Here is a 55286-nt window from a genome sequence, read left to right as displayed (position 1 = left end):
AGGACACCTGCCTGATCCTCAATGTCAGCGACAACATCGCCAACTTCGACACGAAGCTCGCCTTCACCCAGTTCGAGCACCTCTGGAGCCGGAAGTGACCGACGCCTACCGCGACAGTCCCCCGCTCACCGACGAGCAGCGGGCCGTGGTCGAGCAGCCCTGGGACGCCCGGGTGCTGGTCACCGCCGGCGCGGGGGCCGGCAAGACGCACACCCTGGTGCGTCGGCTGGACGCCCTGTGCGGGCACGAGGACCCCGAGGAGGCGCTGGAGGCCGCCGAGATCCTGGTGCTCACCTACTCACGCGCGGCGGCCAGGGAACTGCGCGAACGGATCGTCCGGCACGGAGAGCGGGCCCGTCGGGTCCGGGCCCAGACCTTCGACGCCTGGGCCTACGGCCTCCTGGCCCGGGCATGGCCGGACCACGACTGGCATGCGACCGGTTTCGACGAGCGTATCCGCGCCGCCGAGGAGGCGATCGCGAAGGGCGCGTTGGAGACAGGTGACGCCGTCCCTCCCGCGCACGTGGTGATCGACGAGGTGCAGGACCTGGTGGGCGTCCGGCGTCGCCTGGTGGAGACGCTGCTCGACCGCTATCAGGAGAGCTGCGGATTCACCGTGGTCGGTGACGCCGCCCAGTTCGTCTACGGCTTCCAGATCGAAGACCCCGCCGAGCGGGCCGACGAGACGAACATGTTCTTCGACTGGCTCCGTGCCTCGTTCCTTGACGACCTGGTGGAGCTGCGCCTCACGGAGAACTTCCGTGCCGCCACCCCGGAGGCCCGGGTCGCGCTCGCCCACGGCCCGCGACTGCAACGGGTCACCGACGCCGACGAGGCGTCGTCGCTCTACGAGGAACTGCGCGAACTGCTGCTCGATCCGGTCAACGGCGTGGGCGCGCTGACCGACCCGTTCGTCCTGGACGGGCTGCGTGCCTCCTCCGACACGTGCGCGATCCTCACCCGGGACAACCGCCAAGCACTGGGCGTCTCGCAACTCCTCCACGAGCACGGGGTCGAGCACCGGCTGCGACGCCCTCTGGAGGAACGTCCGGTCCCGTACTGGGTGGCCGAGTTGTTGCGCCGTACCGGGGCCGCCACGCTCGGGGAGGAGCGCTTCCACGCCCTGTTCACCGACCTCGCGCTGCCGCACGCGCCCGACCCCGCCGTCGTGTGGTCCGTGCTGCGCCGGGTCGCGCGTGGAGCGGGCCGGGGCGTCGTCGACCTGGACCGGCTGCGGCGGCTGGTCGCCGAGGGCCGGTTCCCGGACGAGCTGGCCGATCCGGAGACGGCCCGGGTCGTGGTGTCCACCGTGCACCGGGCCAAGGGCCTGGAGTTCGACCGGGTGATCGTCCTCACCCCGCCCACACCGGCCGAGTTGCGCAAACGACACAAGGACGACCTCGACCTGCCGGCCGAGGCCCGCGCCCTGTACGTGGCGATGACGCGGGCCCGTCATGACCTGTACCACGCGGTCTGTCCGGACCTGCCGGTCCTCCGGAAGGCCGGCGGCCGGAAGAACGGCCGCCAGTACGTCAGCACCGTGCAGCGTTCGCACCGACGGTTCGGGATCGTCGCTGCCGCGGGCGACATCTGCTCGGACAACCCGCCCGGCCACGAGTCCGACGCCGTCGCGACGCAGGCGTACCTCCTGGAGCGGGTCCGTCCCGGCGACGAGGTGGCCCTGCGCAGGCGGCACGACCTGCCGCTGGGTGAGCGGCAGAGCCCGCCGTACGCGCTGGTGCACGAGGGGCGAGCGATCGGCGAGGCGTCCGAGCGCTTCCGCACGGACCTGTTCGAGGTGCAGAAGGTGAGCCGGAGCTGGGACCCCTGGTGGCCGGACGAGATACACGGCCTGCGGATCGACACCCTGGAGACCGTGACGGGCAGCACAGCCGCCGGTGCCAACGCCGGACTGGGCGAGCGAGGCGTGTGGGTCGCCCCCCGGATCACCGGCACAGGGCGCTACCGCAGGGCCGTGAACGACGAGGAGCAGGACGCATGACGCAGAGCGCAGACCGACACTCGGAGCACTACCGGGTGCGGGACGAGGAGATCCTCGTGGGGCTCCGGCGCGAACTCTTCGGCCCCGCCGAGGACGCTCCGCCGGACGACCGGGACGAGGTTCTGACGCAGGACGCGCCGATCGACCGCTATCTCACCGGCGTGCTGTATCCGCGCGCCTCGAAAGAACGGAAGGTCGAGAACGCGGCCGAACAGGACGGCCTGGACACCGCGCCCGTCCTCACCCACGACGACGTCGAGGAGTCCGGCGCCTCCCAGGAGGTCGTCAGCTCGGGGGACAGGCGCCCTTCGTCCATGGGCCTGACCTTCGCGGTCGACCCGGCCATAAGCGACACGATCGTGATCTCGGCGCGCGCGGCGGTCTACGAACCCACCGACGCCGAGGGCAATCCGGTGGAGGCCCGCCGCGCCGAGGCCCGCACCATCGCGGACCAACGGGAGCGATGGCGGCGAAAGGAACTGTGTCTTCCGGAACTGCCCGTCTCCGTGACCGAGTCCGCGCCGAAGAAGCCGATCGACCTCCTCGCGGGGAAGGTCGCGCTGCACGTCATCGTGCGCCGACCCGACCCGACCACCGGAACCGTCACGGTCACCGTCACCCTGATCAACACCCAGACGGTGGGCGAGTGGGACCTTCAGGACGCCTTCTCCCTGTTCCAGTGCGGCCTGAAGGTGCGGGCCGCCGACGGCTCCACCGCCTTCGTCGAACGCCCGGCCCCGACCGCTGCCCACGACCCGGAGATCGCCACCAGTCGGCTGCTGCACCGTCATGCCCCCACCTTCGCGGTCGGGCACGGGTGCGCCGCCACGTGGGACTGGAACCCCTCGCCGATAGGCGTGTCCGACGAGGGGGAGGCGGCGGTCACGGAGGTGCGCAGCGAGTTCGTGCCCAGCGTGGAAGTCCTGCTCACCGACTCCAACCCGGAGATCGACAGTTCGGCGCTGTCGATGTTGGGTCTGGCCGAGAAGTCCGACACCGAAGTCCTGGCTGCCCTGGAAGGTCTCGCCACCGGTTACGAACACTGGATCGAACGGAAGGCGGCCGAGGCGGACGCGCTGGCGGGCACCCACCACGAGAAGCCCGCGCAGGATCAGGTGAAGGCCTGTCGCGAGGCACTCGGGCGGATCCGTGAGGGCATCGAACTGCTGGGCACGAAGCCCGACCTGATGAGGGCGTTCCGGCTCGCCAACCGGGCCATGGCCGACCAGCGCGCCCGTAGCGACTGGGTGAAGAAGGGGCGCACCGGCACGCCCGATCCGGCCGCCGGCCGCTGGCGCCCCTTCCAGATCGCGTTCGTGCTGCTCTGTGTGGCCGGCATCGACGATCCCGGACACGACGACCGGAAGATCTCCGACCTGCTCTGGTTTCCCACCGGTGGTGGCAAGACGGAGGCATACCTCGGACTGATCGCGCTCACCTCCTTCCTGCGCCGTATCCGCAAGGGCGTGAACGGGGGCGGTGTCACCGTCCTCATGCGCTACACCCTGCGGCTGCTCACCCTCCAGCAGTTCGAGCGCGCGGCGATCCTCCTCTGCGCCATGGAGCACATGCGACGCCACACACCCGAGCTGGGTGACGAGGAGTTCTCCGTCGGCATGTGGGTGGGCCGCTCGGCCACCCCCAACACGTTGGCCAAGGCGAGCGACAAGCTCGATGAACTGCGCGCCAACCTCGACAAGCGGCTCGCCACCGAGAATCCCGTCCAGTTGCACGCCTGCCCCTGGTGCGGCACCCGTCTCGACGCCCGGGACTACGAGGTCGACGAGGACGCCAAACGGATGCACGTCCGCTGTCCCGGTACGGACTGCGACTTCGCGGACGGTCTTCCCGTCCACCTGATCGACGAGGCCGTGTACGCGGCGCGACCGACGCTGGTGATCGCCACCGTCGACAAGTTCGCCTCGATGCCATGGCGTCCGGCGACTTCCGCGCTCTTCAACCGCGACGACCCGAACGACAGCACTCCTCCTCCCGAGCTGATCGTCCAGGACGAGCTGCACCTGATCTCCGGCCCGTTGGGGACCCTCACCGGCCTCTACGAGACCGCCGTGGACGCGTTGGCCGACCGTCCCAAGGTGATCGCCTCGACAGCGACCATCCGCCGCGCGGCCGACCAGGGCCGTCATCTCTTCGCCCGCGACGTACGACAGTTCCCGCCCGCCGGCCTGGACTCCCGCGACTCGTGGTTCGCCGTGGAGACCCCGCGCGAGGAAAAGGCGAGCCGCCGCTACGTCGGCCTCCTGGCCCCCGGCACCAGCCAGTCCACCCTGCTCATCCGCACGTACGCCACCTTGCTCCACCGGGCCAGGCACGCGGACACCAAGGACGAGGTGCGCGACGCTTACTGGAGCCTCGTCGGCTACTTCAACAGTCTTCGTCTCCTCTCCGCGGCCGAACTGCAGGTCCACGACGACGTGGTGGCCTACCTGGAGCTGCTCGCCGAGCGCGAGGGGGTGGTGGTCCGGTCGGTCGCCAACTACTCCGAGCTGACGAGCCGGATCGACGCCAGCGAGATCCCCACCCGGCTCAAGGGCATCGAGAAACGGTTCCCCGACGAGGACGCCGTGGACGTCCTGCTGGCCACCAACATGATCGCGGTGGGCGTGGACGTGGACCGCCTGGGGCTGATGGCCGTGATGGGCCAGCCGCAGACGACCGCCGAATACATCCAGGCGACGAGCCGTGTCGGCCGCGCGCACCCCGGTCTGGTCACGGTCATGCTCAACTCGGCGCGGGCCCGGGACCGCTCCCACTACGAGAGCTTCCAGCACTTCCACTCGGCCCTGTACCGCGAGGTCGAGTCCACCTCCGTGACACCGTTCTCCGCCCGCTCCCGTGAACGAGGCCTGCACGCCGTGATCGTGGCCCTCGCCCGCATCCTGATCCCTGCCGCACGGAACAACGAGGACGCCGGGAAGGTCGAGTCCTACGAAGACGTCCTCAGGGGCCGCATCAAGCCCTTGCTGTTGGAACGTGTCCGCGCGGTCACCCCGGAGGAGACCGACGCCGTGTCCGACGGGTTCGACGAGTTCGTCGAGTGGTGGCTCGACGAGGCCGACAGGGACGGTGGCCTGCTCTACGAACCGGTACGGGGCAACCGCGCTCCGTCGCTCCTGAAGGCGTACGACGACGAGTCCGAGAACGCCGAGGCGTGGCCCACGCTGTGGAGCCTGCGCGACGTCGACGCCGAGTCCGCCCTGTTCATGGAGGGAACCCGATGACCCCGCCCACCCGCCGCCGCCGGACCGGAGCGGCAGGCGCCGCGCCGGCCCACAACCTTCCACGGCGCGGTGCGGTCCGTCGCGCCCAGGCGATCACCACGTACGGCGTCGGATCGCTCATCGCCGTCGACCACGAGTCGTTCATCGTCTCGGGCCTGGACGAGGCCGACCGTAGCTGGAAGGCCGACGAATCCCCGCGGATCTACGAACGGCGGCTGGCCCGACTGCTCGGTGTCGACTACTTCCGTCTGCCGCCGGCGTCCGACGACACGAGCAAGGACGGCCTCCGAGTCCGGCGTTTCCCCCTGATGCACTCGTGCCCCGAGTGCACGGAACTGCAGCCGCACCGCGACTTCAACCCGCCCTCCGGTCGCAGTGTCTGCGGCGCGTGTGAGGTCGACCTCGTCCCCTCCCGCTTCGTCGTCGCCTGCGAGGCGGGACACCTCGGCGAGTTCCCCTACTGGCAGTGGGTGCACCGCTCGGCCGACCGCGGTTCCAGCACTGCCGGGAGGTGCGGGGGGAAGCTCAGGCTGCGTACGTCCGGACGTACGTCCTCGCTCCGGTCCATCCTCGTCTCCTGCACCTGCGGAAGGGCCCCCGAGGTCTCGATGGAGGGTTCCTTCCGCAGGAACGCCCTCAAGGACCTGGGACTGACGTGTCGAGGCCACCGTCCGTGGCTGGGTACGTCGGCTCCCCAGCAGGAATGCGGCCTGCCCCTGCGCACGCTCCAGCGCGGCTCCTCGTCGGTGTGGCAACCGGTGCTGAAGTCGGCCCTCTCCATCCCGCCGTGGAGCAACGGGCGCGCGGATCCGCTCGCCGGGCACTGGGAGAAACTCCGGAAGTACGACGACCGTGCCCGCGTCGAGGTCTATCTCGACGCGGTCTTCGACGGCGAATGGCCCATGTCCCTGGACGAGGTGATGGACCTACTCGACGCGGAACGCGAGGAAGACCCCGAGGGCGAGGAGACTCCCACCTTCGACCACCGCTACCGCGCCCTGCGCAACAAGGAGTACGAACGCCTCCGCTCCGGCAACGACGAGAGCGAACACTCCCGCGACGAGCAGTTCGTCTGCGAGACCCCGCTGGGCGACCAGAGCCTGCTCGACCCGCTCGGGATCACCGGCCCGATGCTGGTCAAGAAGCTCCGCGAGGTACGCGCCCTCAAGGCGTTCACCCGGCTCGTGGACGCCGAGTCGACGACCGACGCGAAGGAGATGCCACTCCACGAGAAGCCTCTTCGTTGGCTGCCGGCGATGGAGGTCCGTGGGGAAGGGGTCTTCCTCCGGCTGGACGAGGATCGGCTGGGCACGTGGGAGAAGACGGTGACGGTCGCCGCCCGCGCCGAACGGATACTCACCGCCCACCAGCGGGTCCTGGAGGAACGGGCCACCGATCCGAGCCGCGCCGTGGCCTCCCCGGCCACACCTCGCATGCTGTTGCTGCACACCTTGGCCCATGCCCTCATCAACGAGTGGAGCCTGGAGGCGGGGTACCCGTCCGCCTCTCTGCGCGAACGCCTGTACGCCGCTGACGACATGGCCGGAGTACTCATCTACACGGCGACGAGCGACGCGGCGGGCAGCCTCGGCGGTCTCGTCGCGCAGGGTGAGCCGGAGGAGTTGGACCGCACGATCCGTTCCGCCGTCCGCCGCGCCGAGTGGTGCTCCTCCGACCCCCTCTGCATGGAGACCGAGGCGTCGGGCACCGGCGGGACGAACCTCGCCGCCTGCCATGCCTGCGTGATGCTCCCCGAGACGAGCTGCGAGCACAACAACATCCTGTTGGACCGCGCGCTCCTGGTGGGAACACCGGATGACCCCGACCTCGGGTACTTCGGTCCCCTTCTCGATCGCTGAGACACGCATGTGACGTCACCCGCGGACGGCGGACAACCGGCTCTCGAACCGCATCTGGGCCCGGTCCAGCACGTCGTCCGCGTCGCGCCCGTGCAGCCGGAGCCAGTGGAGGAGGTCGGCGATGACCGTGATCGCCGCCTCCTCCGCGTGCGCGGCACCCAGTCTGCCGACGAAGTGCCGGTACGGCGGGGGCGCCGGGCGGTAGAGGTCGATGACCGCCTCGGCCCTCGCCGCGCAGGGCCCCTGGTCCGGAGCGGCCGGAAAGCCGGGCACCGTGGCCAGCTCGCACCAGGTCACCTTGTGGCCGGTGTGGAGCTGGACGCCCCACCGGTCGGTGACGGCCGCGACGAGGGCCATGCCCCGGCCCGCTTCCGACTCGACGTCCGCCGCCATGAGTGTGGGCAGCGCGCGGGGGTCGGGGTCGTGGACCTCGATGCGCACGGACGCGCCGTTCGCCAGCACCGTCAGCGTCGTCGGCGTGCCGGGGCCGACGTGGCCGATGACGTTGGCGACCAGTTCGCTCACGCAGAGCTGGGCGTCGTCCGTCAGGTCCGCCAGGCCCCACTGGCCGAGCTGCGTCCGCACCCCGCGTCGCAGGACCGGCACCTCCTCCTCCGTGGCCAGGAACTCCACGACCCACGGCTTCCGCACCACGCATGTACCTGGAATCACTTGCGACCTCCGTCGCTCGCCGGTCCGTCCTCGCCAGAATGACGTGCGCAAATCCCGGCGTGCAATGTGCACAGAGGGAATCCCACTATCGAGTGACTGGTGATCGGTGAGTGGGCGCAAGAGACTGAAGGCCTTACCGCACAAGGGAGTTCCGATGGCCGGATCACCGACGGCTCGACGTCGTCGCCTCTCCATCGAGCTGAAGAAGCTCCGGGAGAAGAAGGGACTGACCTGCGCGCAGGTCGGAGCCGCCCTGGACTGGAGCGGCTCCAAGGTCAACCGCATGGAGACCGGCAGCGGACGGGTCCAGCCCTCCGACATCGACGCGCTGTGCCGGTTCTACGGCACCGGCGACGAGCTGCGGGAGTTCCTCAAGTCACTGGCCCGGCAGGCGAAGACGCGCGGCTGGTGGCAGGTGCACGGGTCGGGGGTGCCGGAGTGGTTCTCCATCTACATCGGCCTGGAGCAGGACGCCTCGACCATCCGCCAGTACCAGTGCGAAGTACTGCCCGGCCTCATGCAGACCGAGGAGTACGCGCGCGAACTGCACACCTGCGGTTCGTACTTGTCCCCTGAGGACATCGACCGCGCCGTACGCGTCCGTCTGGAGCGCCAGGGCATACTGGCCGGCCGGGACGCGCCGGACTGCTGGTTCGTCGTGAGCGAGGGGGCGGTGCGTCGGGTCGTGGGCGACCGGCAGGTGATGCGCGCCCAGTTGGAGCGCGTGCTGGACGTCGTGGAACAGCCGAGCGTGACGCTGCAGGTGCTCTCCTTCGACGCCGGGACCAGTCCGACCACGGGCCCGTTCACCATGCTCGGCTTCCCCGATCCCGAGGACCCCGACGTCGTGTACCGCGACGGCATCACCGATGCGATGTACTTGGAGGGGGAGCCGCACGTACGCGAGTACACGCGGGCCTTCGACGAGTTGAGGGCGGCGGCCCTGAGCCCCCGGCGGACGGTCGAGTTCGTCAAGAACGTCGTGAAGGAGTACGCGCGGTGAGCAGCAGGTCTCTCGGCGGCGCCGTGGCGCCCGGCTCGTGGACCAGGTCGTCGTACAGCAACGGCGCGGGAGGCGAGTGCGTGGAGTGTGCCCGCGTCGGTGACCGCGTGCTGCTGCGCGACACGAAGGTCGGGGACGCGCTCGTCACGGGCGTGCGGGCGCCGGTCTGGCTCTCTTTCGTGGACGCGGTGCGCCGGCAATGGCCCGAGGGTCACTGAGCCGCGTCACAGCACGCCGTCGACGGCTTCAGGGCCACCGTGTGGACCGGCACGATTTGCGGCCGACGGAGGTCATGCCTGGCCGTCGGGTCGGTCCTCGCCCCCGCAGGTCGGGCGTTCCGTCGGGGATGTTCTGCACGGAGCCTCCGCCAACTTGAATCCGCAGTTCAAAGGACTGGGGTGACCGGTTCTCGTGGTGCTCACGCCGGTCATCAGCGGCTGTCTGCGGAGCAGATCGTCTGTCAGCGGTTGACTTCGAGGTTCGGCAGAACGAGCAGGGTGCGCAGGAGACGGGTCGCGTGGGCGGGGTCGGTGCGCAGTTTGGTGAGGGTCCGCCAGTTCTTGAGGTGGGCGAAGCCGTGCTCAACCGCTGCCCGTCCAACGACGAGGACGCGGTTGGCTTCCTGACCGGGTGTGAGCTTGTGGGTGCGGCCGGCGTGAAAACCGGTGACGATCATGGGGTCACGTACGTCGTTGCCGAGGCCGCGGAAGCCGAGGTCCGCAAGGGCGCCGAGACCGGCGGCGCGCAGGCGGGCCAGGATGTGGTCGTGGCGGGCGGCGGTAATGTCGTGTGTGCGGCCGGGCCGGGCGGCGGAGATCCGGATCAGGCGGCCCTTCTCGTCGGTCGGGGCGAGGAAGTGCAGGCCGTGATGGTGGTGCTCGCCGGAGTAGTTCCGCCGGTCGGCCTTCCCCGTACGGCGCTGGGTCGGGATGGGGGTGCCGTCGATAAGGACCACCTCCCCGCCCCGTTCGGCAACTTTCTTCAGGGCGCGGTCCAGGCGCGGGGCCTGCGCGGCGAGCAGGGTGATCAGCTCGTCACGCCAGCGGCGGACGGTGGACTCGCAGACGTTGTTGCCGCCGGCCATGTCGGCCAGGCGCTGGTCGTGACGCAGCACGGCCAGGACGATCACCGCGATCCGTCCGGGCGGCAGGATCCGCCACCGGGACCGTATCGCCTTCAGATGGCGACGTAGCAGTCCGGCGAGGTGGTCGACGGTTTGCGTGGACAGCGGCAGACGGCACTGGTGGACAAGCCGACAGGTGTCCTCGGCGCGCTCTTCGGTATTCGTCACACGATCTAAAGGCCGTTGGGGGCAGCGTGGTTATGCCCGTGCCGCACTGCTCCGGGCGATGGCGTCCTGGGTCACAGGCGGGTGGTGAAGCGGCCGTCGGACAGTTTGCGCGGCCAGCCGCGATCAACGAGGCTGACCGGCCTCCCACCCAGCGGTTCCATCCTGGCCCGTGCGGTGACGCCGCCTCCCGGTATCTCGCCGACCTGCCGGGCCGTGACCGGTCCGGCGGCCTGCCGCACGGCGGCGAGGATGCGCTGGTAGTCCGGCGGAAGCACGGTTTCCTCCACGTCCGGCGTGCGGTGCGGAATCAGCATCACCGCACGGCCGCCCGCCTGCCCGGGTGCTGGCGCGGCCGAGGCGCGATCATCGGCGAGCTGCTGCTCACCCGGTCAAGGACGCGTTCGGCGACGGCAAGTTCGTCCCGCTCGGCTCGCACCTCCGCCAGCTGCTTGGCCCGTTGTTCTCCGAGTTCGTCCAGTTCCGCCCGGCGCGCGGTGATCCGTTCCAGGAGTTCGGGATCCAGCATGCATCGGATCGTAGAAGGCCGTCCGACCGCCGTGGGAAGGAACCAGCGAACCACCGCGCCCCGCCGACGAACCTGGGCCGGTCGATCCGGGCCCGAGTGCTCAGCTGGCCGGGCCGCCGACGAGGACCGACCAGCCGCCGTCTACCCGCAGAGTCGTGCCCGTGGCCGGGCGGAGCGCAGGGTCGGCGGCCAGTGCCACTGCGGCGGCGACATCTTCGGGCTCAAGCACCCGGCCCAGCACGGACTCGCGGGCGAGGACAGCGCCGCGCTCGCTGGTCAGGACTTCCGCGGTGGCCGGTGTCCGGACTACGCCGGGCGCGACGACGAGGACGCTGACACCGTCGCGCGCGCTCTCCGCGGCGACGTGGCGGGCGAAGGTGGCCAGCGCGGATTTCGCTGTGCCATGCGCAAGCCGGCCTCCCCCGACGTAATCTGCGGCGGTGCTGCCGATGTAGATGATCCGGCCCGCGCCCTGCGCCCGCATCGGCGCGAGGACGCGCTTGGTGATGTGGAAGGCTCCAGCAAGCTCGCCGGTGACCTTGGCCGCAAAGGCCTCCCACGACAGGTCGGCCAGCGCAGCGAACGGCGGCGGAGCGGTGTTGGCATTGACGACGACGGTGTCGATCCGCCCGTGGGTGGCGAGAATCCCGGTCACCAGCTCATCGACAGCGGTCGGGTCGGTGACGTCGGCCCTGGCGCTCGACGCGCTGCCGCCGGTGGCCTCGATATCACGCACGACTTCTGCCGCGTCGGCGGCACCGTTGCGGTAGTTGACGATCAGGTGGTGCCCGCGCGTTCCGAGGTGCCGCGCGATGGCCGCCCCCAGGCCACGGGCGGCGCCGGTGATGAGTGTGGTCGGTGACACGCTTCCTCCTCGGTTGTGAGCAGGGCACTAACCTAGGGAGAGCGCTGGCGCGGCGGAAGGCGCTCACCATGCGGTGCGGTGCTCTCCCGGCGGTGAGTACGCAGTCCAGGAGACCAGGAGAGGTGTGATGGGTGACGTGTTCCACAAGGACTGTCCGGCGCGCGAGGTGCTGGGGCACCTCGCCGGCAGGTGGACGATCCTGATCCTCACGGCACTACTGGTCGAACCATTGCGCTACCACGAGCTACGCACGATGGTCGCGGGAATCAGCGACAAGAGCCTCACGGCCACGCTGCGCTCACTCCAGCAGGACGGCCTGGTGCACCGCCAGGTCGGCACTGGGCAGCCGCCGTCGGTGACGTATTCGGTCACCAAGCTGGGCCGCGGCGCGGCAGCGGCGCTGGACCCGCTTCTGCAATGGATCCGTGCCAACGCAGCGGAGATCACGGCACGCCGCGAGAAGTGACCGAGCCGTCGAACGCCGTCGAGGAGGAAAGGAGTACGCGGTCTCACGCAAACCCGGACGCTCGAGATCAAACACGAGGTAACGCTCAGCGACCACTCCCCAAGATCTTCATCGATCACCGGCGGACCGTACCTCCGCAGCAACCAGGAAAGCCTCCGGTTTTGAACCGCCTCCGTTCTCGAGGCGAGCGCTCGATCACTTCGTCCCGCTGGTCCTGTCCGCCTCACCACACTCATTGGTACCGCCGAGACCCCTCCCTGCGGGGACAATGGAGTCGGCTCGGGGGGCACTGAAAGCTCTCCTGGCCACCCGAGACAACTCCGCCAGACGATCTACTGCGCAGACTGCTGACCACGACCAGCGTGAGCGCCCCGGCAGACGAGCACACCAGCCCTTTGACCTGCGACTTCAAGTCGGCGGAGGTTCACGGCATGGCCCTGACCCGTGCCATTGCCGCTGCGACAATGCCCCTGTTCCTGGGAGGGAGGCATGTGTTCGTCTTCGTGTGTGCGGGGTGTGGCGCCCCGCTGACCGTCCCGCTGTCCCGGGTCGCGCTGCCGGTGCACGCTCATCAGAGGTACGGGGACGGGATTCAGCTCCCGATGCTCATGGAGTCGGGCACGTTCGCCGTGGAGCCGGAGCCCTGGGGACCGCCGTGGCGGGGGTGGGAGGATGTCCACCCGGACGAAGCGGCGGCCCGCGGCATCTACGCTCCGGTTCACCGTCTCTCCGACGGCGCGTCCGGCGCGGTCGTCATCGCACCCGGTGACGCCCGCGGCACCGTGCTGATCCCGGAGCGGGCCGTCGGCTGCTGCTGTGGGCTTGACGGAGCGGACGGCCCCAACATGGCCTGCGAGGCGTGCGGCCTGCCCGTGGCGACCCGGATCGACGACTGCTCGGCCTGGCAGGCGGTGTGGCTCGCCCCCAGCACCGTAGGCCGTCTTCCCGTCGACGGCGCCGACTCGGTACCGCGGTCCTGGGCGGAGGTGTTGGCGGAGGGGAAGCGGACATCCCCGTTGGAGCCGATCGCCACGTGGGGGCCGAGGTCGGGGACGGACCACTTCTGGTCGTGGAGCCCGCAGTGGGAGGCCGCGGCCGGCCGGGCCCTCGCTCACCTGCTGGTGGCCTCGCAGGGCCGGTCGGTGACCGTGCCGGACGGTCTGTGCAAGGAAGTGTTCCAACGTGCCCTCGACGCTCTGCTGCCCGCGGGTCCGCCGACGCGGCGCGCTGTCATCGCCGGTCCAGGACTGCCCGCCCCCGACGCGGACGCCGACATCGTCCTCGTACCGACCCATCCGCAGACCGGAGAGACCTGGACCCCGGCCGGTCCGGCCGCTACGGCCTGCCCGGTGCCGCTGCCGTTCGGGGTGTGGCTGTGGCTGGCCTTCCCCAAGCCGCACCTGCCCGTCCCCGCCTCGGGCCGCATGCCCGCCGGTGTCCTCCGCGACGATCCGCCCGCGCCACGTCCGGGGTACCTGTTCCGGACCGATCCGCGCGCGTTCCGGCACGCCCTGGTCCGACTTCCGGCCGTCCGCAGTCCGTGGCTGCACACGATCACGGAGAACCTCACGCGGCACGTTCGCGCAGGTCTCTTCTAGAGGAGTGCCGGGGGGGCCTGCGCTGCTCGCTCTCGTGGTCGGGGACACTCCGCCCATGATCCGTCGGGATCAGGTCAGCCGGCCGCCGCCTGCCGGGACACGGCGGCCAGTTGGTCGAACGTCCGGTTCAGGACCGACCGTCGCTCCTCCTTGTAGGCCGGGGAGGGCCCCAGGTCGTCGATGGTGCGTTCCCAGACGGTCAGGAACGTCCGCTTCCAGTCCGCGATGACCTCGGGGGCCGGCAGGCCGGTGGTGTGGCCCGCCTCGGCGAGGGTGTGGAGGAGTTCGAGGTTGCACGGTACGGCGACGCCCCAGTACTCGTCGGGTTCGATGGTGACCGGGTCTCCGGTCATGGCGTCGGTGATGTCGGTGACGAGCCGGTCGATGACGCGGGACAGGTGGTCCAGCGCCGTGTCGCTCTCGAAGTTGCCGCTGCCCCAGGTGCTTATCGAAGTCTCCTCTGCGGGGTGCCCCCGTACCGTGCGGCCACCTCCCAGCAGGGAGGACCGACAACGCCGGGCCGAGAGCGCGGGGAGCGCGGGGGAGGCGGCATCCGTGACTCCGCGGGGCGACCTCAGTGACCGTCCGTTCCGGCCCCGTCGCGTGCCGTGAAAGCCTCCTCCAGGCGGTCCTGCAGTCTGGCGTGACGGAACTGGAAGACGGGGCCGACGGTCCGCAGGACGTGGCGTTCGCGGGCGTCCGCGAGGAACCTGACCAGGCGGACCGGAGCCTCGTCGCTGCGGCGCAGCTGGAGGCCAGTCAGGAACACGCGCCAGGTCACCGATCCCACCAGGCTCAGCGCCAGGCTCAGCAGCAGGCCGCCCGCCGTCACCAGCGTGAGCCCGGACAGGTATCCGTCGACGAGTCCGAGGACGCGCTGGTCCGTCAGTTCGGCGAGCAGGCCCAGGCATGATCCCCCGATGAGGCCGCCGACCAGTCCGCCGGCGATTCCCGCGGTCAGCGTGTACCGGCGGTCCTGTCGCCAGCAGGAGACGGGATCGATGGGGGTCCGGCTGTCGGCGCTGCGGTTGCTGAGACCGGTGACGAATCCGCCCACCACACCGGCGAGGAGGCCGAACGCGAAGCCGACGGCGAGCATGATGACGCGGCCGTGGACGAGGAGCAGAGCCACACCCAGCACCAGTCCGATCGTCCCACCACCGACCATCCCGAACTGGAAGTTCTCGCGGACGACGAAGTCCCTCCATTGCAGACGGCCCAGCAGTTGGGGAGAGTCCCCGACACGCCCGTACGTGAGTGACAGCGTCACGGAGAGTGCCACCGTGGCACCGGCCGCGAGCCCGGCCGCCGGCCCGCTCCAGAAGAGGCCCGCCACGGCGGCCAGGAGGCCGAGGAACACGCAACTGACCGCCGTCCTCGGCCAGGCCGGCCGCCACCGGGGGACCTGCCACCAGGCGAGGTCGCGGCTTCCCTCGCTGTTCATCCGATGCGCTATGGCGCCGAGCCAGCGCTCGGCCTGGGCGAGGCTGTAACGACTGCGCGGCTGTCCGGGCCGGTCGTCGTCGTAGGCGGCCGGCAGGACTCGGGCGAGGAGGTGGTCCTCGACCGCCGCCCTGTCCACGAAGCGTTCGGGGTCGAAGCCCTGGTCGGCGCGGTAGGTGTCGCGCATCAGCGTGAGCATCAGGGGGGTGTCCAGTGCCTGGGCCACCGGGTCCGAGGGGTTGCTACGGATGTGCCGCACCAGACGGCGCCAGGCGTCCGGGAGCGGCTGCGTCTGGCAGCGCGTCAGGTAGTCCGCCGCGTCCTCGGCGCTGACCGGAAGCAGTTCGAGTCCGGCGGAGCCGGTCAGGGGGCCCACCGCGGCGACGGCCGTCAGCAGCTCCGCCACGCGGCTCGACAGGACCACGCGGAAGGTCGCCTGCTCGTCCAGCGCCCGCAGGGCCACGGGGCGTACGGCCTCGGGGATCTCGTCCAGCCCGTCCAGGAAGACGGCGACCCGGCCGGCGCCGACGAGCCGGGAGACGACACCGCCCGCGTGCTCCTCGGACTTCCTGAACATGTAGTCGGTGGCCAGTCGGGCAGCGAGCCAGTCGTGCAGTCGCCGGGTGCGCGGGTCCCATCCGTTCAGCGTCAGCAGCACGGGAACCGGAACTCTCGCTCGCGCGTCGGGGCCGAGTGCCTCGCGGTGCGCGAGGGCGTCGAGCAGCAACCTGATGACAGCGCCGCTCTTGCCCGCACCGCCTGCTCCGACGACCACCATGCGCCCGGAGTCCAACGCGCCGTAGAGGCGGAACAGGTCCCGGACGGCACCCGACTCCAGGTCCGCCACGGTGACCGGATCCAGCCCCGGCATGGGCTCGAACCGCGCAGAGCTGTTCCCGATGCCCACGGCGTCGGTCACCGGTCCCGACACGGGCAGCGTCGACCACCTCCAGCGCACCGGCACAGGGCTCGGGTGTATCAGCCGCCGTTCGCTCGCCGCGGCACTCCACTGCGCCTTCACCCGCTCAGCCAGCTCATCGGCGAAGTCGCGCAGTGCCGGTTCGGTGAGTTCCCTCCGAGGTCTGCGGTTCGTCAGGAACAGCGCCGCGCTGGCGGCCGGGACGACGATGGCGCCGATTCCCTGGACCAGCGTGGCCGCGGAGTCCCGGTCATGGGACCGGAAGACGAACGCCAGGGCGATCAGCACGACGGTGGCGATGACCAGTAACCCCAGGTTGATCACGCGCGTTCCCCTCCCGCCACCTTGTCGGGAGTGTGTCAGACAATCACCGGACATGTCCTTCAATCGGCCGTACTGGACGTCGTACCCGGACCGGGTGCGAGAATCGACGGCTTGCGGAACACTGACGCCGCCGCACGACGTGACCACGGGAGGGTGTCCGTGCAGGAGGGCCGGGCCGGACGTGACGTGAGATTCGCGCGGACCGTCGAATCCGTGACGGGGATCGCCGCGCCACTCCTGGCGGCCGGTGCTGTCGCGATGCTGGGCGTGGTCGCCGCAGACGTGGAGAAGTTCCGATGGCCGGGTCCGGCTCTGCTGCTTCTGGCGCTGTCGGTGATCTTCCTGATGCTCTCCGTGCGTTGGGGATACCGGGCCAGGCCCTACCTGTACTCCATGTCCGAGGTCGAGCAATGGCTCGGATCTCCGCTCTCGGGGGCGGAACGCGCGCGATACGCCCAGCAGCAGAGCGTCGATGTCGAGCGCTGGCGGCGCAGGAGCCGCTTCGCCGCCTACTGCTACACGCTGGGACTGATCGCGCTGGGCACCTCGATCGCGTTGGTCCTGGCCCCGCGGCCGTCCGACGGAACACTGGCAGGGTGGCGCTGGGCGGCTTTCTGGACCGTCTTGTTCGCAGTGACCGCGGAATCGTTCTGGCGGTTGTTGAAGTGGGGCGACTCGACGGCCCGCGCCTGGGAACAACGGCGGCGGCTCCGCCGGGCGCGGATCAGGCAGGCCGCAGGAAGAGGAGGGCCGGATGGGCGCGGTATGGGATGACGACTACGCGGAGGACCGATGCCCGTTCTGTCACACGGTGTACAGAGGGTTGCTGCGTGGGAACAGGCATGCGGAGGGATGTCGCGTCGCCGAGCTGCCCCTGAGGCTCGTGGCGGGGTTGACCCGACGCGAGGCGCGGCTGCTCCTCGCGGATCGCACGCCGCCGACCTCCGACTCCGGATCCGGATCCACCGGTTGACGCGCGGGGCTGATCCCCGGTGACCGGGTCGGTGTGGCGGTGCGTCGGCGCGGCCGGCCGCGCGAGGTCCGGGCCCGCACGGGGCACGGCCGGGGAGCAGAAGCTCCACCCGCGGCTGCGCGGCACGCGGGAGGCGCGGCGCGTCCGGCGGGTCTCCGAGGAGCTCACGGGGGTCGCCTTTCCCGGCAGTTGAAGGCAGCTGAGGGCGGTCGAGGGCGACCGGCCACCGGGGGCGGTGGGTTGCGGCAGGTGAGGGCCGTGGCGCGGGAGGCGGCTGCGCCGACGCGTCCCGCGGCGGCCGTGAAGAGTTTCCCCGCCGCACCGCTTCCGTTAGCCGAACCCGGTTACCTTCGCGGCCACGCCCGGTCCGGCACAGGAGAGGTACGTCCATGAGCACTCCGGTCCATCGTGCCCCGACACGGCAGTCCTCGGCCGTCGTGACGGCGGCCCGGCAGCGCAGGGAGCAGGAGCGGAACGGGGGTTCGTCCGGGAACCCGGTGCAGCGCGCCCTGCTGCAGATGCAGTCCAGCGCCGGCAACCGGGCCGCGACCGTCGCGGTGCAGCGCGTCAGGGGCACGACCCTGGAGACCATCCGGGAAGAGGAGAGCGAGACGTCCCGGCCGGGTACTCCGGACTCCTTCCACACCGCCGTGTCGGGCTCCACGCAATCCTTCCAGACCGGCAGCGCGGGTCCCCCGCAGTCCATCTGGTCGGCCGGCTCGGACGGCACGCGGTCCGTCCGGGAAACCGGCTCGGACTCCGCGCGGTCCAGCCGGACCACCGGCTCGGGTTCCACGCACTCCTCCGATTCGGACCGGGAATCGCAGGAAGGGGGAACGCCCGCCCCCAAGCCGCCGGACGACATCCTCAAGAAGGTCACCGAGACGCTGGACCGGATCAAGAAGGACCTCGATCCCGTCGACAACCTCTCCAAGGGCGTCCAGGCTCCCACCGCCGCCGGCGTGGGTCAGGTGGCCACCGCCTCGGGGGACACGGCCGCGGCGCACGCCGCCGCCGGCTCGGGGACCGCCGGCGCGGGGCTGGCCGGCCTGACCGAGCTCATCGGCGTCGTGACCAACGGTTTCGACGCGGTCAAGAACCTGGCGACGTCCCGGAAGAAGACGACCGGGGCCGCGCACCACACGGCGCGCAGGAAGGGCAAGGCCAAGGCGGGGGACACGGCCGTCGGCATCGCCGGTACGGGTGGCTACGGCGCCGGCATGGCCAAGGACGGGACCAAGCTCGCCGGGGCGGCGAACACCGCGACCGCCGCCGAAGTGAGCGGTATCTTCAGCGCCATCACCGGCTCGTGGAAGAGCGTGCGGTCCTCGTTCAAGGCGTTCGGAGCGGCCCGCAAATACCACGGGCTGAAGGCACTCGAAGACGCCCACGAGACCAAGCACGCCGGGACGCTGGACCGGTTGCGGGAGGAAGTGAACGCGGCGACGGGGCGGATCGCCGAGTTGGAGGGGCTGCTGGGGACCCTCCACGCGATCGACCCGGCCGAACGGCCCGCGGAGTGGACGGCGCACTTCAACGGGGTCACCCGCGTTCTCGTCGACGCGAACGAAAGCGCCGCCCGGGCCATCGCGGCCTACCAGCGCGCCGATCGGGACGTGCACCGTCTCGGCGAGTTCTACGAGTACACGACGCAGAAACAGGCCAACAAGGTCGGCAAGGAGATGGGCGGCGCGCTGGGCGAGGGCGCCAAGGGCGCGGGTGGCATCGTCGCGGCGATCACCGCGGCGGGAGTACTGGGGAGCAACCCGGCCGGCTGGATCACCGCCGCGGTGGGAGCCGGCCTGGTCCTCGGCGTCGGCACCTACAAGGCGGGCCGCGCGGCCACCAAGCGCTACCAGGAGGCCCGGCACCCCGAGCGCTACACACCGGAGGGCGAGCAGCCGGAGGACGCGAAGTCCTGGGGGGCCGCGCTGCGGCACTCCCTGAAGGTCTGGAAGAAGGTGTCGAAGCACGAGCGCACCTTGATGGCGCACAAGATCTACCGCATGGCGGCCGGTCCCGGCGTCCCCGGGAGCGAGGGCACGGCGCCAGAGCTGCGGGAGTCCGCCCGGGAACTGCTCGTCGTGCTCAAGGCCGGACCCGCCCAGCACAAGATGAACCAGGAGGAATGGGAAGAGTCCCTCAACAACCCGGACCGCAAGGCCGACTGGGTCAAGGAGATCGCGGAGCAGATCGCCTCCGCGTGACGGCGACCGGGAGGACCGCCGCGGTGCCGCCCGGCCGGGCGGCACCGCGGGACAGCGGGGACCTCAGTCGAACATGCCCGGCTCGTAGCCGCCCGCCGGCTGGCGGACGGTCACGTTGACGCGGTTGTACGCGTTGATGACCGCGATCAGCGAGACCAGCGCCGCCAGCTGGTCCTCGTCGTAGTGCTCGGCCGCCGCGGCCCACGTCCCGTCGCTGACGCCGGCGGACGAGTCGGCGAGGCGGGTGCCCTCCTCGGTGAGGGCCAGGGCGGCGCGCTCGGCGCCGGTGAAGACCGTGGCCTCGCGCCAGGCGGCGACCAGGTTGAGGCGGGTCGGGGTCTCACCGGCCGCCTCGGCGTCCTTGGTGTGCATGTCGAGGCAGAAGCCGCAGCCGTTGATCTGGCTGGCGCGGATCTTCACCAGCTCCTGGGTGGAGTGCGGGAGCGGCGAGTCCGTCAGGGCCTTGCCCGCCGCGCTGAGGTGGCCGAGGAGCTTCCGGGAGACCGGGTGGGCGGACAGGTCGAGTCGGGCGGCGTCCATGGCTTCCTCCGGGTCGGTGTCATCGGTCGGTACACCCGCGTGACGGAGGGGGCGCGGGAAGTGTGACAGGGCGCGTCATTCTTCCCGGGTCGCTCGGGCGAGGAGGCGGGCCAGGGCCGCCGTGGTCTCCCCGGGGCGTTCGTCCAGCAGCCAGTGGCCGGTGCCGTCCAGCATCGTGAGGTCGGCCCCAGGGATGCGGGCGGCGAGTTCGGCGGCGATGGCGGGGCTGAGGTAGGTGTCCTCGCGGCCCCAGACGACCGCGGTCGGACAGGTGATCTCGCCGAGGCGGCGGCGCAGCACGGGGCGGGGCGCCGTGCGGTAGTCGGAGAAGAAGTGCAGGAGCCGGCGGCGGCCCTCGGCGGTGCGCATCCAGTCGGTGTAGGTGGCGAGCGTCGCCTCGTCCAGGTGACCGGCGCGCAGGAGGGGGGCGAGGGCGCGGCGGTGCAGGGCCGCGAAGGGGAGGTGGCGGGCGACGGAGCGCAGGGCGGGGACGCGGCCGGCCAGGGTGAGGAGGGTGAAGACGGTGTACCAGCGGGTGGTGAAGGAGGAGTGGGCGCGGCTGTTGAGGAGGGCCAGCCGGCGGACCCGGGCGGGGTGCGCCTGGGTGAAGCCGAGGGCGAGGAAGCCGCCGTAGTCGTGGCCGAAGAGGTTGGCGGAGTCGATGCCGAGGGCGTCCAGCAGACGGCCGACGCGGGCGACCTCCGTGTCGTAGTCGAAGGGCAGGTGGAAGGGGTGGTCGGAGGCGCCCCAGCCGAGGAGGTCGGGGGCGATGACGCGGTGGGTGCGGGCCAGGGGCGGGATCTGGTGGCGCCAGCAGCGGTGGTTGGCGGGGTAGCCGTGCAGGAGCAGGATCGGTTCGGCGTCGGCCGGGCCGGACTGCCAGTAGGCCACGCGGGCTCCGTCGACCACGGCCGTACGGCGCTCTCCCTCTCCCCGGTTCCGCTGCCCTTCCCTGTTCGCGTTCATGTCGGTCTCGGTCTCCTGCGCGGGCATGCCGCCTCCTCGTCGTCGTACACGGCGTCGTCGTGCGTCGCCATACGTCGTCGTACGTCCTCGTACGTCCTCGTACGTCCGCGTACGTCGCCGTACGGCGTCGTACGCGTCATACGTCCTTGTATGTCCGCGTACGGGGACGCGCCGGAGGTTCAACGATCAAAGGATGCGCTGTGCACCAGTTTGTTCACTCGTACGGGTGGTTCGACGGGAGTGTGGCAGCGCAGAGGAGGGTGATGGGAGCGCGTGTCGTCACCGGCGGCCACCGTCGGCCCCGCGGCGCGCGGAGGGGAACGGTGGCCGGTCCACCGGGGTGGTGAGGTGGCGGAGTGCCGGGGTGGTGGGGCGGTGAGGTGGTGGGACGCCGGGGTGGCGGGGCGGGTTCAGGCGGCGGGGGTCAGGTCCGCGCGGCCGAAGAGGAGGGCGTAGCCGGGCGGGAGGCGGTCCAGGATGCGGGTGATCAGGTCGTCGCCGACCAGCGGCGGCAGGACGCTGAGCACGGAGCTGACGTCCCAGCGGGCGGTGGCCGAGGTCGCGCCCTCGATGCGCGCGGCGACCGAGTCGACGAACTCGGCGGCGGTCAGCGGGCGGGTGGCCGGGATCTGCGAGGCGACCACCCTGGCGGCCTCCTCGGGCAGGGCCTGGGCCAGATCGACCCGTTCGTCGCCGACGACGTGGCCGCCGAGGGCGGAGAGGACGATGCGGATGACGCGTTCCGCCTCCGGCCGGGTGGGGTAGCGGCCGGCCTCGCGCACCTCCTCGACCAGGTCGGCCCAGGCCGGGCGGGACGGCGGTGCGGGCGGGACCGGCGCCGCGGTCGCCGTCGCGGTCGCCGCCGGGGCCGGGGCCGGGGCCGGGATCGAGGCCGGGGCCGGGGCCGACGTCGTGCTCGGCATCGTCGTCACGGTCATGTGGGGGCTTCTCCTCCGTTTCGGACGGGTGCGGGATCGGCGAGGGGCGTCCCGCGGGCGCCACGTCGGGGTGCCCGCGGGACGCTCGGTGAATCCGAGTCGCTCAGCCGCTGATCTGCTTGCGGTCGCTGCCGCCCGCGATCTGGATGCGGCGCGGCTTGGCCTGCTCGGCGACCGGGATGCGCAGGGTGAGGACGCCGGCGTCGTACGAGGCGTCGATGCGTTCCGTGTCGAGGGTCTCGCCGAGGAACAGCTGGCGGGTGAAGGTGCCGGTGGGCCGCTCCGCGACGACGGTCTCGGCGCCCTCGGGGGCGGGGGACCTGCGCTCGGCGCGGACGTTGAGGACGTTGCGTTCGACGTCCAGCTCGATCGACTCGGGGTCGATGCCGGGGAGGTCGAAGTGGACGATGAAGTCGTCTCCGGACCGGTAGGCGTCCATCGGCATCGCCGACGGGCGGGCGGCTGTGTTGAAGACCTGCTGGGTGAGCCGGTCCAACTCGCGGAAGGGGTCCGTGCGCATGAGCATCACAGTTCTCTCCTCTCCACAGGGTCTGTGCGATGCCCTCGGTACGTCTTCTTATATAGCTCGCCGGAGGAAAGTTGACAAGCCTGGGCTCAGGTATGGGGTGATGTCGCAGGTGGGAGTTAGTCTCGGACCATGACGAAGATTCCCAGTTCCCTTGTCGCCGCGGGCGGGCTCGTCGGCGGGTACGGCGTCGCCCGCTGGACGGGGAAGCGTCAGCTCGGGGGTGTCGTGCTCGCCGCCGCCGGGGCGGTCGCGGCGGCGCAGTGGCGGCAGCGGGCGGGCGGCGGGGCCGCGGGGGCGCTCGGTGCCGCGTACGTGGCGGCGTTCGCCGGGTCGCACCCGCTGGCCAGGAAGGTGGGCGCCTGGCCGTCCGTGTGCGGTGTCGCGGGCGCGGTCGCGCTGGTGTCCTGGGCGGTGGCCGACCGGCGGGGCTGAGCCGCCGACGGCCTCCCTGGCCGCCGGCCGGCGGGGCCGAGGCGCCCACGGTCTTCCTGCCCGTCGGCCGGCGCGTACGGCCGCTCCGGGTCTCCCGTGGTGTACGGCCCGCTCCGGGCGGCCTTCCGGATGGCCCGCTCCGGGCGGTCCTCCGCGTACGGCCCCGCCGTGTACGGCCCGTTCCGGACCTCCCGTGGCGTACGGCCCCGCCGTGTACGGCCCTCTCCGGGCCGCCTTCCGGGTGACCCGCTCCGGGCGGTCCTCCGGACGGCCCGCTCCGGACCTCCCGTGGCGTACGGCCCCGCCGTGTACGACCCGCCCGGGGACGGCCCCGCACCGCCGCCCGCCCCGGGTGCCTACATCGCCGCCCCGGACGTCCCCGGCGAGCCCGGTGTCCCCGGTGTCCCGGCCGACGTCCGGGCCCGTGCCGCCGACAGCGGTTCCGCGATGTCCTCCAGGGAGCGCCGTTCCGCCTTCACCGCGAGGAACGCGGCCACGACGCCCGCCGCGCACATCAGCGCGGCGCCGATCTGGAAGGCGAGCACCGTGTCGCCGACGACGCCGGACTCGGTGAGGTCGGCGAAGAGCAGCGGGCCGCTGATGCCGCCGGCGGCGGTGCCGAGGGCGTAGAAGAAGGCGATGGCCATCGCGCGGGTCTCCATCGGGAAGACCTCGGAGACGGTCAGATAGGCGCTGGACGCCCCGGCCGAGGCGAAGAACAGCACCACGCACCAGCACGCCGTCATCGTCGCCGCCGTCAGCGAGCCCCGGTCGAAGAGCCAGGCGGTGCCGAAGAGGAGCACGCCCGACAGCAGGTACGTCGACGAGATCATGATCCGCCGGCCGACCGTGTCGAAGAACTTGCCCAGCAGCAGCGGGCCGAGGAAGTTGCCCGCGGCGATGACGGCGAAGTAGTAGCCGGTGCGGCCGGTCGGCACGTCGAAGAAGGTGATGAGGATGGTGCCGAAGCCGAAGGTGATGGCGTTGTAGAGGAACGCCTGGCCGATGAAGAGGGAGAGGCCGAGGACGGCGCGGCGCGGGTACTTGCCGAAGACGGTCCTGGCGATCAGGCCGAAGCCGATGCTCTTGCGCTGGTGGATGGTGATCTCGCCGGCCGGCGGCGGCAGCTTCTCGCCCTTCTCCCGCTCGATCTCCTTCTCGACGGAGGACACCAGACCGTCGGCCTGATCGCCGTACCCGTGGATGAACTGCCAGCGCGGACTCTCCGGTACGTGCCGCCGCACCAGCAGGATGACCAGGCCGAGGACGACGCCGAGGGCGAAGCTCAGCCGCCAGCCGAGGTCCTTGGGGAAGATCGCGGTGTCCAGCATGACGATGGACAGCAGGGAGCCGCCGATCGCGCCGAGCCAGTAGCTGCCGTTGATGATGAGGTCGACCCGGCCCCGGTACCGGGAGGGGATCAGCTCGTCGATCGCGGAGTTGATGGCCGCGTACTCGCCGCCGATGCCGAACCCGGTGAGGAACCGGAAGAGGAAGAACCACCAGGACTCGAAGGACAGCGCCGTCAGCGCGGTCGCCGCCAGATAGACCACCAGGGTCGCCATGAAGAGCTTCTTGCGGCCGTAGCGGTCGGTCAGCCAGCCGAAGAACAGGGCGCCGGAGCAGGCGCCCGCCACGTACAGGGCGGCGGCCAGGCCGGTGATCTGCGCGGCGCTGATGTCCAGGCCGCTGCCTTCCTCGGCGATCCGGCCGGCCACGTTGCCGACGATCGTGACTTCCAGGCCGTCCAGGATCCAGACGGTGCCGAGGCCGATCACGATCATCCAGTGCCAGCGGGACCAGGGCAGCCGGTCCAGGCGGGCCGGTACGGCCGTGGTCACGGTTCCGGTGGAGGCGGGCACCGGGGCCGGCGACGAATCTGCTGTCATGGGCTCCCTCTCCGTCGAACGCTCCGGCGTGCTCTCCGCCGGGCGACGCCTCCCTTGTGCCCTGGACCGGGGGAGTCACGCCGGGAGAGCGCGCCCGGAGGCTACGCCCCCAGGATGCGGGAGACCGTGTAGATCAGCAGCCCGGCGAGCGAGCCGACCACCGTGCCGTTGATGCGGATGAACTGGAGGTCGCGGCCGATGTTGGCCTCGATCTTCTTGGTGGTGTGCTCGGCGTCCCAGCTCGCGACCGTGTCGGTGATCAGGGAGGTGATCTCCCGCCGGTAGGTGGTCACGACGTAGACGGCGGCGCCCTCGATCCACTGGTCGACCTTGCCCTGGACCCTGGTGTCGGAGGCCATCCGGGCGCCCAGCGACAGCAGCGAGGCGCGCACCCTCAGGCGCAGTTCGCTGCGCTCGTCCTCGGCCGCCGAGACGATCATGGACCGTACGGCCGTCCAGGCGGACGCGATCAGGTCCTGGACCTCGCTGCGGCCCAGGACGTCCGTCTTCAGCCGCTCCACCCGGGCCCGCGTCTCGGTGTCCGACTGGAGGTCGGCGGCGAAGTCGGCGAGGAAGCGGTCCAGGGCGCCGCGCGCCGGGTGGGCGGGCATGTCCCGCATCTCGGTGACGAAGCGCAGCAGTTCCTTGTAGACGCGTTCGCCGACCCGCTTGTCGACGAACCGGGGCGTCCAGCCGGGCGCCCCGCCCTGCACGGCGTCCATCACCGAGTCGCCGTGCAGGACCAGCCAGTCGTGGGCGCGGGTGACGATCAGGTCGACGGCCCTGCGGTGGCCGCCGTCGGCGACGACGCGCTCCAGCATCTTGCCGACGCCGGGCGCGATCTCCTGCGCGTCGGCCCGGCGGGTGATGGCCTCGCCGACCACCGCCTGGACGTCGGAGTCGCGCAGCACGGTCAGGGCGCCGCGCAGCGCGGCGGACAGCTCGGCGGTGACCCGGTCGGCGTGTTCGGGGACGGCGAGCCAGGCGCCGAGCCGGGAGCCGATGCCGACGGCGCGCAGCCGCTGCCGTACGACGTCCTCGGAGAGGAAGTTCTCGCCGACGAACTCCCCCAGGGAGACGCCGAGCTGGTCCTTCTTCTTCGGGATGATCGCGGTGTGCGGGATGGGCAGGCCGAGGGGGTGGCGGAAGAGGGCGGTCACCGCGAACCAGTCGGCGAGCGCGCCGACCATGCCGGCCTCGGCGGCGGCCGAGACGTAGCCCGCCCAGGCGCCGGCGCCGTGGTGGGAGGCCCACTCGGCGAGGACGTAGACCAGGGCGACGAAGAGCAGCAGGCCGGTCGCGGTGAGCTTCATGCGGCGCACGCCGCGCCGTTTCTCCTCGTCCGCGGGGCTGAACGTCGTCATGGCGCGGTTCGGCGGCGTCGCCCGGCCCGGCGCCGCCGTGGCCCGGCCCGGTGCCGTGGCGCCGGTCGGTGCCGTGGCCCGGCCCGGTGCCGTCGCGCCGGTCGGTGCCGTGGCCCGGCCCGGTGCCGTCGCACCGGTCGGTGCCGTGGCCCGGCCCGGTGCCGTCGCACCGGTCGGTGCCGTCGCGCCGCCCGGTGCCCGCGCCCCGCCGGCTGCCGTCGCGCCGCCCGCCGGGGCACCGGGGCGGGCGGGCCGGCGCTCGTGCTCGGCAGGGTCCTCGCCCGCACCCGCACCCGCACCCGCACCCGCACCCACGCCTTCGCCCTCGCCCTCGCCCTCGGGCCGGCCCGTGTTCGTCCGTTCCATCCGCTCCGCTCCACCCGTCCGGTGATCCCCCACCCATTGTCCCTTCCTGACCGACTCCCGGAACGGAACGCGAGTTCCCGGCGTCTGTCCGGAGGGGAATCGCGACGGGGCCCCGTTCGCGCCCCCGCCCCCATGACGCATCATGGGATCGTCGGACCGGAGCCCCGGGCTCCCCTCCCCCTAGGAGAACAGCACCACATGACCCGCGGTCATGACGGGGGCCCGGACACGCCCCCGCTGCCCCCGGTACCTCCGGTACCCCCAGCACCCCCCGCCCGGCCCACCCGGCGCCCCGCCCGGCAGCACGCCCTGCTGGCCGCCGTCCTCGCGGCGGTGCTCGCCCTCTCCGTCGCCATATACGTCGGGGTCGCGGCCGACGACGCCACCGGGAACCGCGCGTCGCGCGCCGCGGGCCACGCCCCGCCGGGCTCCGCCGCGCCCGCCTCCACCGGCACCTGGGTCGGCGCCTGGTCCGCCTCCCCCTCCGGCGCGGAACCCGGCACCCGGGCCACCGGCCTGGCCGGCCGCTCGGTGCGCAACGTCGTGCACACGGCCGTCGGCGGCACCAGCGCCCGCGTCACCCTGTCCAACTTCTACGGTGCCACCCCGCTGACCATCAGCCACGCCTCCCTCGCCCTGGCCGACGGCGCCGGCACCGCCGCCGCGGCCGACGGCACCATGCGGCGGCTGACCTTCGACGGCGCCACCCGGGTCGTCATCCCGGCCGGCGGCCAGGTGATGAGCGACGCCGTACGGCTCGCCGTCCCCCACGACGCCGACGTCCTGGTCACCACCTACTCCCCCACCCCGTCCGGCCCGGTCACCATCCACTCGCAGACCCGGCAGACCAACTACCTGGCCACCGGCGACCGCGCCGAGGACACCACCGGCACCGGCTACACCCCGACCCCGTACTGGCGCTACCTCAGCGCCCTCGACCTGCTCAGCGACGAGGCCGAGGGCACCGTCGTGGCAATCGGCGACTCCCTCACCGACGGCGCCACCTCCACCCCCGACGCCAACCGGCGGTGGACCGACGTGCTGGCCGCGCGGCTGCGCACGGCGGCCGACAAGGGACGGGACGTGCCGCGCTACAGCGTCGTCAACCAGGGCATCAGCGGCAACCGCGTCCTGACCGGCGGCGTGGGCACCCCGCCGGACAACCCGAGCGCGCTGGACCGGTTCGACCGGGACGTGCTGGGGCGGACGGGCGTCCGGGCCGTCGTGATCGACCTCGGCGTCAACGACATCCTGCGCGACCCCGGCGTCACCGACCCGGAACTCATCCTCGACGGCCTGCGCACCCTGGTCGAGCGGGCCCACGCCCGCGGGCTGAAGGTGATCGGCGCGACCCTCATGCCGTTCGGCGGCCACCGCGGCTACAGCGACGTCCGCGAGGGGGTACGGCAGGACGTCAACGCCGCGATCCGCGACGGCGAGGTGTTCGACGCGGTCGCCGACTTCGACAAGGCGCTGCGCGACCCGTACGACCCGCGCCGGCTGCGCGCCGACTACGACTGCGGTGACAACCTCCACCCCAGCGACGAGGGGTACGCGCGGATGGCCGGGGCGCTCGACCTGGACGACCTGGAGGGGGCGGCACCGGCCCAGCTCTGACGGCACCGGACCCTTCGGAGGACGCCGGGCCCCCCAACAGCACCGGACCCTCGGGAGAGCGCCGGACCCCTCCGACAGCACCGGACCCTTCGGAGAGCGCCGAACCCGTCCGACAGCACCGAACCCTCTGAGGACACCGGACCCCTCCGACGACACCGGACCCGTCGGAGGACACCGGACCCCTCCGACGGCACCGGGCCGCCCCGGCTCAGTCCTCCCGGCGCGGGCGGCGCTCCCGGTGCTGGTCGCGGTGGTCCCGGTGGGCGTCCAGCATCCGCCGGTGGGCGTCCATCACGTCGTCGCGCACCGAGGCGTTCAGCTCCCGCCTCGCCTCCTTGCGCTCCAGCCGCTCCCGGCGCCGCTCCTCCCTCAGCCGCTGCCGCTCCGCCCGGGGCAGCTTGCGCTCCACCCCGACCCCGCCCCAGAAGGCGAAGCCCGTCACGATCACGCGCGGGGCGCCCGGGTCGCCCGGCACGCCCTCCTCCCGGTGGTCGAAGCCGCCCATGACGCCGACGCCGCGGACGATCACCTCGACCCCGGGCGGCACGACCACGTTCATCCCGCCCATGACCGCCACGCAGTTGATCACGACCTCGCGGTCGGCGAAGTCCGCCTCGCGCAGGTCGATCTCCCCGCCGCCCCAGAACGCGAAGCAGTTGAACCGCCTCGGCACCCGCCAGCGCCCCTTGCGCTGGAACCCGGACATCACGGCGACGGCCCAGGTCGAGGACGCCTCGCCGCCGGTGATCCGCCCCGCCCAGCTCCCCGCCCCGGCCGGCTCCTTGGCCATCGACACCTTCGGCGCCGGCGCCGCCGCACCGGCCGGCAGGTCCTTGGTGAGCGGGGCCAGCTCGCCGTAGGTGCGGGCCGCGTACGTGGCGTCCAGCCGCTCCTCGAACTCCGCCAGGTCCAGCCGCCCCTCCGCGAGGGCGTCCCGCAGGACCTCGGCGACCCGCTCGCGGTCGGCGTCGGATGCCCGGAGGTCCGGGGCGTCGTCGGTCATGTACAGCAGCCTACGAGTTCACCGCCCCCGGCACTATGCCTGGACCGCCCTCCCCCGCGCCCTACGCGCCCGCCCGCTCCGCGTACATCCGGGCGATCACCGCCTCGATGTCGGGCTCCCGCACCGACAGGTCGACCAGCGGATAGGCGGCGGCGACCCGCGCCACCAGCTCGGCCGCCGACGCCGACGCCGGGAAGGCCAGCCACTGCCGGGGCCCCTCCACCCGGACCACCCGCGCGGGCGCGGGCGCCTCGATCGGCGGCAGCTCGCGCGCCAGGTCCACCACCAGGGTCCGTTCCGACTCCCCCGCCTCGTGCAGCCCGGTCAGCGGACCGTCGTACATCAGCCGGCCGTGGTCGATCACCATCACCCGGGAGCAGAGCTGCTCGATGTCGGTCAGGTCGTGCGTGGTCAGCAGCACCGTGGTGCCGCGCCCGGCGTTCAGCTCGCGCAGGAAGCCGCGCACCCTGGCCTTGGAGACCACGTCCAGGCCGATGGTCGGCTCGTCGAGGTAGAGGACCTCCGGGTCGTGCAGCAGGGCCGCCGCGATGTCGCCGCGCATCCGCTGGCCCAGCGACAGCTGGCGCACCGGCACGTCCAGCAGGGCGCCCAGGCCGAGGAGTTCGACGCAGCGGTCGAGGTTCTCCCGGTAGCGGGCGTCGGGGATGCGGTACATGCGGTGCGCCAGCCGGTAGGAGTCGATCAGCGGCAGGTCCCACCACAGCGTCGTGCGCTGCCCGAAGACGACGCCGATCCGGCGGGCCAGGCGGGCGCGCTCCCGGGACGGGTCGATGCCGGCCACCCGCAGCGTGCCGCCGCTGGGCGTGAGGATGCCGGTGAGCATCTTGACCGTGGTCGACTTCCCGGCGCCGTTCGGCCCGATGTAGCCCACCACCTCGCCGCGCGCCACGGTGAACGACAGCCCGTCCACCGCCCGCACCTGACGCCGCTCCCGGCGCAGGAACCCGGTCCTCCTCCGTACGTCGAAGACCTTCTCGACGCCGTCGAGACGAATGAAGTCGTCGTCCACCTGGTCTCAGCTCCCCGTACTCCGGTAGGAACGCAGCCCCGCCCGCCACGCCAGCCCCGCCAGCGCGCAGCACCCCGCCGCCACCAGCGGCGACGCGAACGCCGTCCAGCCCGGCAGGTCCAGCGGGTACGGCCGCCCCAGCACGTACGACGCCGGCACCCAGTTCACGAAGGCCAGCGGCAGCACGAACGTCACCCCGCGCACCAGCTCCTGCGCGAACAGCACCGGCGGATACTGCAACAGCGTCGTCCCCCCGTAGGTGAACGCGTTCTGCACCTCGGAGGCGTCCTGCGCCAGGAACTGGAACGCCGCCCCCGCCACGAACACCGCGCAGAAGATCGCCCCGCCGGCGGCCGCCATCACCGGCACCAGCACCACCTTCGCCGGCGTCCACGCCACGTCCAGCGCGGACAGCGCGAAGCCCAGCACCAGCGCCCCCTGGATCACCCGGCCCACCCGGCGCGGCGCGAACCGGTCCGCCGCCACCTGCGCCAGCACCGGCGCCGGACGCACCAGCAGCAGGTCCAGCGTGCCGTCCCGCACCCGCCGGCCCAGCCGCTCCATCGACCCGATCGCCAGGTCCGCCAGTCCGAAGGCGACAGCGGACAGCCCGTACAGGAACGCGACCTCGGGCAGCGACCAGCCGCCCAGCGCGTCCACCCGGGAGAACATCAGCAGCACCGCGACGAAGTCCAGCCCGCTCGTCACGAAACTCGCCGCCGTGGTGATCAGGAACGACACCCGGTAGGCCATCGTCGACCTGATCCACATCGCGGCGACCATCCCGTAGGCGCGCAGGCCACCGACCCCACGATCACTCTCCGGCAGCGGCCCGCCGAACCCGCGACCACCCTCCGGCAGCGGCCCGCCGACCCCGCCCCGGCCGTACCGCGGCCCGCCGGCGCCCCGCACCCCGTCCTCACCCACCCTGCGCCACCACCCTGCGCGCGGCCACCGACCACACCAGCCGCCCCACCACCGCCAGCACCACCGCCCAGCCCGCCTGGAACGCGAACGTGCCCCACGGATCGGCCTCCCCCAGCAGCACGTCCGCCGGCGCCTGCAGCAGCGCCGACCACGGCAGCAGCCGCACCACCTCGCCGAGCGCCCCCGGGAACACGTTCAGCGGCAGCAGCATCCCCGAGCAGAAGAACCCGGCGATCCACGCCATCTGCTGCACCCCCGTACCGTCCAGCAGCCAGAACGCCGACAGCGCCACCAGGAACCGGATGCCGTAGCTCACCAGCGTCCCCAGCACCACCGCCACCAGGAACGCCGCCCACGTCCCCGCGTCCGGCGGCAGGCGGGCCGGGAAGACCAGCGCCCCGAACGCGAACGGCACCACCCCGCGCCCCGCCAGCTGGAACAGGCACCGGCCCAGGTCCGCCGCCAGCCACCACAGCTGGAAGTCGACCGGCCGGTACAGGTCGACGGCGATGTCACCCGAACGGATGCGTTCGGTCAGCTCGCCCTCGACACCGCCGCCCCCGAGCGCCAGCGCCGCCAGCAGCGCCTGCCCCACCCACACGAAGGTGACCGCCTGCGCCTGGTCGTAGCCGCCCAGCGACGGCCGCTCGTCCCACAGCGCCAGGTACGTGTAGACCAGGATCAGCCCGAACACGGTGTTGGTGAACACCCCGGCCGCGGTGGCCGCCCGGTACGTCGCGTACCGGCGGAACCCGCCCGCGACGACCGCCGCGTACACCCGCCACGCGCCCACGTCCACGCCCGGTCCTCCTCCCGCCACCCGGCACCGAAGCGCAGGAGCCTAGTACCGGCCGAAGGAGGCATGCCACGGGTTTTCCCCAGCCCGGTGCAAAGGGAACTGAACCACGGATGCGACAGTCTTGTTCACAGGGGTCACAGAAGTCCCCTCCGCGCGCGCATCACGCCGGAGCCGTACGGACCCGACGTACGACGTACCGCACGCACGCACGCACCGCACCCAGGAGCCTTACGCACACCATGAGCGACGAGCCGCAGCCGAAACAGCCGGCCCCGGACCGGGACGCCCGCAGCCAGGACACCACCGCCCCCTCGGACGGCGGGCCGAAGCGCCCCAAGCGCACCGGCTGGCGCCGGGCGGTCCCCACCTGGCGGATGACGCTCGGCACCGCGCTGGCCGCCGCCGTGCTGCTGGCCGGCGGCTTCCTCCTCGGCTACTCGCTGGTCAAGATCCCCTCCGCCAACGCCCTGGCGACCCAGCAGAGCAACGTCTACCTCTACGCCGACGGCACCGTCCTCGCCCGCGACGGCGAGGTCAACCGGGAGAACGTCGGCCTGGACGGCATCTCGAAGGACGCCCAGCACGCCGTCCTCGCCGCCGAGGACCGCGACTTCTACACCGAGTCCGCGATCGACCCCCAGGCCATGATCCGCGCCGGCTGGAACACCCTCACCGGCAAGGGCAAGCAGTCCGGCTCCACCATCACCCAGCAGTACGTCAAGAACTACTACCTCGCCCAGGAGCAGACGGTCACCCGCAAGGCCAAGGAGTTCTTCATCTCCATCAAGCTCGACCGGGAGAAGAGCAAGGACGACATCCTGGAGGGCTACCTCAACACCAGCTTCTTCGGCCGCGGCGCCTACGGCGTCCAGGCCGCCGCCCAGGCCTACTACGGCACCGACGCCACCGACCTCACCGCCGCCCAGGGCGCCTACCTCGCCTCGCTGCTCAACGCCCCCAGCCAGTACGACGTCGTCGCCCACCCCGAGAACAAGGGCGCCGTGACCGCCCGCTGGAACTACGTCCTGGACGGCATGGTCGAGCAGGGCTGGCTCGACGCCGCCGAACGCGCGGAGCTGACCTTCCCGATGCCGAAGGAGACGACCACCTCCACCGGCATGTCCGGACAGCGCGGCTACGTCGTCGGCATCGTCAAGGAGTACCTCGTCGAGCACGGCGTCGTCGCCGAGGAGGACCTCGACCGCGGCGGCTACCGCATCACCACCACCCTGGAGAAGGACAAGCAGGACGCCTTCGTCGAGGCCGTCGACGACAAGCTGATGTCCCTGCTCGACAAGGAGAACCGCAAGGTCGACACGTACGTCCGGGCCGGCGGCGCCTCCGTCGACCCGAAGACCGGCAAGGTCGTGGCGATGTACAACGGCATCGACTACGTCAAGCAGTACACGCCCAACGCCACCCGCCGCGACTTCCAGGTCGGCTCCACCTTCAAGCCGTTCGTCCTCGCCTCCGCCGTCCAGAACTCCTCGGTGACCCAGGACGGCCGCCGCATCACCCCCAACACCGTCTACGACGGCACCAACAAGCGCGCCGTCCAGGGCTGGGACGGCGGCCACTACGCCCCCGAGAACGAGGACCAGACCTCCTACGGGCAGATCACCGTCCGCGAGGCCACCGACAAGTCGGTCAACGCCGTCTACGCGCAGATGGCCGTCGACGTCGGCTCCGACAAGGTCAAGGAGACCGCCGTCGACCTCGGGCTGCCCGAGACCACCCCCGACCTGGTCGAGAGCCCCTCCATCGCGCTCGGCGTCGCCCAGGCCAGCGTCCTGGACATGGCCGAGGCCTACGCCACCCTCGCCAACCACGGCAAGCACGGCACGTACACCCTGGTCGAGAAGGTCGTGAAGGACGGCGACCGGGAGCTGGAGCTGCCCGAGCGCAAGGAACGGCAGGTCATCAGCCGCCAGGCCGCCGACACCACCACCTCCGTGCTGCGCAGCGTCGTCCAGAGGGGCACCGCCACCGCCGCCCAGGCCGCGGGCCGCCCCGCCGCCGGCAAGACCGGCACCGCCGAGGAGGACACCGCCGCCTGGTTCGCCGGGTACACCCCCGAGCTGGCCACCGTCGTCGCCGTCATGGGCCAGGACCCCCAGACCGCCGCCCACAAACCGCTCTACGGCGCCACCGGCCTCGCCCGCATCAACGGCGGCGGCGCCCCCGCGGAGATCTGGGGCCAGTACACCCGCCAGGCCCTGAAGGGCGAACCGGTCAGCGACTTCGACCTGCGCCTGCAGCGCGGCGCCGCCGAGAACGAGGCCCCCTCCACCGACCCGTCGGCCACCTCCACCTCCGCCGGCGCCACCGACGACGACGCCGCGAGCCCGGACACCTCCCGCGGCAGCGGCCAGACCGCCGGCGCCACCCGGGAGGCCACCCGGCCCGGCACCGGCGACACCGGCACCACCCCCGACGACGACACCACCGGCGGCGGCGAGACGGCCGGCACCGGCACCGGCGGGGACGACGGCGCCGGAGGCGACACCGGCACCGGCGACGAGGCGACGCCCGGCGGCGGCGAGAGCACGGACGACGGCGCCGGGGGCGACGACGACTCAAACTGGCCGCTCCCCGACAGCTCCGGCACCACCGGTCAGTGAGGTCAGTGCCCCGAGGTCGCCTTCAGCCCCACCACGGCCACCAGCAGCAGACAGACGAAGAAGATCCGGGCGGCGGTCACCGGCTCCCCCAGCACCACCATGCCGAGCACCGCCGCACCGGCGGCCCCGATCCCGACCCACACCCCGTAGGCCGTACCGATCGGCAGCGACCGGGCCGCACAGGACAGCAGCAGCATGCTGGCGACGATCCCGGCGCCGGTGAACAGGGACGGGACGAGGCGGGTGAACCCGTCCGTGTACTTCATCCCGACCGACCAGCCGACCTCCAGCAGACCGGCGACGACCAGCAGGACCCAGGCCATGACGGCACCTCCGGGAACGTACGGAACGGTGGTGCGTCGTCTTTGCGTGACCCGGTACGGCGCGTCTCGTCGGGTGGCCTCCCAACGTAGCAAAACACGCCGGAAGGGGCCGGTGACCTCGGTCACCGGCCCCTTCCACGCGGTCGGCGCGCGGTCAGAGATACAGCCGGTCAGAGATACAGCCCGGTGGAGTCCTCCGACCCCTCGAACCGGTCCGCGGCGACGGCGTGCAGATCCCGCTCGCGCATCAGCACGTAACCGACCCCGCGCACCTCCACCTCGGCCCGGTCCTCCGGGTCGAACAGGACCCGGTCCCCCGGCTCCACCGTCCGGACGTTCTGCCCGACCGCGACGACCTCGGCCCAGGCCAGCCGCTTGCCGACCGCCGCCGTGGCGGGAATCAGGATGCCGCCCCCGGAACGCCGCTCGCCCTCGCTGGTGTCCTGCCGCACCAGTACACGGTCGTGCAGCATGCGGATGGGCAGCTTGTCGTCCTGGGTGCTGGGATCGTTTCTCTTGGCGCTCACGGCCCCGAACCTACCTGTTCCGCCTCAGCGCCCGCGCCGCCGGGTCCCGAGGGCCACCAGGCCCACCACCCCGACGACGACGAGCGCCACGGGCACGATCCGCTCCAGCCGGGGGGCGCCCCCCTCGTCCACGAACCGCCCCTTCACCTCGCTCACGGCCCGGTTGACCTGGACGTACGCCCGGCCGAGCGTGTGATCGACGCTCGACGCGACCTTGGCCTTCGCGTCGCCCACGATCGTCTTCGGGTGCACCCGCGCCCCGATCTCGTCGAGCGTCTCGGCCAGCACCTCGCGGCGGCGCTTGATGTCCGCCTCGATCTGCGCCGGGGTTCTCGTGTCCGACGTGTCCGCCACCGTACGGCCTCCGATGTGATGCTGATCCTGTGCTGTTCCGGACAGTCTGTCAGCTCTGCGGCCGGCCGCACTGCCAGGACCCCCGGTTACCCTGTCCCGATGAGCGAGCGACTCCAGCCCGGGGACGTGGCCCCCGCCTTCACCCTCCAGGACGCCGACGGCAACGAGGTCTCCCTGGCCGACCACAAGGGCCGCAAGGTCATCGTCTACTTCTACCCCGCAGCCCTTACCCCCGGCTGCACGAAGCAGGCGTGCGACTTCACGGACAACCTCGACCTGCTGGCCGGCGCCGGCTACGACGTGCTCGGCATCTCCCCCGACCGGCCGGAGAAGCTGGCCAGGTTCCGCGAGACGGAATCCCTGAGGGTCACCCTCCTCGCCGACCCGGACAAGTCCGTCCTGGAGGCGTACGGCGCCTTCGGCGAGAAGAAGAACTACGGCAGGACCTACCTGGGCGTCATCCGCTCCACGATCGTGGTGGACGAGGCGGGCAAGGTCGAAAGGGCCCTGTACAACGTCCGCGCGACGGGCCACGTAGCCAAGATCATCAAGGACCTGGGCATCTGAGCCACCACCCCACGGGGCCGTACCGGGACACCCTCCCGGAACGGCCCCTTCCGCATACCGCGCGTGACTGTCCGATAACCGGTTCGTTACTCCGTACGAGGCCGCGAACGGACGGCCGGGAAGCGGAGGGGACGACCCCATGGGGACCAGTACGTACACGCGCGAGCGGCTGGCGGAGGCGGCCCGGGAGGCCCGGACGCTCACGGAGGCGCTGGAGCGGCTGGGGGTGGATCCGCGGAGCTGGAAGCGGCGGTACGTCTTCGACCGGATGAGGAAGCTGGGGGTGGATGTCTCGCACTTCGAGCGTGAGGGCGTGAAGTGGACGAGGGAGATCCTGGAATCCGCGGTCGCCGCGTCAGCGAGCGTCAGTGACGTCCTGCGTCGACTGGGACTCGATCTGGTCGGTGGGCAACACGCGCACATCTCACGGCGCATCAAGGCTTACGGGATCGACACGTCGCACTTCACCCCAGTGGTCCGCACGGAGCGGCAACGCCACAACCGGCGTCGCAGGACTGCCGAGGAGATCCTCACCGTGAACACGTCGGACCATGCCAAGCGTGTCCCCAGCAGTCGGCTCAAGCGGGCGATGCGAGAGCTCGGCGTCGAGGAACGCTGCGCTCTGTGCGGGATCGACCCGGTGTGGTTCGGGGAACCACTCCCCCTGGAGGTCGACCACATCAACGGCGACTGGCGGAACAACCAGATCGGCAACCTGCGGATGCTCTGCCCCAACTGCCACTCGACGACGGACACCTACCGCGGTCGGAGCAGGGGACGTGCCGCGTGAACGACGGTAGGCAATACACCCGCGAACGCTTGGCCGAGGCAGCCGAGAGGTGCGCCGACATCGACGAGGTCATCGCCTTCTTCGGCGCGCGCCCCTACCGCAACCTCCGTCGGCATCTGTACAAGCGCTTCGACCATTTCGGCATCGACGTCTCACACTTCCCGCGACGACGGGGCAGGAACCCTTATCCGAAGCCTTCCCCTGCCGAGTTGCGGAGCGCAGTCGCGGAGGCGATCTCCATCTCAGGCGCCTTGAAGTCCCTGGGGCAGCCGGACAACAGCCGACTGCGCGCGCTGTTTCAGCAGTGGGTCGCGGAAGACCACATCGACACCTCCCACTTCCTCGGGCAAGCACACCAACGAGGCAGGAGGAGCCCGTCGGCCAAACGCGCGGAGGACATCCTCGTCCGCAGCGACAGCAACCGTCGGACCGCGGCGTCGTTGCTGCGCCGGGCACTTCGGGAAGTCGGTGTACCCGAGCAATGCGCCAGGTGTGGAACCGCTCCGCAGTGGCTGGGCAAACCGATGACTCTCGAGATCGACCACGTCAACGGGGACTGGCGCGACAACCGACGGGAAAATCTTCGTCTGCTGTGCCCCAACTGCCACGCCGTCACCAGCACCTGGTGCCGAGGAGGACGACGAGTGGCCCGCGCCTCCCAGTAAAGTAGAAGCGCTGCGGGCCCGTACCCCAGCTGGCAAGAGGGCGCCGGTTTAGGTCCGGCGTGTCGTGGGTTCGAGTCCCACCGGGCCCACAGGAAAAAACAGCTCCGCGCCTTCGTTTCGAAGGCGCGGAGCTGTCTTCGCGAAATCAGCCCAACAACTCCCGCACCACCGGCACCAGCCCCCGGAACGCCTTCCCGCGGTGGCTGATCGCGTTCTTCTCGGCGGCCGTCAGCTCCGCGCAGGTGCGGGTCTCGCCCTCCGGCTGGAGGATCGGGTCGTAGCCGAAGCCGCCCGTGCCGGACGGGGACCGGCGCAGGACGCCCATCAGCTTGCCCTCGACGACGCGTTCCGTGCCGTCGGGCAGGGCCAGGGCCGCCGCGCAGGCGAAGTACGCGCCGCGGTGTTCGTCCGCGATGTCGGCGAGCTGGGCGAGGAGGAGGTCCAGGTTGGCCCGGTCGTCGCCGTGCCGGCCGGACCAGCGGGCGGAGAAGATGCCGGGGGCGCCGTTCATGACGTCGACGCAGAGGCCGGAGTCGTCGGCGACGGCGGGCAGGCCGGTGGCCCGGGCGAGGGCGTGGGCCTTCAGCAGGGCGTTCTCCGCGAAGGTCACCCCCGTCTCCTTCACGTCCGGGATCTCGGGGTAGGCGTCGGTGCCGACCAGTTCGTGGGGGAGGCCGGCCTCCCCCAGGATGGCGCGGAGTTCGGTGATCTTCCCGGCGTTGCGGGTGGCGAGGATCAGGCGGGTCATGCGGACCAGTATCGCGGTGCCCCGCCCCCTCCCTTCGCATCCGCCCACCTGCGCGCGCACCGCCAGGGCCTGTCGTCGGTCTCCCGTCTGTCCTGCGGGTGACGACGGGAGACCGAAGACGGGCCCTACGGCGTGCAGACCTTCGTCAGTTCGCCCGCCGCGTCCGTGACCGGGCTGATGTCGGGGGTGGCGTCGCCGTTCTCGACGGAGGCGCGGACGTTGTCGACGGCCCGGCCGAGGTCGTCGACGGCCTTGTCGACGTCGGCGTCGTCGGTCTTGTCGCCGATCTTGTCGAGGTTCTTGTCGATGCTGTCCAGGGATTCCTCGAGCTGCGTCGGGTCGTCCGACGCGGCCTCGACGGCCTGCTGGAGCGCGGTGACGCTGTCGGCGATGGCGTCGGCGGTCTGGACGCAGTCCAGTGCCTTGTCGACGGCGTCGCAGCCGGTGGTCAGCCCGGCCGTCAGGGCGACGGCCGCCACGGCGGCGGCGAGGGCGGTGCGACGGCTTCGGCGTCGGCGGGTCGTGGCCATGAGAGTGCGGTCCTTCCCTACGGACAGGGCCGGGCGGCCCTCTGTGCGGTGCTGCTGCGCCGGATGTACGGCGGCGGTGCCGTGGATCCGTATATGTGTAGTGACGCGGGCGCGGGCGGTCCGGTTGCCCGTGCGGACCGCCGTTCTTTTCCCCGTCTTTACCTTTCGAGGACCGTGTCGAGGGCCTTGCGCTGGAGGTCGGTGAGTTCGGCGCAGCCGGCGGTGGCGAGGTCGAGGAGGGCGTCGAGTTCCTCGCGGGCGAAGGGCTGGGTCTCGGCGGTGCCCTGGACCTCGACGAAGCGGCCGTCGCCGGTGCGGACGACGTTCATGTCGGTGTCGGCGCGGACGTCCTCCTCGTAGCGGAGGTCGAGCATGGGGGTGCCGTCGATGATGCCGACGGAGACGGCGGAGACCGTGCCGGTGAGCGGCTTGCGGCTGGGGCGGATCAGTTTGTTGGCCTGGCCCCAGGTGATGGCGTCGGCCAGGGCCACGTAGGCGCCGGTGATCGCGGCGGTGCGGGTGCCGCCGTCGGCCTGGAGGACGTCGCAGTCGAGGACGATCGTGGTCTCGCCGAGGGCCTTGAAGTCGATGACGGCGCGCAGGGAGCGGCCGATGAGGCGGCTGATCTCGTGGGTGCGTCCGCCGATGCGGCCCTTGACGGACTCGCGGTCGCCGCGGGTGTTGGTGGCGCGGGGGAGCATGGCGTACTCGGCGGTGACCCAGCCCTCGCCGCTGCCCTTGCGCCAGCGCGGGACGCCTTCGGTGACGGAGGCGGTGCACAGGACTCTGGTGTCGCCGAAGGAGACGAGGACGGAGCCCTCGGCGTGCTTGCTCCAGCCGCGTTCGATGGTGACGGGGCGGAGCTGTTCGGGGGTGCGGCCGTCGATGCGTGACATGCGGATGAGCCTAGCCGTAGGGGGAGAGGGTCCCTTCCGGGGCGGGAGGGGACCCTCTGCGCGGAGCACTCCGCGCGGAGCCCTCCGCGCGCGTGAGGTGTCGGCTACATCATGTCTTCGATGTCGGCGGCGATCGGGTCCGCGTCCGTGCCGATGACGACCTGGATGGCGTTGCCCATCTTGACGACGCCGTGGGCGCCGGCGGCCTTGAGGGCGGCTTCGTCGACGAGGGAGGGGTCGTGGACCTCGGTGCGCAGGCGGGTGATGCAGCCTTCGATCTCGTCGATGTTGTCGATGCCGCCGAGTCCGGCGACGATCTTCTCAGCCTTGGTGGCCATGTTCCTTCTCCCTGGTCCGAACCGCTTTGTCGCAGTAACCCACAGTCGGCCCGTCCGCGCGAGCCCGTCGACTGGTCTACACCACCTGTCCGCGGTGGTCGGCGCCGGGGTGCCGTCGTGCCGGGGCGGGAGGGGTGCGGGCGGGCCGGGGCGCCGCCTTGTCCGGCGGCGGGAGACCGGCCGGGATCGCGGGTTCCTTATGTCGCCTTCATCGTGTTAGAACAGGTCCGCACCACTGAGTGGTGTAGACCACCACCTGTGTTGGAGGAAGCACATGAGCACCGCCACCGCCTCGGCGGCTCCCGCGAAGAAGCGGGGATCGGGCCTGTTCCAGGGCCTGCAGAAGGTCGGCCGGAGTCTGCAGCTCCCGATCGCCGTGCTGCCGGCCGCGGGCATCATGGTCCGGCTCGGCCAGGACGACATCTTCGGCAAGGACGGCCTGGGCTGGGACAAGGTCGCCGCGGTCTTCAACAACGCGGGCGGTGCGCTGACCGGCTCGCTGCCGATCCTGTTCTGCATCGGCGTGGCGATCGGTTTCGCGAAGAAGGCGGACGGTTCGACCGCGCTGGCCGCGGTGGTCGGCTTCCTCGTCTACAGCAAGGTGCTCCAGGCGTTCCCGGTCACCGAGGCGGTGGTGAAGGAGGGCGCGGACACCGCCGCGACGTACAACGACCCCGGGGTGCTCGGCGGCATCGTCATGGGTCTGCTGGCGGCGGTGCTGTGGCAGCGCTACCACCGCAAGAAGCTGGTGGACTGGCTGGGCTTCTTCAACGGCCGCCGGCTGGTGCCGATCATCATGGCGTTCGTCGGCATCGTGGTCGGGGTCTTCTTCGGTCTGGTCTGGGAGCCCATCGGCGAGGGCATCTCGGACTTCGGTGAGTGGATGACGGGTCTGGGCGCGGGCGGCGCGGCGCTGTTCGGCGCGGTGAACCGCGGGCTGATCCCGATCGGCATGCACCAGTTCGTCAACACGGTGGCCTGGTTCCAGCTCGGTGACTTCACGGACGCCTCCGGTGAGGTCGTGCACGGTGACATCACCCGCTTCCTGGCCGGTGACCCGTCCGCCGGCATCTTCCAGTCCGGCTTCTTCCCGATCATGATGTTCGGTCTGCCGGCCGCCGCGCTCGCGATCGCGCACTGTGCCCGTCCCGAGCGCCGCAAGGCCGTGACGGGCATGATGGTCTCGCTGGCGGCGACGTCGTTCGTCACGGGTGTCACCGAGCCGATCGAGTTCTCGTTCATGTTCATCGCGCCGCTGCTGTACGTGCTGCACGCGGTGCTCACCGCGGTGTCGATGGCGGTGACGTGGGGCCTGGGGGTGCACGCCGGCTTCAACTTCTCGGCCGGTGCCATCGACTACGTCCTCAACTGGCACCTGGCGACCAAGCCGTGGCTGATCGTCCCGATCGGTCTGGTCTTCGCGGTCGTCTACTACGCGGTGTTCCGCTTCGCCATCGTCAGGTTCGACCTGAAGACCCCGGGCCGCGAGCCCGAGGAGGAGGTCGAGGACCTCACCAAGGCGTAGGCGTCCGCCGCGGTGCCGAGGGCCCCCGGAACCGTCCTGGTTCCGGGGGCCCTTCGCGCCTGGCGTCAGATCTGGTACGTCGCCCCCGGCGCCGCCACCTCCGACGGGCCGCCGTAGACGGCGCGGGCGTCGGCCAGGTTGACGCGGGGGTCGGTCCACGGCGGGATGTGGGTGAGGACGAGGCGGCGGGCGCCGGCGCGGGCGGCGCTCTCGCCGGCCTGACGGCCGGTGAGGTGGAGGTCGGGGATGTCCTCCTTGCCGTGGGTGAAGGCGGCCTCGCACAGGAACAGGTCGGTGTCCCGGGCGAGTTCGTCGAGGACGGGGGTGGCGCCCGTGTCGCCGGAGTACGTCAGTGAGCGTCCGCCGTGCTCGACGCGGACGGCGTAGGCCTCCACGGGGTGGGCGACGCGCTCGGTGTGCACGGTGAAGGGTCCGACCTCGAAGGTGGAGGGCTTGACCGTGTGGAAGTCGAAGACCTCGCTCATGGAGGAGGCGGAGGGGGTGTCGGCGTAGGCGGTGGTGAGCCGGTGCTCGGTGCCCTCGGGGCCGTAGACCGGCAGGGGGGCGCAGCGGCCGCCGTCGTGCCGGTAGTAGCGCGCCACGAAGTAGGCGCACATGTCGATGCAGTGGTCGGCGTGCAGATGGCTGAGGAAGATCGCGTCGAGGTCGTAGAGACCGCAGTGGCGCTGCAGCTCGCCCAGGGCGCCGTTGCCCATGTCGAGGAGCAGCCGGAAGCCGTCGGCCTCGACGAGGTAGCTCGAGCAGGCCGATTCCGCGGACGGGAACGACCCCGAGCAGCCGACGACGGTGAGCTTCATGGAGCAGAAACCTCCGCTGGCGGATGGGGAGAGACGGGGGTCGTGCGGTTCACCGAGCGTAAGGCGCGGAACCTGGGGTCGCTCCTCCGCCAGGGGTCGTTGTGGGCGAACTCACCTGCGGTGTCACCGGTTCGGCTGGAAGAGGGGCGGCCGGGACCGTCGAGGGGGCGCGCATATGCGGCGTGCGCCGGTAACGTCGGCGGGTATGAACGCGTCCTGGTGGCTGGTGATCGCGGCGGTGGCCCTGCTGGGGCTGGTCGCGGCGCTCGTGGACGGCTGGGGGCGGGGGCGCCGGCCGCCGGGGGCGCGGGCGCTTCCGCGGCCGGCGGAGATCTGGTGGGCGAACGTGCCGTTCGAGGAGGGCCGGGGCGGGAAGGACCGGCCGTGCCTGGTGCTGTCGGTGCGGGGGCGGCGGGCGGTCGTCGCGAGGATCACCACGCGGCACCGGGAGGGGCGGGACGGGGTGATCGCGCTGCCGCCCGGCTCGGTGGGGGACGCGCGGGGGCGGGCGAGCTTCCTGGACACCGGTGAGCTGCGCGAGGTCCGGGTGGGGGAGTTCCGGCGGCGGGTGGGGGTGGTGGACCCGGCCCTGTGGGACCAGGTCCGTCACCTCGCGTCGTAGGGGAGGTTCAGGCCCAGAGCTGGCCGTGGAGGGTCTCGATGGCCTCCTCGGTGGTGGCCGCGGTGTAGACGCCGGTGGAGAGGTACTTCCAGCCGCCGTCGGCGACGACGAAGACGACGTCGGCGCTCTCGCCGGCCTTGAGCGCCTTGGTGGCGACGCCGATCGCGGCGTGCAGGGCTGCGCCGGTGGAGACGCCCGCGAAGATGCCCTCCTGGGCGAGGAGTTCGCGGGTGCGGGTGACGGCGTCGGCGGAGCCGACGGAGTAGCGGGTGGTGAGGACGGAGGCGTCGTAGAGCTCGGGGACGAAGCCCTCGTCGAGGTTGCGCAGGCCATAGACGAGGTCGTCGTAGCGGGGCTCGGCGGCGACGATCTTGACGTCGGGCTTGTGTTCGCGCAGGTAGCGGCCGACGCCCATCAGCGTGCCCGTCGTCCCCAGGCCCGCGACGAAGTGCGTGATCGACGGGAGGTCGGCGAGGATCTCCGGGCCGGTCGTCGCGTAGTGGGCGCCGGCGTTGTCGGGGTTGCCGTACTGGTAGAGCATGACCCAGTCGGGGTGCTCGGCGGCCAGTTCCTTGGCGACGCGTACGGCGGTGTTGGAGCCGCCGGCGGCCGGGGAGGAGATGATCTCGGCGCCCCACATGCCGAGCAGGTCGCGGCGTTCCTGGGAGGTGTTCTCGGGCATGACGCAGACCATGCGGTAGCCCTTGAGCTTGGCGGCCATGGCGAGCGAGATGCCGGTGTTGCCGCTGGTCGGCTCCAGGATGGTGCAGCCGGGGGTGAGCCGGCCGTCCTTCTCCGCCTGCTCGATCATGTGCAGGGCGGGGCGGTCCTTGACCGAGCCGGTGGGGTTGCGGTCCTCCAGCTTGGCCCAGACCGAGACGTCGGCGGAGGGCGACAGCCGCGGCAGGCGCACCAGGGGGGTGTTGCCCACCGCGGCCAGCGGGGAGTCGTAGCGCATGGGTATCAGGCCATGCCGCCGGCGACGGCCGGCAGGATCGTGACGTTGTCGCCGTCGGTGAGCTTGGTGTCGATGCCGTCGAGGAAGCGGACGTCCTCGTCGTTGAGGTAGACGTTGACGAAGCGGCGCAGCTTGCCGTCGTCGACGATGCGGGCCTGGATGCCCTGGTGGCGGGTGTCGAGGTCGGCGAACAGGTCGGCGAGGGTCGCTCCGGTGCCCTGCACCGCCTTCTGACCGTCGGTGTAGGTGCGGAGGATGGTGGGGATGCGGACCTCGATGGCCATGGCTCAGGGCTCCTGTCGGAAGTGTCGTGGGTTTCGGTGGGCGCGCGTCAGCACGCCGCGGCTCACGGCCGTACGGCGGCAGGGCGTGGTCAACAGATGGCGCTGGCGAGCCTGCACAGGTCGACGTGCAGCCGCGCCACGAGCAGTGCGCCCGGCGTCTTCGTGCTCACGTCGTGGGAAACCATGCGGTCATCGTATCGATTCCCGGTCCGGGTCCTGGAATGTGATCTCACCCTTCGGACGTTGTTCATCCGCAGTGCGAGAAGCGGGGGGATCGGCCGAGTTCAGTAGGTCTCGACGACCTTCACTTCCTCCTCCGTGACCTCGCCTTCCACGATGCGGAAGGAGCGGAACTGGAAGTCGCCGGCGCCGTCGGTGTCAGCGGTGGAGACCAGCACGTAGTGGGCGCCGGGCTCGCCCGCGTAGGAGATGTCGGTGCGCGACGGGTAGGCCTCGGTGGCCGTGTGGGAGTGGTAGATCACCACCGGTTCCTCGTCGCGGTCGTCCATCTCGCGGTAGAGCCTGAGCAGGTCCTGGGAGTCGAACTCGTAGAACGTGGGCGAGCGGGCGGCGTTCAGCATCGGGACGAAGCGCTCGGGGCGGCCGGCGCCGACGGGGCCCGCGATCACCCCGCACGCCTCGTCGGGGTGGTCCTCGCGGGCGTGGGCGACGATCCGGTCGTACAGCTCCTGGGTGATGGTCAGCATGGGAAGCAGGATAAGCAGAGGGCCGTCCCGTACCGGTGGGTGGTACGGGACGGCCCGCATGCCGGACAGCGGCCGTATCGGCAGCCGGGACGGGTCAGCCGACCTTCTCCAGCTCCGGCTCCCCGCCGCGCTCGCCGCCGCGCCGGGTGACCTCGGGGTTGCGGCTCTTGAGCACCGCCCAGCCGATGCCGAGGGCGACGGCCCAGCCGGCCATCACGTACAGGCAGACGCGGGCGTCGGCGTCCATCGCGATCAGGACGGTGACGAAGAGCAGGAAGGCGATGGCGACGTAGGAGCAGACCGAGCCGCCGGGGGCCGGGAAGGAGGAGGCGGGCAGGCGGCCCGCGACGACCTGGCGGCGGTAGCGGACGTGGCTGATCAGGATCATCAGCCAGGTCCAGATGCCGGCGGCGGTGGCCAGCGAGGTGACGTAGCCGAACGCCTTCTCCGGGACGACGTAGTTCAGGACCACGCCGATGCCCATGAAGACGACCGAGACGGTGATGCCGAGGGCCGGGGTCTTCGTCGAGGAGAGGCGGCTGAAGAGACGGGGGGCCTCGCCGTTGTCCGCGAGGGTGCGCAGCATCCGGCCGGTGGAGTACATGCCGGAGTTACAGGAGGACAGGGCGGCGGTGAGGACGACGAAGTTGACGATGCCGGCGCCGGCCGGGATGCCGATGACCGCGAACGCCTTGACGAAGGGGCTCGCTCCCCCGGCGAACTCGGTCCACTTCACCACGCAGAGGATGACGGTGAGGGCGCCGACGTAGAACAGGGCGATGCGCCAGGGCAGGGTGTTGATCGCCTTGGGGAGGGTCTTCTCCGGGTTCTCGGACTCGCCGGCGGTGACGCCGACCAGCTCGACGGCGAGGTAGGCGAACATCACGCCCTGGAGGGTCATCAGGGAGGAGCCGACGCCCTTGGGGAAGAAGCCGTCGAAGGCCCACAGGTTGGAGACGGCGGCGTCGGGGCCGGCCTGGCTGAAGCCGAAGGTGAGCACGCCGAGACCGATGACGATCATGCCGATGATGGCGGTGACCTTGACCATCGAGAACCAGAACTCGATCTCGCCGAAGAGCTTGACGGAGATCAGGTTGGCGGCGAACAGCACGACCAGGAAGACCAGGGCCGTCACCCACTGGGGGACCCCGGGGAACCAGTAGTTGATGTAGATCGCGGCGGCGGTCAGCTCCGCCATGCCGGTGACCACCCACATCAGCCAGTACGTCCAGCCGGTGAAGTAGCCGAAGAAGGGGCCGAGGAACTCGCGCGAGTACTCGGCGAAGGAACCGGAGACCGGGCGGTAGAGCAGCAGCTCGCCCAGGGCCCGCATGATGAAGAAGATGATCACGCCCGCGAGGGCGTACATGACGATGAGGCTGGGGCCGGCCTTGGCGATGTTGGCTCCGGCGCCCAGGAAGAGACCGACGCCGATGGCGCCGCCGATCGCGATCATCTGGACCTGGCGGCTGCCGAGCCCGCGCTCGTAGCCCTCCTCGGGGGCCTGGTCGGGGCCCTTGTCCGTGTCGACCTTCGCTGAGGTCATGTGTGGTGCGCCTTTCTCCACAACCGACCCGGGCCTTCTCGGTGGCCGCGGATCGGATCTCGATCCCCCCGGATACTGGAGCCGAGCGGGCCTGACGTCCCGCTCGTGCCTGGCCGGCGGTCCGCCGGCTCGGTGACGCACCCGGTCGGCATTCGGGTGGTGCCGGCCGGGCGATCGTGAAGATTTACCACGACTGCCTCGGAGACCAAGGACCCGCTCGGTGACGCACGCCACGGACAGATGGTGGGAAAAGGGCACCGAAGGGTGCACAGCGGGGTGCCAAGGTGACGGGATCGTTATCCGGAGGCGAGGTCCCGCTGAACGGAGGGTCAGGGCAGGAGCGTGGCGACCAGCGTCTCCTGGAGCCCGCCCAGCCACAGGTACGCCATCACCATCGGCTTGCGCGGGTCCTCGTCGGGGAGGCGGTAGAGCAGGTCGGTGTCGTCCTCGTCGGCGATCTCCAGCCGGGAGCCGATGGCGAGCCTGAGGTCGTTGAGGCAGCCCAGCCACTGCCGGGACTCCTTTGGCGACAGCTTCAGCACCGCGCCGCCCTCCCCGGCGGCGGCCGAGGCCAGGGCGTCCAGGGAGGCGACCACCGCCAGCGCGTTCTCCCGCTTGCCGGCCCTGAGGTCGTTCTCGGTGAACCGGCGGAACTCGGCGGAGCGGGCCCGCCGCTCCTCGGCCTCGGCGGCCTGCGGGGCGCCCTCGGGGTCGATGTAGGCGTCCGGGAACAGGCGCCTGAGCACCGGGTCGGCGGGCGGCTCGCTGGGCCCCTCGGCGAAGAGGCCGGCGAGCGGGTCGTCGGGCGCGTCCCCGCCGGGTCCGGGGCCGATCAGCTCCAGGAGCTGCACGGCCAGCGACCGGATGATGGAGATCTCGACGTCGTCGAGGGCGACGGCCGCGCCGCCGCCGGGGAGCGGTTCGAATTGTCCTGGCATGAAGGGGTGTCAGCTACTTCCCGGTCCTGGCTGCTTGCGGTCCTGGCTGCCCGCGGTCCTGGCCACTTCGCGGTCCCGCCCCGCTACTTCCGGTCCTGCTGGAGGGTGGCCCACAGCCCGTAGCCGTGCATGGCCTGCACGTCGCGTTCCATCTCCTCGCGGCTGCCGCTGGAGACGACCGCCCGGCCCTTGTGGTGGACGTCGAGCATGAGCTTGGTGGCCTTGTCCTTGGAGTAGCCGAAGTACGTCTGGAAGACGTAGGTCACGTAGCTCATGAGGTTGACCGGGTCGTTGTGGACGATGGTGACCCAGGGGACGTCCGGCTCGGGCACGGCGAAGGCTTCTTCGGCCGGGTCGGCGCGTTCGGTCTCTACGGGAGCGGGTGACGTCACATCACCCATGCTGCCACCGCGGGGGGACGGTCGCACAAACGGGCCTGTGACGTGGATCAAAATCGTCAGACTGACGAAATGGGGGTACGATTCCGCCATGAACACAGCGGACCTCGGGCTGCCGGTCGACGTTCCCTCGACGGCGCTCTTCACGGACCAGTACGAGCTGACGATGCTGCGGGCCGCCCTGGCGGCGGGCACGGCCGGGCGGCGCAGCGTGTTCGAGGTCTTCACCCGGCGGCTGCCCGACGGGCGGCGGTACGGCGTGGTGGCCGGGACCGGGCGGGTCCTCGACGCCGTCGAGAACTTCCGCTTCGACGCCGGCGTCCTCGACTTCCTGCGGGAGCGGGAGATCGTCGACGAGCCGACCCTGGCCTGGCTGGCGGAGTACCGCTTCAGCGGCGACATCTGGGGCTACCCGGAGGGCGAGGTGTACTTCCCCGGCTCGCCGATCATGCGGGTGGAGGGCAGCTTCGCCGAGTGCGTGCTGCTGGAGACCGTGATCCTGTCCATCCTCAACCACGACTCGGCGATCGCCGCCGCGGCCTCCCGGATGGCCTCCGCCGCCGGGGACCGCCCGCTGATCGAGATGGGCGCCCGCCGCACCCACGAGCTGGCCGCCGTGGCCGCCGCCCGCGCCGCCTACGTCGGCGGCTTCGCCACCACCTCCGACCTGGCCGCCGGCTTCCGCTACGGCATCCCGACCGTCGGCACCTCCGCGCACGCCTTCACGCTGCTGCACGACACCGAGCGGGACGCCTTCCGCGCCCAGGTGGACTCCCTCGGCTCGGGCACGACGCTGCTGGTGGACACCTACGACGTCGCCGAGGCGGTCCGCACCGCCGTGGAGGTGGCCGGTCCGGGGCTCGGCGCGGTGCGCGTCGACTCCGGCGACCTGCTGCTGGTCGCGCACCGGGTGCGCCAGCAGCTGGACGAGCTGGGCGCCACGGAGACGAAGATCGTCGTCACCTCCGACCTGGACGAGTACGCCATCGCCTCGCTGGCGGCGGCGCCGGTGGACGCCTACGGGGTCGGCACCCAGCTGGTGACCGGCTCCGGGCACCCCACCGCCTCCATGGTCTACAAGCTGGTCGCCCGCGCCGAGTCCGACGACCCCAGGGCGCCGCTGGTGCCGGTGGCGAAGAAGTCCAGCGGCGGCAAGACCTCCGTGGGGGGACGCAAGTGGGCCGCGCGCCGGCTGGACGCGGACGGGTACGCCGAGGCCGAGGTGGTCGGCACCGGGCCGGTGCCCGCCGCGCTGGCCGGCCGGCAGCTCCAGGTCGAGCTGGTCAAGGGCGGCGCGGTGGTCGCCCGCGAGCCGCTGGACGTGGCCCGCGACCGGCACGCGGCGGCCCGCGCCGCCCTGCCGCTGTCCGCCACCCAGCTCTCCCGGGGGGAACCCGTGATCCCGACGGAGTACGCCACCGAGGGCTCGGGTAGCTAGAGCGAGTGCGCAGCGAGACTTCCGGCGGATCTCCGCCCACCCCAGTGACCGCCGTTCCGACAGCCGAAGGACACCGACCATGCGCCGCGCCTTGATCGTCGTAGACGTGCAGAACGACTTCTGTGAGGGGGGCAGCCTCGCCGTCGCCGGGGGCGCCGACGTGGCCGCCTCCGTCACCGAACTGATCGGACAGGCCCCGGCCGGGTACCGCCACGTGGTCGCCACCCGGGACCACCACATCTCGCCCGGCGGCCACTTCGCCGACCAGCCCGACTACGAGCACACCTGGCCCGCGCACTGCGTCGCCGGGACGGAGGGGGTGGGCTTCCACCCGAACTTCGCCCCCGCCGTCGCCTCCGGCGCGGTCGACTCCGTCTTCAGCAAGGGGGCGTACGCCGCGGCCTACAGCGGCTTCGAGGGCGCCGACGAGAACGGCGTGCGGCTCGGGGACTGGCTGCGCGAGCGGGGCATCGACGAGGTCGACGTGGTCGGCATCGCCACCGACCACTGCGTCCGGGCCACCGCGCTGGACGCGGTGCGGGAGGGCTTCGGTACGCGGGTGCTGCTCGACCTGACCGCCGGGGTGGCCGCCGCGACCACCGAGCGGGCGCTCCAGGAGCTGCGGGAGGCGGGCGTGGAGCTGTCCGGGAAGCCCGTGGTGCGGTGAGCGCTACATCGGGGCGGTCGAGGGTCTGAGCAGCGCCCGGATGGGGTGCCACAGCTCCTGGACCGGCTCCGGGCCGCGGTCGGCGGCCTTCGCCGGGGCCGTGCGCCACACCAGGCCGTCCGGGTGGTGCAGTACGGCGGTGATCTCGTCGGGGGTCGGCGGGGCGGTGTTGCCCCGCAGGTAGACGGCGCGCAGGCCGAGGTTGCGCAGCCTGGTCAGGGCGCGCGCCCGGTTGCCGGCGTGGACGAGGACGCGGACGGCGGGGCTGGGCAGGTTCAGCGCCACCACCACGGTGCCGTTGGGCAGCTTGGAGAAACCTCCTGTGGCCATGCGGTCACACCCCTGTACCAGTCGGTGTCAATAAGAGAACCACACCACGCACCTAAACACGGATCGGCGGCGCCCCGCCAGGGGGTCGCCGCCGATCATGGTCTGACCTGCGAGAACGCGGATCATTTCACCGCTGGTCCGACTTCCAGTCCGATCGTGGAGCCGTCGCGTGCCTCCTTGATGATCTTGATCTTGGTGTTGGTGTCAGTGACCCGGACGCCGCCGGTGGGGTTCGACCCGTCGTAGTAGTCGCTGCTGTGATCGTCGAAGACCGGCACGCCCCGCGCGGACGGGACGCGGGTGACGACGTCCGCCTTGTGCAGGGTGAGGGCGTCGGTGCGGTGGGTGCTGAAGGTCGAGTCGTACGCCTGGAAGCGGTTGCGCATCAGGGTGCCGTCGGACCACGTCAGGGCCGTCGGGTGGGCGTCGACGGGGAGGATGAGGCCGGTGCCCGGGTGGACGCTGGTGTTGTCGTCCGCCTGGGAGGTGTCCCACTTCCAGATCAACAGGCCGTTCTGGTACGGGAAGTGCTCCACCCAGTCGGGACGGGTCGTCGAGAAGCCGAAGTTGTACGGGCCCGTCCGCAACGTCGTGTCGTAGGAGACGTACTGGCGGTTCTCGGCGATGTAGTACTGCGCGTAGTCCCTGGTGAAGGACGCGCCGACGCGGGAGAAGCCGGTGGCCGTCCAGGCCGCGTCCGCGGTCTCGGCGTCGTCGCTGAACAGGATCGCGCCTCCCCCGGAGGGGGTGCCCCCGGCCGTGACCGTGATCGCGTCGGCCGCGAAGCCCTTCTGCGCCACGCCGCCGTCGGTCTGGTAGCGGAAGCGCAGGCCGATCTCCTGGCCGGCGTAGGCGTCCAGCGGGTAGGCCAGCTTCCGGTGGGCGTCGACCGAGCCGGTGAGGGCCGGCTTGTCGCTGCCGTCGCGCGGGATCGGCTGGCCGTCGGCGGTGCCGTCGAGGGGCGTCCAGGTGGCGCCGCCGTCGGTGGAGACCTCGGTGTAGAGGTAGTCGTAGCCGGACTCGATGTCCCACCAGCCGTCGAGGGTGAGTTCGGCGGAGGTCCTGCCGGTGAGGTCGACGGTGCGGGTGAGGGTGTTGCGCAGGTCGTCGCCGCTGCCGCTCCACCACTGGCTCGCGCCCTCGGCGGGCCGGACGACCTCGGTGGTGACCGTCTTGTCGGGCAGGGTGACGATCAGCGCCTGGTCGTCCTCGGTGTTGTACTCCGCGACGCCCAGCTTGTGCTTGGACCTGGTCCCGGCCTCGGCGGTGGTGTAGTCGAGCCAGCCGAGCTGGAGCTTGTCCCAGGCGTTCATGTCGCCGGGCAGGTCGCCGATGGCGTCCTCACCCCGGCCGAGCCAGGAACCGGAGGACATCAGCGTCCAGAAGCCGGTGGAGTTCTCGCCGCCGGCCGTGTCGTACTCGTCGGGCAGGCCGAGGTCGTGGCCGTACTCGTGGGCGAAGACGCCGAGGCCGCCGTTCTCCGGCTGGATGGTGTAGTCGCCGACCCACAGACCGGTGTCGCCGATCTCGGTGCCGCCGAGCCTGTTGTCCGCCGGTCCGGTGGAGCCGGCGTCGGTGCCGAAGGCGTACCAGCGGTGCGCCCAGATCGCGTCCTCGCCCTGCGCGCCGCCGCCGGCCGACTCGTCCTCGCCGGCGTGCACCAGCTGGAAGTGGTCGATGTAGCCGTCGGGTTCGTTGAAGTCGCCGTCGCCGTCGTGGTCGTAGCGGTCCCACAGGTCGTACTCGGAGAGGTCCGCCTTGATCTCGGCGAGCGAGCGGCCCGCGGCCTCCTGGCCGGCGACCCAGGCGGTGACGCCGTCCTGGACCGCGTTCCAGGCGCAGGTGTCGCAGTCGTTGGAGCCGTAACGGGCCTCGTTGTAGGGGACCTTGACCCAGTCGGTGACCTCGCCGTCCACCGAGTAGCGGCCGGAGGACTGCTTCTCGTAGTACTTCTTCAGCGACTCGGTGTCCTCGCCGGTGCCGAAGTAGAGGTCCTGGTAGTGCTGCTGGTCGTAGTCCGCCAGCCAGTCGGTGCTGTTGTCGACAAAGCGGTCCGGCTCGGCGATCCGGTTGTGCAGCGGGCCGGGGGTGCCGCCGTAGCGGCTGTCGACCTGATCGCCGAACTCGACCAGGATGGTGAAGATCTTGTCGGTCTTCTCCCGGCCCAGCTCCACGTACTTGGTGTCGCCCTTCCCGCCCTTGAGGGCGACCACCTTGGAGCCGTCGCGGTCCTGGGCGGTGGCCTCGCCGGATATCAGTTGTTCCAGGGCCTGTTGGCGCTGCGCGTCCTGGGTCTTGCTCAGCGGGCCGTCGAGGTCGTGCTCCCGCTGTTCCGTGGGCTGCGGGTCGTGCCGGTCGACGGCGGCGGGCCGGGCGGACGGGGCCTCCCCGGCCGCCGCGGCGGTGGGGAGCGCGGCGGCGGTGGCCGCGGCGAGCGCCACGGCCGTCGCGGTCACCCGGAACGTCCAGGGTCTGCTGGTCACTCGAAGTCCTCCCCCGCGTCCGCGTGCGGTGCACGCGTGTTCAACGCGCGTAGTCAAGTGACGACATTCGACTAGAGGTCGAGAGGAAAAGACAGACCTTGACTTGGACAGGTCAAAAGCGTTATGCGGATGCGCGATCCAGATATCGGACACGTGGGGGAAATGGCGGGGAAACCTGACAGGCGCGTATGACCGTCCACTGGGTGGACGCCATGACACCGTGCGCCCCCCGTGCTGCGCACTGTAGGTCAGGCCACGCTTACTGTTCGTTCCACTCGGGCATGCGACCGATTAGAGTCGTTGGGCGGAACGCCCTGGAGTCGGTGGAAAGCCGGGCCGACCCCTCGTCCGACACCCCCGAGATCACTCCTTTCCGAGGACACGATGGCCATGCCCCGTCCGACTGCCGCACAGTTCGCCTATGGTTCCCTCACCGTGATCCTCTCGACGCTCGCCATGCTGCTGCTGTCGCGGACGGCCTCCGCCGGGTGGATCGCCGTCGTCGCCGTCGTGGCGCTCGCCCTGGGACTGCTGGTGGCGCTGACCGTACCGGCGCCGAAGCCGCGTACGGTCGCCGTCCACCGGCCGGCCGCCACGACCGCCGCCGACCCGGCACCGGTGCCCGTGGCGTCCCGCGCCGCCGACGGGGCGGTGGGGCAGCGCGCGGCCTGAGGCGCACGATCGCGTGACATGGCTGTGGGGCGGCCTTCGGAGGCCGCCCCACAGCCATGTCACGGGTTTCGCGCGGGTGTTCCGCGGATGTACGCGGAATGCCTGGGGAGGTACGCGGGGTGCCTGCGGATGTACGTGGGTGTACGCGGATGCCTGCGGGTGTACGCGGATGCCCGCGGATGTGCGTGAACGCCTGCGCACGTGCGCGGATGTACGCGGATGTTCAGCGGGTACTGACCACGACCGTCTTGGCCGCCTTGTCGTGCAGGCCCTGCTTGTAGGGCCGGTCGAAGAAGCTCCAGCCGCCGCAGATGATCGTCCACACGCAGGCGCAGCAGAACGCGAACGGGACCCACAGCACCACCGCGCGGATCAGCGAGGTCTGCGTCGAGGGCGTGGCCCCGTCGTCCAGGTTCGCCACCCGCAGGCCCAGCCACTTCTTGCCGAGCGTCTGCCCCGTCGCGCCGATCAGGAAGGTGTCGTAGGCGGCGTAGAGCACGGCGGCGATCACCGACTGCCAGATGGAGTTGCCGACCCCGACCCGCTCGCTGTCCACGTCGTAGTTCTGCACGTTGAAGGCCCAGGTGAGCAGCCAGACCACGAGGCCGACGAGGATCATGTCGATGACACGGGCCAGGACCCGCTTGCCGCTGTCGGCGAGCGGCGGCATCCCGGCGAGCGGATCGGCGGGACCGCCGCCGTAGGGCCCGGAGCCGTAAGGGCCGTCGCCACCGCCGTAGGAAGGGGGCTGGTCGCCGCCGTAGGGAGGGGGCTGGCCGCCGCCGTAGGGAGGGGGCTGGCCGCCGCCGGGCGGGGGCGGGGCGTCGTACGGGGAGCCCGTGCCGCCCGCGCCCGGACCGGTCCCGGACGGCGGGGGCTGCTTCCTGAACGGGTCGTCTTCCGGCGGCTGCCGGCCGGGGCCGGGAGGCGGTTCACTGCTCATGGCCCGAGTCGACCGCGAACCCCCGGGCGGCGCATCCGGCGAGCGGCCGTCCGGGCTACGGAATTTCGTACGCCGTTCGACGCAGGACGTCAGCCCGCGACGAACGTACGCGCGGCCTTGTCGTGCCAGCACTGGTGCCACGGCCGGTCGAACAGACACCACAGGACGCCGACGATCCCGATGGCCAGCAGGCCCGGGACGCTGTAGACGAGCCAACGGCGCAGGGCCGCGCCGAACGACGGCGGTTCGTGCGCCTCGATGTCCCGCACCTCCAGGCCGAGCAGCTTCTTGCCCAGGGTGCGGCCCCACTTGGCGGTGGGCAGCGCCTCGTAGACGACGCCGAAGAGGAGGAGGACGGCGAGGACGATCCCGAGGTACACGGAGGTCGTGCCGTCCAGCAGCCACACCGTGACGGTCTCGCCGGAGAGCTTCGCCTCGTCGATCTTGGCGGTGATGTGGTCGGCCGCCTTCATGCCGAGCGGTACGCCGGGCGCCGCGGTGACGGCGGCCAGTACGACGGTGTCCAGCAGCCGGGCGGCCAGCCGCTTGCCGAGCCCGGCGGGGCGGGCGGACGCCTGGCGGCGGGCGGCGGCCTGGAAGACGTCCTCGACGGGTGGCCGCCAGGGTGCCGCCGGCTGCTCCTCGCCCCCGGCACCGGCGAGTCGGTGCACCTGCTGGGCCCAGGACGTCTGCCCGCCGCCGGGGCCTGAGGTCAGGGGGGCCTGTGGGGCGGGGGCCGGCATGGGGGCGGGGGCGGGGGCCGGCATGGGGGCGGGTGCCGGGGACTGGGCGGGGGCGGTTCGCGGGG

The 55286-nt window shown here is 71.5% G+C and carries 57 protein-coding genes, 1 tRNA gene and 1 riboswitch (1 of these 59 running past the window's edge); of the genes, 22 read left to right on the top strand and 36 right to left on the bottom strand.

Annotated elements, in window-relative coordinates:
- The 4 genes in view from ACY1JF_RS26335 to drmB are tightly spaced (each overlapping or abutting the next) and all read left to right on the top strand, a layout consistent with a single transcriptional unit that may run on beyond the window.
- Positions 1-98, top strand: the end of a protein-coding gene (locus tag ACY1JF_RS26335) for a DEAD/DEAH box helicase (protein WP_462707741.1). 4663 nt of this gene lie to the left of the window's left edge; only the last 98 of its 4761 coding nucleotides appear in the window; its start codon lies beyond the left edge, outside the window; it ends in the stop codon at positions 96-98.
- Positions 95-2002 (top strand): UvrD-helicase domain-containing protein, encoded by a 1908-nt coding sequence (locus tag ACY1JF_RS26330; RefSeq protein ID WP_462707740.1) that lies wholly within the window; start codon positions 95-97, stop codon positions 2000-2002. Before ACY1JF_RS26335 ends, ACY1JF_RS26330 begins: the two co-directional genes overlap by 4 nt.
- A complete protein-coding gene (locus ACY1JF_RS26325) occupies positions 1999-5244 on the top strand; it encodes a helicase-related protein (RefSeq protein WP_462707739.1) in 3246 nt (1081 codons plus the stop codon). Before ACY1JF_RS26330 ends, ACY1JF_RS26325 begins: the two co-directional genes overlap by 4 nt.
- Positions 5241-7103, top strand: coding sequence for a DrmB family protein (gene drmB / locus ACY1JF_RS26320; RefSeq protein WP_462707738.1), 1863 nt, complete (start codon positions 5241-5243; stop codon positions 7101-7103). Before ACY1JF_RS26325 ends, drmB begins: the two co-directional genes overlap by 4 nt.
- Positions 7104-7118: 15 nt before the next feature.
- On the opposite strand, the gene ACY1JF_RS26315 is transcribed toward drmB, so the two are convergent.
- Positions 7119-7757: an ATP-binding protein gene (locus tag ACY1JF_RS26315; protein ID WP_462707737.1), complete on the bottom strand. Its 639-nt coding sequence runs from the start codon at positions 7755-7757 to the stop codon at positions 7119-7121.
- Positions 7758-7929: 172 nt separating this feature from the next.
- Between ACY1JF_RS26315 and ACY1JF_RS26310 the strand changes: the two genes are divergently transcribed.
- Together ACY1JF_RS26310 and ACY1JF_RS26305 are read left to right on the top strand one after the other, a co-directional pair.
- Positions 7930-8778: a helix-turn-helix domain-containing protein gene (locus tag ACY1JF_RS26310; protein WP_462707736.1), complete on the top strand. Its 849-nt coding sequence runs from the start codon at positions 7930-7932 to the stop codon at positions 8776-8778.
- Positions 8775-8996 (top strand): DUF397 domain-containing protein, encoded by a 222-nt coding sequence (locus ACY1JF_RS26305; RefSeq protein ID WP_462707735.1) that lies wholly within the window; start codon positions 8775-8777, stop codon positions 8994-8996. Before ACY1JF_RS26310 ends, ACY1JF_RS26305 begins: the two co-directional genes overlap by 4 nt.
- A gap of 242 nt (positions 8997-9238) precedes the next feature.
- Here ACY1JF_RS26305 and ACY1JF_RS26300 read toward each other — a convergent pair whose 3' ends face one another.
- From ACY1JF_RS26300 to ACY1JF_RS26285, 4 genes are all read right to left on the bottom strand, one after another.
- Positions 9239-10069: a transposase family protein gene (locus tag ACY1JF_RS26300; RefSeq protein WP_462707734.1), complete on the bottom strand. Its 831-nt coding sequence runs from the start codon at positions 10067-10069 to the stop codon at positions 9239-9241.
- 71 nt (positions 10070-10140) lie between these two features.
- Positions 10141-10383 carry a hypothetical protein gene (locus tag ACY1JF_RS26295; protein WP_462707733.1) on the bottom strand — a complete coding sequence of 81 codons (243 nt, stop codon included), beginning with the start codon at positions 10381-10383 and terminating at the stop codon, positions 10141-10143.
- Positions 10383-10595, bottom strand: a complete 213-nt coding sequence (locus tag ACY1JF_RS26290) for a hypothetical protein (RefSeq protein WP_462707732.1) — start codon at positions 10593-10595, stop codon at positions 10383-10385. Before ACY1JF_RS26290 ends, ACY1JF_RS26295 begins: the two co-directional genes overlap by 1 nt.
- A gap of 100 nt (positions 10596-10695) precedes the next feature.
- Positions 10696-11460, bottom strand: coding sequence for an SDR family oxidoreductase (locus ACY1JF_RS26285; RefSeq protein ID WP_462707731.1), 765 nt, complete (start codon positions 11458-11460; stop codon positions 10696-10698).
- A 127-nt stretch (positions 11461-11587) separates the two neighbouring features.
- Here ACY1JF_RS26285 and ACY1JF_RS26280 point away from each other — a divergent pair, with 127 nt between their 5' ends.
- Positions 11588-11926 carry a winged helix-turn-helix transcriptional regulator gene (locus tag ACY1JF_RS26280; RefSeq protein WP_462707730.1) on the top strand — a complete coding sequence of 113 codons (339 nt, stop codon included), beginning with the start codon at positions 11588-11590 and terminating at the stop codon, positions 11924-11926.
- Positions 11927-12417: 491 nt separating this feature from the next.
- On the top strand, positions 12418-13524 hold the full coding sequence (locus ACY1JF_RS26275; RefSeq protein ID WP_462707729.1) for a hypothetical protein: 1107 nt from the start codon (positions 12418-12420) through the stop codon (positions 13522-13524).
- A gap of 74 nt (positions 13525-13598) precedes the next feature.
- Here the strand turns inward: ACY1JF_RS26275 and ACY1JF_RS26270 are convergent, their stop codons facing one another.
- Positions 13599-13877 (bottom strand): hypothetical protein, encoded by a 279-nt coding sequence (locus ACY1JF_RS26270; protein WP_462707728.1) that lies wholly within the window; start codon positions 13875-13877, stop codon positions 13599-13601.
- Between the two features lie 221 nt (positions 13878-14098).
- Positions 14099-16210, bottom strand: coding sequence for a hypothetical protein (locus ACY1JF_RS26265; RefSeq protein ID WP_462707727.1), 2112 nt, complete (start codon positions 16208-16210; stop codon positions 14099-14101).
- A 213-nt stretch (positions 16211-16423) separates the two neighbouring features.
- On the opposite strand from ACY1JF_RS26265, the gene ACY1JF_RS26260 reads away from it, so the two are divergent.
- Positions 16424-16984, top strand: a complete 561-nt coding sequence (locus tag ACY1JF_RS26260; RefSeq protein ID WP_462707726.1) for a hypothetical protein — start codon at positions 16424-16426, stop codon at positions 16982-16984.
- 588 nt (positions 16985-17572) lie between these two features.
- Positions 17573-19390, top strand: a complete 1818-nt coding sequence (locus ACY1JF_RS26255; protein ID WP_462707725.1) for a hypothetical protein — start codon at positions 17573-17575, stop codon at positions 19388-19390.
- Positions 19391-19453: 63 nt separating this feature from the next.
- On the opposite strand, the gene ACY1JF_RS26250 is transcribed toward ACY1JF_RS26255, so the two are convergent.
- The 4 genes from ACY1JF_RS26250 to ACY1JF_RS26235 all read right to left on the bottom strand — a co-directional run bounded on the left by ACY1JF_RS26250 (position 19454) and on the right by ACY1JF_RS26235 (position 22360).
- Complete coding sequence (locus ACY1JF_RS26250; protein ID WP_462707724.1) at positions 19454-19930, bottom strand: carboxymuconolactone decarboxylase family protein; 477 nt, start codon at positions 19928-19930, stop codon at positions 19454-19456.
- 75 nt (positions 19931-20005) lie between these two features.
- Positions 20006-20923, bottom strand: a complete 918-nt coding sequence (locus ACY1JF_RS26245; RefSeq protein WP_462707723.1) for an alpha/beta fold hydrolase — start codon at positions 20921-20923, stop codon at positions 20006-20008.
- A 383-nt stretch (positions 20924-21306) separates the two neighbouring features.
- Positions 21307-21834 carry a DUF2267 domain-containing protein gene (locus ACY1JF_RS26240; protein WP_462707722.1) on the bottom strand — a complete coding sequence of 176 codons (528 nt, stop codon included), beginning with the start codon at positions 21832-21834 and terminating at the stop codon, positions 21307-21309.
- A 103-nt stretch (positions 21835-21937) separates the two neighbouring features.
- The gene (locus ACY1JF_RS26235; protein WP_462707721.1) at positions 21938-22360 is read right to left on the bottom strand and encodes an Hsp20/alpha crystallin family protein; all 423 of its coding nucleotides are present in this window, start codon (positions 22358-22360) and stop codon (positions 21938-21940) included.
- 132 nt (positions 22361-22492) lie between these two features.
- On the opposite strand from ACY1JF_RS26235, the gene ACY1JF_RS26230 reads away from it, so the two are divergent.
- Entirely contained in the window at positions 22493-22795 is a 303-nt protein-coding gene (locus ACY1JF_RS26230; protein WP_462707720.1) for a hypothetical protein, read from the top strand.
- Positions 22796-23151: 356 nt separating this feature from the next.
- Here the strand turns inward: ACY1JF_RS26230 and ACY1JF_RS26225 are convergent, their stop codons facing one another.
- Both ACY1JF_RS26225 and ACY1JF_RS26220 read right to left on the bottom strand, forming a co-directional pair.
- Positions 23152-24684 carry an MFS transporter gene (locus ACY1JF_RS26225; protein WP_462707719.1) on the bottom strand — a complete coding sequence of 511 codons (1533 nt, stop codon included), beginning with the start codon at positions 24682-24684 and terminating at the stop codon, positions 23152-23154.
- Positions 24685-24785: 101 nt separating this feature from the next.
- Positions 24786-26048, bottom strand: a complete 1263-nt coding sequence (locus tag ACY1JF_RS26220; RefSeq protein ID WP_462707757.1) for a DUF445 domain-containing protein — start codon at positions 26046-26048, stop codon at positions 24786-24788.
- Between the two features lie 564 nt (positions 26049-26612).
- Between ACY1JF_RS26220 and ACY1JF_RS26215 the strand changes: the two genes are divergently transcribed.
- Positions 26613-28031 carry an SGNH/GDSL hydrolase family protein gene (locus ACY1JF_RS26215; protein ID WP_462707718.1) on the top strand — a complete coding sequence of 473 codons (1419 nt, stop codon included), beginning with the start codon at positions 26613-26615 and terminating at the stop codon, positions 28029-28031.
- Positions 28032-28239: 208 nt separating this feature from the next.
- Here the strand turns inward: ACY1JF_RS26215 and ACY1JF_RS26210 are convergent, their stop codons facing one another.
- From ACY1JF_RS26210 to ACY1JF_RS26195, 4 genes are all read right to left on the bottom strand, one after another.
- Positions 28240-29034, bottom strand: a complete 795-nt coding sequence (locus tag ACY1JF_RS26210; protein WP_462707717.1) for a DUF1707 SHOCT-like domain-containing protein — start codon at positions 29032-29034, stop codon at positions 28240-28242.
- A 61-nt stretch (positions 29035-29095) separates the two neighbouring features.
- Positions 29096-30064, bottom strand: coding sequence for an ABC transporter ATP-binding protein (locus tag ACY1JF_RS26205; RefSeq protein WP_462707716.1), 969 nt, complete (start codon positions 30062-30064; stop codon positions 29096-29098).
- A gap of 6 nt (positions 30065-30070) precedes the next feature.
- Positions 30071-30925 (bottom strand): ABC transporter permease, encoded by an 855-nt coding sequence (locus ACY1JF_RS26200; RefSeq protein ID WP_462707756.1) that lies wholly within the window; start codon positions 30923-30925, stop codon positions 30071-30073.
- 58 nt (positions 30926-30983) lie between these two features.
- Positions 30984-31784, bottom strand: coding sequence for an ABC transporter permease (locus ACY1JF_RS26195; protein ID WP_462707755.1), 801 nt, complete (start codon positions 31782-31784; stop codon positions 30984-30986).
- A 245-nt stretch (positions 31785-32029) separates the two neighbouring features.
- Here ACY1JF_RS26195 and ACY1JF_RS26190 point away from each other — a divergent pair, with 245 nt between their 5' ends.
- Complete coding sequence (locus ACY1JF_RS26190; RefSeq protein WP_462707715.1) at positions 32030-34411, top strand: transglycosylase domain-containing protein; 2382 nt, start codon at positions 32030-32032, stop codon at positions 34409-34411.
- Between the two features lie 2 nt (positions 34412-34413).
- Here the strand turns inward: ACY1JF_RS26190 and ACY1JF_RS26185 are convergent, their stop codons facing one another.
- The 3 genes from ACY1JF_RS26185 to ACY1JF_RS26175 all read right to left on the bottom strand — a co-directional run bounded on the left by ACY1JF_RS26185 (position 34414) and on the right by ACY1JF_RS26175 (position 35615).
- Positions 34414-34734, bottom strand: a complete 321-nt coding sequence (locus tag ACY1JF_RS26185; RefSeq protein WP_462707714.1) for a DMT family transporter — start codon at positions 34732-34734, stop codon at positions 34414-34416.
- Positions 34735-34764: 30 nt separating this feature from the next.
- A riboswitch (guanidine-III (ykkC-III) riboswitch) is annotated at positions 34765-34830 on the bottom strand.
- Positions 34831-34904: 74 nt separating this feature from the next.
- Entirely contained in the window at positions 34905-35261 is a 357-nt protein-coding gene (locus ACY1JF_RS26180; RefSeq protein WP_462707713.1) for a GroES family chaperonin, read from the bottom strand.
- 24 nt (positions 35262-35285) lie between these two features.
- On the bottom strand, positions 35286-35615 hold the full coding sequence (locus tag ACY1JF_RS26175) for a DUF3618 domain-containing protein (RefSeq protein WP_462707712.1): 330 nt from the start codon (positions 35613-35615) through the stop codon (positions 35286-35288).
- 99 nt (positions 35616-35714) lie between these two features.
- Between ACY1JF_RS26175 and bcp the strand changes: the two genes are divergently transcribed.
- The 4 genes from bcp to ACY1JF_RS26155 all read left to right on the top strand — a co-directional run bounded on the left by bcp (position 35715) and on the right by ACY1JF_RS26155 (position 37726).
- Entirely contained in the window at positions 35715-36182 is a 468-nt protein-coding gene (gene bcp, locus ACY1JF_RS26170) for a thioredoxin-dependent thiol peroxidase (RefSeq protein ID WP_462707711.1), read from the top strand.
- A 139-nt stretch (positions 36183-36321) separates the two neighbouring features.
- The gene (locus ACY1JF_RS26165; protein ID WP_462707710.1) at positions 36322-36972 is read left to right on the top strand and encodes an HNH endonuclease signature motif containing protein; all 651 of its coding nucleotides are present in this window, start codon (positions 36322-36324) and stop codon (positions 36970-36972) included.
- A complete protein-coding gene (locus ACY1JF_RS26160) occupies positions 36969-37637 on the top strand; it encodes an HNH endonuclease signature motif containing protein (protein WP_462707709.1) in 669 nt (222 codons plus the stop codon). The genes ACY1JF_RS26165 and ACY1JF_RS26160 overlap by 4 nt, the downstream gene beginning before the upstream one ends.
- Positions 37638-37651: 14 nt before the next feature.
- Positions 37652-37726, top strand: a tRNA-Leu gene (locus tag ACY1JF_RS26155).
- Between the two features lie 56 nt (positions 37727-37782).
- Here ACY1JF_RS26155 and rdgB read toward each other — a convergent pair.
- From rdgB to ACY1JF_RS26135, 4 genes are all read right to left on the bottom strand, one after another.
- Positions 37783-38385 carry an RdgB/HAM1 family non-canonical purine NTP pyrophosphatase gene (gene rdgB, locus ACY1JF_RS26150; protein ID WP_462707708.1) on the bottom strand — a complete coding sequence of 201 codons (603 nt, stop codon included), beginning with the start codon at positions 38383-38385 and terminating at the stop codon, positions 37783-37785.
- Between the two features lie 125 nt (positions 38386-38510).
- Positions 38511-38915: a hypothetical protein gene (locus ACY1JF_RS26145; RefSeq protein WP_462707707.1), complete on the bottom strand. Its 405-nt coding sequence runs from the start codon at positions 38913-38915 to the stop codon at positions 38511-38513.
- Between the two features lie 158 nt (positions 38916-39073).
- A complete protein-coding gene (gene rph, locus ACY1JF_RS26140) occupies positions 39074-39811 on the bottom strand; it encodes a ribonuclease PH (protein WP_462707706.1) in 738 nt (245 codons plus the stop codon).
- A 104-nt stretch (positions 39812-39915) separates the two neighbouring features.
- Complete coding sequence (locus ACY1JF_RS26135; protein ID WP_462707705.1) at positions 39916-40149, bottom strand: glucose PTS transporter subunit EIIB; 234 nt, start codon at positions 40147-40149, stop codon at positions 39916-39918.
- A gap of 274 nt (positions 40150-40423) precedes the next feature.
- Here ACY1JF_RS26135 and ACY1JF_RS26130 point away from each other — a divergent pair, with 274 nt between their 5' ends.
- Entirely contained in the window at positions 40424-41674 is a 1251-nt protein-coding gene (locus tag ACY1JF_RS26130) for a PTS transporter subunit EIIC (protein WP_462707704.1), read from the top strand.
- 65 nt (positions 41675-41739) lie between these two features.
- Here the strand turns inward: ACY1JF_RS26130 and ACY1JF_RS26125 are convergent, their stop codons facing one another.
- Positions 41740-42492, bottom strand: a complete 753-nt coding sequence (locus ACY1JF_RS26125; RefSeq protein ID WP_462707703.1) for an MBL fold metallo-hydrolase — start codon at positions 42490-42492, stop codon at positions 41740-41742.
- Positions 42493-42697: 205 nt separating this feature from the next.
- On the opposite strand from ACY1JF_RS26125, the gene ACY1JF_RS26120 reads away from it, so the two are divergent.
- Positions 42698-43114 carry a type II toxin-antitoxin system PemK/MazF family toxin gene (locus tag ACY1JF_RS26120; protein ID WP_462707702.1) on the top strand — a complete coding sequence of 139 codons (417 nt, stop codon included), beginning with the start codon at positions 42698-42700 and terminating at the stop codon, positions 43112-43114.
- A gap of 7 nt (positions 43115-43121) precedes the next feature.
- Here the strand turns inward: ACY1JF_RS26120 and ACY1JF_RS26115 are convergent, their stop codons facing one another.
- The 7 genes from ACY1JF_RS26115 to clpS all read right to left on the bottom strand — a co-directional run bounded on the left by ACY1JF_RS26115 (position 43122) and on the right by clpS (position 47948).
- The gene (locus ACY1JF_RS26115) at positions 43122-44072 is read right to left on the bottom strand and encodes a PLP-dependent cysteine synthase family protein (RefSeq protein WP_462707701.1); all 951 of its coding nucleotides are present in this window, start codon (positions 44070-44072) and stop codon (positions 43122-43124) included.
- Between the two features lie 5 nt (positions 44073-44077).
- Entirely contained in the window at positions 44078-44356 is a 279-nt protein-coding gene (locus tag ACY1JF_RS26110) for a MoaD/ThiS family protein (protein ID WP_462707700.1), read from the bottom strand.
- A gap of 89 nt (positions 44357-44445) precedes the next feature.
- On the bottom strand, positions 44446-44541 hold the full coding sequence (locus ACY1JF_RS26105; RefSeq protein ID WP_361159644.1) for a putative leader peptide: 96 nt from the start codon (positions 44539-44541) through the stop codon (positions 44446-44448).
- Positions 44542-44640: 99 nt separating this feature from the next.
- Positions 44641-45063, bottom strand: coding sequence for a M67 family metallopeptidase (locus ACY1JF_RS26100; protein WP_462707699.1), 423 nt, complete (start codon positions 45061-45063; stop codon positions 44641-44643).
- Positions 45064-45157: 94 nt separating this feature from the next.
- Entirely contained in the window at positions 45158-46609 is a 1452-nt protein-coding gene (locus tag ACY1JF_RS26095) for an amino acid permease (protein WP_462707698.1), read from the bottom strand.
- Between the two features lie 329 nt (positions 46610-46938).
- The gene (locus ACY1JF_RS26090) at positions 46939-47547 is read right to left on the bottom strand and encodes a DUF2017 domain-containing protein (RefSeq protein WP_462707697.1); all 609 of its coding nucleotides are present in this window, start codon (positions 47545-47547) and stop codon (positions 46939-46941) included.
- A gap of 83 nt (positions 47548-47630) precedes the next feature.
- Positions 47631-47948 carry an ATP-dependent Clp protease adapter ClpS gene (gene clpS / locus ACY1JF_RS26085; RefSeq protein ID WP_462707696.1) on the bottom strand — a complete coding sequence of 106 codons (318 nt, stop codon included), beginning with the start codon at positions 47946-47948 and terminating at the stop codon, positions 47631-47633.
- An 88-nt stretch (positions 47949-48036) separates the two neighbouring features.
- Here clpS and ACY1JF_RS26080 point away from each other — a divergent pair, with 88 nt between their 5' ends.
- Positions 48037-49383 carry a nicotinate phosphoribosyltransferase gene (locus tag ACY1JF_RS26080; protein WP_462707695.1) on the top strand — a complete coding sequence of 449 codons (1347 nt, stop codon included), beginning with the start codon at positions 48037-48039 and terminating at the stop codon, positions 49381-49383.
- 79 nt (positions 49384-49462) lie between these two features.
- A complete protein-coding gene (locus tag ACY1JF_RS26075; protein ID WP_462707694.1) occupies positions 49463-50050 on the top strand; it encodes an isochorismatase family protein in 588 nt (195 codons plus the stop codon).
- 3 nt (positions 50051-50053) lie between these two features.
- On the opposite strand, the gene ACY1JF_RS26070 is transcribed toward ACY1JF_RS26075, so the two are convergent.
- Positions 50054-50380, bottom strand: a complete 327-nt coding sequence (locus ACY1JF_RS26070; protein ID WP_462707693.1) for a hypothetical protein — start codon at positions 50378-50380, stop codon at positions 50054-50056.
- A 122-nt stretch (positions 50381-50502) separates the two neighbouring features.
- Positions 50503-52863: an immune inhibitor A domain-containing protein gene (locus ACY1JF_RS26065; RefSeq protein WP_462707692.1), complete on the bottom strand. Its 2361-nt coding sequence runs from the start codon at positions 52861-52863 to the stop codon at positions 50503-50505.
- Positions 52864-53253: 390 nt separating this feature from the next.
- Here ACY1JF_RS26065 and ACY1JF_RS26060 point away from each other — a divergent pair, with 390 nt between their 5' ends.
- A complete protein-coding gene (locus ACY1JF_RS26060; protein ID WP_462707691.1) occupies positions 53254-53535 on the top strand; it encodes a hypothetical protein in 282 nt (93 codons plus the stop codon).
- A gap of 223 nt (positions 53536-53758) precedes the next feature.
- Here the strand turns inward: ACY1JF_RS26060 and ACY1JF_RS26055 are convergent, their stop codons facing one another.
- Entirely contained in the window at positions 53759-54478 is a 720-nt protein-coding gene (locus tag ACY1JF_RS26055) for an RDD family protein (protein WP_462707690.1), read from the bottom strand.
- A gap of 89 nt (positions 54479-54567) precedes the next feature.
- The coding region (locus ACY1JF_RS26050) for an RDD family protein (protein ID WP_462707689.1) at positions 54568-55286 on the bottom strand (719 nt) is incomplete at its 5' end.

It is taken from the genome of Streptomyces sp. SYSU D01066-1, assembly GCF_054956795.1.
This window is presented reverse-complemented; position numbering and strand designations above follow the sequence as displayed.

Excerpts from the sequence above, each read along its gene's own strand:
- ACY1JF_RS26325 (WP_462707739.1), top strand. The coding sequence starts at position 1,999 with ATGACGCAGAGCGCAGACCGACACTCGGAGCACTACCGGGTGCGGGAC.
- drmB (WP_462707738.1), top strand. The coding sequence starts at position 5,241 with ATGACCCCGCCCACCCGCCGCCGCCGGACCGGAGCGGCAGGCGCCGCG.
- ACY1JF_RS26310 (WP_462707736.1), top strand. The coding sequence starts at position 7,930 with ATGGCCGGATCACCGACGGCTCGACGTCGTCGCCTCTCCATCGAGCTG.
- ACY1JF_RS26295 (WP_462707733.1), bottom strand. The coding sequence starts at position 10,383 with ATGCTGATTCCGCACCGCACGCCGGACGTGGAGGAAACCGTGCTTCCG.
- ACY1JF_RS26290 (WP_462707732.1), bottom strand. The coding sequence starts at position 10,595 with ATGCTGGATCCCGAACTCCTGGAACGGATCACCGCGCGCCGGGCGGAA.
- ACY1JF_RS26280 (WP_462707730.1), top strand. The coding sequence starts at position 11,588 with ATGGGTGACGTGTTCCACAAGGACTGTCCGGCGCGCGAGGTGCTGGGG.
- ACY1JF_RS26270 (WP_462707728.1), bottom strand. The coding sequence starts at position 13,877 with ATGACCGGAGACCCGGTCACCATCGAACCCGACGAGTACTGGGGCGTC.
- ACY1JF_RS26255 (WP_462707725.1), top strand. The coding sequence starts at position 17,573 with ATGAGCACTCCGGTCCATCGTGCCCCGACACGGCAGTCCTCGGCCGTC.
- ACY1JF_RS26250 (WP_462707724.1), bottom strand. The coding sequence starts at position 19,930 with ATGGACGCCGCCCGACTCGACCTGTCCGCCCACCCGGTCTCCCGGAAG.
- ACY1JF_RS26245 (WP_462707723.1), bottom strand. The coding sequence starts at position 20,923 with ATGCCCGCGCAGGAGACCGAGACCGACATGAACGCGAACAGGGAAGGG.
- ACY1JF_RS26240 (WP_462707722.1), bottom strand. The coding sequence starts at position 21,834 with ATGACCGTGACGACGATGCCGAGCACGACGTCGGCCCCGGCCCCGGCC.
- ACY1JF_RS26235 (WP_462707721.1), bottom strand. The coding sequence starts at position 22,360 with ATGCTCATGCGCACGGACCCCTTCCGCGAGTTGGACCGGCTCACCCAG.
- ACY1JF_RS26230 (WP_462707720.1), top strand. The coding sequence starts at position 22,493 with ATGACGAAGATTCCCAGTTCCCTTGTCGCCGCGGGCGGGCTCGTCGGC.
- ACY1JF_RS26225 (WP_462707719.1), bottom strand. The coding sequence starts at position 24,684 with ATGACAGCAGATTCGTCGCCGGCCCCGGTGCCCGCCTCCACCGGAACC.
- ACY1JF_RS26220 (WP_462707757.1), bottom strand. The coding sequence starts at position 26,048 with ATGACGACGTTCAGCCCCGCGGACGAGGAGAAACGGCGCGGCGTGCGC.
- ACY1JF_RS26215 (WP_462707718.1), top strand. The coding sequence starts at position 26,613 with ATGACCCGCGGTCATGACGGGGGCCCGGACACGCCCCCGCTGCCCCCG.
- ACY1JF_RS26210 (WP_462707717.1), bottom strand. The coding sequence starts at position 29,034 with ATGACCGACGACGCCCCGGACCTCCGGGCATCCGACGCCGACCGCGAG.
- ACY1JF_RS26190 (WP_462707715.1), top strand. The coding sequence starts at position 32,030 with ATGAGCGACGAGCCGCAGCCGAAACAGCCGGCCCCGGACCGGGACGCC.
- ACY1JF_RS26185 (WP_462707714.1), bottom strand. The coding sequence starts at position 34,734 with ATGGCCTGGGTCCTGCTGGTCGTCGCCGGTCTGCTGGAGGTCGGCTGG.
- bcp (WP_462707711.1), top strand. The coding sequence starts at position 35,715 with ATGAGCGAGCGACTCCAGCCCGGGGACGTGGCCCCCGCCTTCACCCTC.
- ACY1JF_RS26165 (WP_462707710.1), top strand. The coding sequence starts at position 36,322 with ATGGGGACCAGTACGTACACGCGCGAGCGGCTGGCGGAGGCGGCCCGG.
- rdgB (WP_462707708.1), bottom strand. The coding sequence starts at position 38,385 with ATGACCCGCCTGATCCTCGCCACCCGCAACGCCGGGAAGATCACCGAA.
- ACY1JF_RS26145 (WP_462707707.1), bottom strand. The coding sequence starts at position 38,915 with ATGGCCACGACCCGCCGACGCCGAAGCCGTCGCACCGCCCTCGCCGCC.
- rph (WP_462707706.1), bottom strand. The coding sequence starts at position 39,811 with ATGTCACGCATCGACGGCCGCACCCCCGAACAGCTCCGCCCCGTCACC.
- ACY1JF_RS26135 (WP_462707705.1), bottom strand. The coding sequence starts at position 40,149 with ATGGCCACCAAGGCTGAGAAGATCGTCGCCGGACTCGGCGGCATCGAC.
- ACY1JF_RS26130 (WP_462707704.1), top strand. The coding sequence starts at position 40,424 with ATGAGCACCGCCACCGCCTCGGCGGCTCCCGCGAAGAAGCGGGGATCG.
- ACY1JF_RS26125 (WP_462707703.1), bottom strand. The coding sequence starts at position 42,492 with ATGAAGCTCACCGTCGTCGGCTGCTCGGGGTCGTTCCCGTCCGCGGAA.
- ACY1JF_RS26120 (WP_462707702.1), top strand. The coding sequence starts at position 42,698 with ATGAACGCGTCCTGGTGGCTGGTGATCGCGGCGGTGGCCCTGCTGGGG.
- ACY1JF_RS26115 (WP_462707701.1), bottom strand. The coding sequence starts at position 44,072 with ATGCGCTACGACTCCCCGCTGGCCGCGGTGGGCAACACCCCCCTGGTG.
- ACY1JF_RS26110 (WP_462707700.1), bottom strand. The coding sequence starts at position 44,356 with ATGGCCATCGAGGTCCGCATCCCCACCATCCTCCGCACCTACACCGAC.
- ACY1JF_RS26105 (WP_361159644.1), bottom strand. The coding sequence starts at position 44,541 with ATGGTTTCCCACGACGTGAGCACGAAGACGCCGGGCGCACTGCTCGTG.
- ACY1JF_RS26100 (WP_462707699.1), bottom strand. The coding sequence starts at position 45,063 with ATGCTGACCATCACCCAGGAGCTGTACGACCGGATCGTCGCCCACGCC.
- ACY1JF_RS26095 (WP_462707698.1), bottom strand. The coding sequence starts at position 46,609 with ATGACCTCAGCGAAGGTCGACACGGACAAGGGCCCCGACCAGGCCCCC.
- ACY1JF_RS26090 (WP_462707697.1), bottom strand. The coding sequence starts at position 47,547 with ATGCCAGGACAATTCGAACCGCTCCCCGGCGGCGGCGCGGCCGTCGCC.
- clpS (WP_462707696.1), bottom strand. The coding sequence starts at position 47,948 with ATGGGTGATGTGACGTCACCCGCTCCCGTAGAGACCGAACGCGCCGAC.
- ACY1JF_RS26080 (WP_462707695.1), top strand. The coding sequence starts at position 48,037 with ATGAACACAGCGGACCTCGGGCTGCCGGTCGACGTTCCCTCGACGGCG.
- ACY1JF_RS26075 (WP_462707694.1), top strand. The coding sequence starts at position 49,463 with ATGCGCCGCGCCTTGATCGTCGTAGACGTGCAGAACGACTTCTGTGAG.
- ACY1JF_RS26070 (WP_462707693.1), bottom strand. The coding sequence starts at position 50,380 with ATGGCCACAGGAGGTTTCTCCAAGCTGCCCAACGGCACCGTGGTGGTG.
- ACY1JF_RS26060 (WP_462707691.1), top strand. The coding sequence starts at position 53,254 with ATGCCCCGTCCGACTGCCGCACAGTTCGCCTATGGTTCCCTCACCGTG.
- ACY1JF_RS26055 (WP_462707690.1), bottom strand. The coding sequence starts at position 54,478 with ATGAGCAGTGAACCGCCTCCCGGCCCCGGCCGGCAGCCGCCGGAAGAC.